Source organism: Paenibacillus sp. lzh-N1 (assembly GCF_002872435.1).
GTDB classification, from domain to species: domain Bacteria; phylum Bacillota; class Bacilli; order Paenibacillales; family Paenibacillaceae; genus Paenibacillus; species Paenibacillus polymyxa_C.
The window spans coordinates 3038356-3096026 of sequence record NZ_CP025696.1; the positions used below are offsets into that span (position 1 = coordinate 3038356).

The following is a 57671-nucleotide window of genomic DNA, read 5'->3' on the forward strand; positions in this document are numbered from 1 at the left end:
TGCTATAGAAATTTCGTCTGAACGACTGGAGGACATCTTGGCAGGGAAGGTAAACGCCCGTTTTCCAAAGCGTGAAGGAGTGGACTTCTACCACCGCTACAAAGAAGATATTGCTTTGTTTGCAGAAATGGGCTTTAAAGTATTCCGGATGTCCATCCACTGGTCGCGGATTTTCCCGAATGGATATGATGCCGAGCCGAATGAAGCAGGATTGCAATTTTACGACAATGTATTCGATGAGCTGCGCAAGTATGGTATTGAGCCGTTGGTAACATTGTCACATTATGAAACACCGCTAGGTCTGACACAGAAGTATAATGGCTGGTTGGGACGCGAAGTCGTAGATCATTACGTAAAATATGCCGAAACAGTATTTACACGCTATAAGGATAAAGTAAAATACTGGCTGACCTTTAACGAAATCAATGTCATGACTATGAGTCCGTTTACTGGCGGCGGTGTGGTTATTGACCGTGTAGAAAACAAGCAACAAGCGATATATCAAGCATTGCACCATCAATTTGTAGCAAGTGCACTGGCGACCAAACGGGGACATGAGATCATTCCGGGTGCTCAGATCGGCTGTATGCTGGCTCGCATTGAAAGCTACCCGCATACGTGTAACCCAGAGGATATTCTGAAAGCACAGCATGAAAATCAAATGAATCTGTTCTTTACGGATGTGCATGCTCGTGGGGAGTATCCCAACTATATGAACCGCTATTTTGAAGAAAATAATATTGTGATCCAGACAGAACCCGGCGATGCTGAAATTTTGAAAAATAATACGGTTGATTTTATCTCATTTAGCTACTACATGACCTTGACCGTATCGGCAGGTCCAGAAGGAGAAAAGGCAGCAGGGAACCTGATTGGCGGTGTGAAAAATCCGTATTTGCAGTCCTCCGATTGGGGATGGCAGATTGATCCGATCGGCCTGCGTGTTACACTAAATACGTTTTATGACCGTTACCAAAAGCCGCTGTTCATCGTGGAAAATGGCCTGGGTGCGTACGATAAGGTAGAAGAGGACGGCTCTGTGCATGACACGTATCGCATTGATTACTTGCGTCAGCATATTGCCCAAATGAAGGAAGCCATTGCTGACGGTGTTGATCTGATTGGTTACACCAGCTGGGGTCCTATCGACCTTGTGAGCATGTCTACTTCCGAAATGTCCAAGCGCTACGGATTTATTTACGTTGATTTGGATGATGACGGTAACGGAACGCTCCAACGCTCCAAAAAGGACTCATTTAACTGGTATAAAAATGTGATAGCAACCAATGGCGAAGAATTGTAATTCTATATCGTTTTGGCGGGTACAGCAGAGAAAATTAGGATGCAATCTGCTGTACCCGCTTTTTGTATAGACACCCTATTGATTTGTCAGAGGGCTTCACAAATTTTTCACTTGTAATACGCTGAAAGTTTTCTGTATAATAAATAAAAATTTCATATGTCTGGTTGATGTTTGCGGGAGATGGAACGAAAGTTCCGACCGAAGGGGCAAAACTCTCAGGTGCTTAAGCTGATTTACAGCAACAAGCAGGGACCGTAAACGGACAGAACTCTGGAGAGACCCTTAATTGGGCGCCGAAGGTGCACCGCAGATTATCATCTGCTTAAACTCTCAGGCAAAAGGACAGAGACGCGAATAACCTGTGACAGGGAATACTCTAGGCTTTTTAGAGATAAAATCCTGTACAAATTGGTTTATTTTTCGTGCCTTTAACCTCTCCAGGAGTCGAATCAACGGATTTGACTCTTTTTTGTTTTTTAATATGCTGGAGGAGCGGGTTGAAATGAATTTGGTACATTTATTAGAAACAATTGACAGTTGGATGTGGGGAGCGCCGCTTCTAATTCTCGTCATGGGCACTGGGTTGTGGCTAACGATCCGTCTGAAGATGCTTCAGATTATTCGATTGCCCTTAGCGCTCAAGCTAATTGGTAAAGCGCCGGACGAAGGCAGCGGGGATGTCAGTAGCTTTGGAGCATTGAGTACGGCACTCGCAGCTACTGTAGGTACGGGAAGTATCGTCGGTGTCGCAACAGCGATCAAACTGGGTGGGCCCGGTTCATTATTCTGGATGCTGGTTGCAGCTTTTTTCGGGATGGCAACCAAATATGCGGAAGGGTTATTATCCGTTAAATACCGTGTTAAAGACCGGAACGGACAATTTTCGGGTGGACCGATGTATTATATTGAAAACGGGCTTGGCCGCCGTTTCAAGCCGCTGGCGATGTTGTTTGCCTTTTCTGGTATTCTTGTAGCACTATTTGGAATCGGTACTTTTCCGCAAGTAAAGGCTATCGTTTCTTCTACGGAGAGTAGCTTTGGCGTGCCAACAGTAGTTACAGCAATCATTATTTCCGTGTTGACGGCTGTTGTTACGATTGGAGGACTCAAAAGTATCGCCAAGGTATCCACAAAGATTGTTCCATTCATGTCGGGGCTCTATATCGTGGTTTGTTTAATCGTACTCATTAAGTTTGCAGGAGAGCTTCCTCATGCGATCGCGCTAGTATTACAAGGGGCTTTCTCGACAACATCTGCGACGGGTGGTTTTGCCGGAGCCACGATTATGCTGGCAATGCGAAGCGGAGTTGCCAGAGGGATCTTTGCAAATGAAGCTGGTTTGGGAAGTGCGCCAATCGCAGCAGCAGCAGCTAAGACGAAATGGCCCGCAGAACAAGGACTAATATCCATGACGGGCGTTTTTATCGATACGATGATTATTTGTAATTTGACAGGATTTACATTGCTGGTTACGGGAATATGGAGTGGAAATGATGATGGAGGTCTGATGACTCAACATGCGTTTTCCAGTGCCTTTCCGGCTGGAGCAGAGCTCGTGACGATTAGCCTTATTTTATTTGCGTTCACAACGATACTTGGCTGGAACTACTACGGGGAACGCTGTGTTGAATATTTGCTTGGGGTCAAGTGGATTAAACCATACCGTTATCTGTTCATCATACTGGTTGCCGGAGGCGCGTTCATCAAGCTCGATGCCATCTGGCTGCTGGCAGATATTTTTAACGCAATGATGGCTTTTCCGAACCTGATTGCATTGCTCGGCTTGTCGGGAATTGTCGTTGCCGAAACTCGCACCTATATGAACTCTTTGTATCCTAATAAGAAAAAGGGCATTCTTGCAGGTGCCAATGTAGGGGCGGCTATCCAAGTAGAAGAAAAAGGACAAACGATCAATTCATAAATAATAAAAGGGAGTGCTCTCAGCCATCACAGGCTTGAGGACACTCCCTTTTAATTGTTATAAGACTGGTATTTACCGACATTTTATTTATTCTGAATAGCCATTAATTCATAATGTTTACAAATCTAAGGGTTATTACATGGAATCATAATCGTAATTTGAAAATTTGAATCCGTAATTGTTGTATTTAAATAACCACCGTACTTCTTTATTACTTGATGGATGTTAAGTAATCCATACCCATGTTTTTTTGAAGGGGAATTGTATGTTTTGGTTGAGAATGCTGTATTGAGACAATTACTTTTTGAATTGCGAACATAAATCCATAGGGCAGAATTATCGGTTAAAATTTCCAAATGAATTGAATGCTCTTTCTTTCTAGGAAGCTGCCTTACAGCTTCAATAGCATTATCGAAAACATTACCTAAGACAATACATAGATCATGACTTCCAATACTAATGTTTGCAGGGTTAATATGGATTTGATGAAAGAAAGCTATCCCACTTTTATCAGCGATGCTGAAAGTGTGATTTACCAAGGCATCAATAACAAGATGTCCTGTTGTTATATGAAGTCGTGGTGATTCTATATTTTCTAGAGTTTGGTTAATGTGATTAACACCCTCTTCCGTCCTCTGTTCTTGTAGACAAGCACGGACAAATATTAACTGTTTTTTGAAATCATGAATACTTCGTTTGATATCACTAAGAGATCGAGTTGTTTCTTTATAATGTTTTTCTTGCATCAGCATTTGCTTTTGAAAAAAGCGTGAGAGGTTTGACTTTTCTATCAGCTTGTCCATTAGAAAGACAATAATTACGTTCATTCCAATAATACATATTATTGACATTATAAGGAATGAATTATATTTCATTAAAGAAAATAAACTATAATGTATGAATAAGTTAAACGATGTTCCTATTAATATTACAAAATAATACATAATCCCTATCTTGTATTTTCTCCCTTTTTTTAAATAATGAACGAATAGTACTATAATAAGTATGAAGTATAAAGAGGCGAAAAGTAAAAAAAGGTTAACTATTGGATTGGAAAAATCACTTTGCTTTGTTGTGCTAAACAAAAATAAAGAGTAATTAGAAAACGAGGTGACATTAATGTAAACGCAATGATTCAAAAAACTCACCCTTCCTGAAAACGAGAAATTATAAAACGAGCATACGCCTCACGAAGCGATTTAGCGTGAGAACGACCTACAGGAAATTCTTGTTGGTTTGACATAATAACAGAAGTAGTTGAAAACTTACGTATATGAACTAAATTCACGATTATTGACCTATGTATAAACACAAACGGATATTTTAATTGTTCATAAACCGCTTTCAACGTTCCGGAAATAAAATAGTTGTGTGAATCCGTTGCAATACAAAGTTCATTATGGATGTAATTGTTTTCACCTTTTGAGATGGCTATGATTTCAGAGTGTCTCAATACAAGATGCTCAGTTTTATTTTTCACAGATAGAAAGTGGGATACTGAAGAACGCATATAATGACATAGTTTATTTATCTTTTCTACAAAGAGTTTATAAGTAAGGGGTTTAAGTAAATATTGAAATGCTTGTACTTCAAAACTTTCTAGCATGTATTCTGGATAGTTAGTTAGAAATATGATTTGAACTTCTCGGTCAGGAAAAAGGCGAATAAGTTTTGCAGTTTCAATTCCCGATAATTCCCTCATTTCAATATCTAACAAGATAATATGAAAGGAGTATCGCTCTTGTGAACTATAAGATTTGATTAGATCTTCCCCCGATAAAAAGAATTGTAGATTAAAATCTAAGGATTCACTTACTGACATACACATGAAAAAGTGTTGTAAAATTTTATGCATTGCGGGATCATCGTCACAAACAGCAACTTGAAACAAATAGACCACCTCAAATATGTTATATAAATCCAGTATATTGTAAAAAAAGTCTATTCGAAGTGATGTTTTACATATGAAAACAATTACCATCAGGTTATGGAATTTTTGTTGGTAAAAGTTTAAATGCATACTTATACTGTGGAGAGGACGTAGCCCAGGCGAGGGAATGGATACGTTCTTTTTTATTGCTTAGAAACCTTATTTTCAGCCTATATAAAAGTATTCAGCTAAAGCTCTACTGGTTAAGTTCGCGTTACGACAACGGCAGGAACAAGCAGCTGCACGCTCCTAGTGCTTTTAATCTTTGCTGCTGTCTCAAGCAGTCTAATCCTTTATTTTCTTTGGACATATAAACAAAGAATTAACAAGTAACGTACTTTGCCATTAAAGAAATATAGGCAACAAAAATATTAATCTCACATGAAGCTGACATGTTTGGTCGTTGAGATGGATTTTTTTGCATTTCAGGATACAAGCTTATTTTTTCTTTTTGCCTTATGCTACATTAAAAGCCGAGAAGTAAAAGCTATCTAGGGTGCACTGCAAGAATGAAATTTGCAACTCAAAATGAGCGTACATCTTATTTTTAAAACTTATGTGAATTTTGTCACTAATTAATAATCGATTCATAATTACATAGGGACCGTATCCATTCTAAGGAGGGCTAAAATGAAAGCTTCGCAATATAACTTTATTTTTAATGACATTATTGAAAATACCGATAAAACGGTACTTTATAATTCTCGAACAGGTGCATTGGCAGTTCTTGAACCGGAGTACTATAAACAGTTTTGCGAACTTACAAACAATGGATTGGCAATAAATAATGATACTTATCTTAAAAATCTTATCGAATGTGGCTATATCGTAGAAGATAATATGAATGAAAAAGCATATGTAAAGGTAAACCTCTTAAAAAATCGGTTTGAATCTTCTAATTTAATGCTAACAATTGCCCCTACAATGGCCTGCAATTTTCGATGTGTATACTGTTTTGAGAAAGACCAATATCATAACAAAACTATGAGTGAAGAAACAGCTCAAAGTATAGTCAATTTTGTTAAAACAAATGCTAGTAAACTTGACACTCTTAATGTTACATGGTATGGCGGTGAGCCCTTGATTGCAATGAAGCAGATAGTTAGGATATCGGAAGATTTTTTGGAAATATGTAAAGAAAACAATATACAATATACGGCCAGTGTCATTACAAACGGCTATCTTTTAAATAAAGAAAAAGTTCAAACGTTAATCTCATGTGGAGTAAATGATATTCAAGTCACTGTTGACGGTCCTAAAGAAGTACATGATCTTAGACGCCCTTTAGTAAGTGGAAGAGGGACATTTGATGTCATAATGAATAACCTCAAGCAAATTAAAGGGATGATTAAGATATTTATGAGAATAAATACTGACCAAGACAACTGGTTGAATTTACATGAAATCGTAGGATTCTTAAAGGAAAATTCTTTATTGGAAAATGTAATACCTTATCTAGGATTAGTTACGCCGACGAATGGAAAGTATGAGGGAACTAAGTGCTTGACAGACGAGATGTATTCAAAATTTAATTTAAAATTTATGTCGGAAAATGATATCCCAATTAGTTATATTTATCCTGCACCTAAAGGTAATTATTGTTCTGCGGACAAGTATAATAGTTTCGTTATTGATCCTCTTGGTCATTTATATAAATGTTGGAGCGATATTGGAATTATTGAGCAGTGTGTTGGAATTATAAATGAAGATACATCAGTGAAATGGAATACTGAGCTTCTTGGTTGTTATTTATTATATGATCCTACTGAAGATGAAAAATGTTCAGACTGTAAGTACTTACCTGTGTGTTTAGGAGGATGCCCTCACAATAGAATGGCAGACTTTAACATATGTGAGCAATATCGTTATAATTTGCAGGAGTATATTACCGAGTGCACGAAAGTATTACTGGCTGGACAATTAACGGAAAATAAGAAGGAGGTTTCTGAATCATGTTAATGCTAAAAAAAATGTGTATTGTTTTATGTGGTTTCTTACTTATGGGGATGCCATTAGGTTCTTCAAGTAATGCAGCTTCAAATGATGTTAAGAATATCAATCTAACGGCTATAAATTGTAATGTCACCGTTACAAAAACTTCAGCAAGTGATTTTAGTTATGAGTATAACAAATCCTTGTATACTGTCACTTCTACATTAAGTGGATCTACAATTTACATCACAGTAAAGGGGAAAGGCTCAGTTAACGGCATTTCCGACAGAGTTAATATTTTAATTCCTGAAAAAAGTTATGAAAAAATAACGGTGGAAAGTACAAAGGCTGGAGTTTCACTTCCAGAGCTAAATACTAATCTTGATATCACAGGTGTAGATGGTTCCTCAATGTCAGTTCGTGTGCCTGTAGGATACTCAAAAGCCATTAATTATGACAATACAAAAGGTTCAGGTTCCTTAACTTTTAGTAAAGGAGCTTCCGATTACACGGTTACAGTTAAGACGACTGCAAGTGCATTAAGTGTTCCTGCGGGATGGCCATTGTTTAGACCAAACTTAACATATAACTATATAAATGGGGCAGGTAAAGCAAAAATAAATATCACGCTTGAAAACAGTGCATTTTCTATTGCAGCTCAAAAGTGATAAGTAGCATATAGTTTTTCAACTGTATGTTATTTATATAAATTAAAATTTAAGGAGGGAAAAACCATGGACGTATTGGTAAAAAGTGCTGTACAAGTAAGTGCACATTGTCCTTTCCACGGTTCAAGTGGCTGTACTCTTTCTTGTTCCTACAAGATGTAGCTTAAGAGAAGTAACATTACTTAGCGAGATGCTGTTTCAGCATCTCGCTAAGATTTACCTAATATGAAATATAGGTGATGAATATGATAGTCCTAGAATACTTGAAAAAATACCTTTCAAAAACGCGCAAGTATGTATTTTTTTACATTGCAGTTACTTCAGTATTGTGGATTATAGGAATTATTGTGCCTTACATCACAGGCATATATATTGATTATTTAGTATCAAAAAGTAATATAAGTATCATTTTATATTTTGTACTGTTACTGGGGATTATAAATATAGCAAACATTCTCATACAATATTTAACTGCTCTTTTCTCTACCAAATTGAATAATTTATTATTATACGAAATCTGCAATGATATCTATCAAAAGATATTTAAAACCAAACTGTCGGTCTTCAAAGATAAGGATAATGCATACTTAGTTGACCAAATTAATAATGATTCATCCACAGTAGTTGACTTTTTTTCAAATAATATTTCTAACTTAGTATTGCAAGTAATAACAATAATTGTCAGCGGTATTATTGTTTTAAAAGCTGATGTACTACTATGCGTTATAATTTTCTCGCTTATTCCATTTTATATATTTACATATGTGGTTTTTAGAAAAAAATTGTATAAAGCAAATTTGAAATACAAAAAAGAAGCAAATGAATACTACTCTAAAAAAGTCGAACAAATTAACAAATTGGTTTTTATAAAGAAGAATGTACTCTTTAATGAAATGAATGAGCGGTTAAATAAAGCATTTAATTCATTATTTAGAGTTGCGACTTCACAAGTGAAAACTAATTATATTTTCTCAAATCTAAATCAATTTATATTGATCATCTGCTATATATTTGTAATTGGAATTGGAGGTCATAAAGTTGTAATTGGCCAAATGAGTGTAGGGCAGTTCACTATAATTAACACCTACCTTTCAATGATCATCTCGTCAACCTCATATTTATTAAGTTTAGCAAGCTCATACCAAGAGACGAAAGTATCGATAGAACGGTTAAATGACATTATGAAATCTGAAAATGATATTTATGGTAGTGCAACACTTGTAGAATTAGAGAAAATAAGTATTAAAAAATTAGGTGTTAAATATTCTGGTGAAAGCGTATTTAGAGACTTTTCATATGATTTTTCTAAGGGTGAAATTTACGGGATATGTGGCCATAATGGTTCAGGCAAAACAACATTACTTAATACTATGATAGGTCTATATAGTGATCTTTACACAGGAGAGATAGCTTTTAATAATTGCTCCATAAAAGATTTGGATATGCTTAATATGAGGCGTTTTAAAATTTCTTATGTAGAACAGAATCCGGAGTTTTTAAATCTACCAATAGAGGAATATTTAAAATTTGGAATTAATTTTTCGAAAGAGACTGCTAGTAACCAAAATGAGCTTATAAATGCCTTTGGTCTTGAAGGGATGATAACAAAATCTAACCTTGAAAATATATTAATAAATGAAAATGGGAGCAACTTTTCTGGTGGTGAAAAGCAAAAATTATCTTTGATTCGTGCATTAAGTAAAGATTCATTCTTAACGATTCTTGATGAGCCAACATCAGCCCTAGATTCAAAGAGTGTAAGTGGACTTGTAGAAATATTGACTAAGCAAAAGTCAAGAAAGATAACAATCGTGGTATCACATGACCAGAGACTATTAGCAGCATGTGACCATATCCTGAATATCGAAATCCAAAAGGAACGTGATGATATTGGATTCCACAGTTATGGAGTTCTTTAGAAACATCGAAAAACAGTATGGGAATTATTCTCGACTATTTAAGTTATTTCAGACAAAGAATAAATCCTATTTATATGATGTGGGCACAGGCAAAGTAATGGAATGTAATGAAATAGAGTATACATTTCTAAATAACTTACAATTGTACGGAGATATAGCGAAGGTAATAAATCCTATTAAAGTTAATGATGATACATTGACTATTCTAATTGACTTAATACATGTTGCGCATGAGCAGCATTTATTCCAAGCTCCTCCTCTTTTATCCTTTGCACTATCAGAAGATGAGGTTTTAAAAAATGCAAAAAGCCATCTAGAACAGGTTACACTGGAGTTGACCGAACAATGTAATATGGCATGTCACTATTGCATATATCATTCAGGAAACATAGACTTCAGAGAGTTTGGACGTAGACACATGTCCTGGCAAGTAGCAGAGTTAGCAATTGATTATACTTTAAAAAACTCAGGTAAAAAAGTCGCGGTAACTTTTTATGGTGGGGAGCCATTAATAGAATTTAAATTATTAAAGCATTGTGTAGCCTATGCTCTGGAAAATGGCGCTGGTAAAGATCTAACTTTTTCAATGACAACAAATTTAACCTTAATGACTGCTGAAATCGCAGAATATCTATCTACAATCCCTAACTTTGGAGTTGTATGTAGTATTGATGGTCCAAAGGAAATACATGATTGTAGAAGGGTATTTAAAAATGGCGCGGGCACTTACGACAAGGCAATTCATGGTCTTAAATATCTAATTAATGCTTATGGAGAAAAAAGTAATTCCCTTATATCGCTAAGCATGGTAACACCCAGACCAACTAATGATGCGGTAATGAAAAAAATTCAAAATTTCTTTAATTCTCTTTCGTGGGTACCTAAGGATATTACTAAAAATATTTCTTATGTGAGACACTCGTCTGACATAGAGAAAACGATTACTAAAGAAAACCCTATACATTGTTATGATAACCCTGTAGGGAACTGGACAACTGATCTGATGTTAAATAATACTTATACATCACAAAGTAACCCATTCACAATCGATTTTTTACACAAACAATTCTCAATAATACATGATAGGATTTTAACTGAAACTCCTTACCCGAATTATAATTTAAATGGCTGCTGTTCACCTGCGACAAGAAGAATCTATGTAACGGCAAATGGAGATTTTCATTTATGCGAACGCATAGGAAAATCACCTTCAGTTGGGAATGTTTACAGTGGTTTAGATGAAACTGTGTTAATTGATCTTTATATAGAGGACTATTGTAAGGAAAGCTTACCACAATGTTCTGAATGTTGGGCTATACGTCTATGTTCGGTATGTTACGTCGAATGTTACGATAGTGACAAATTTAATATTGAAAAAAAGAGAATGGCTTGTAGGCGTTCTTTAGATATGCTAGAACATGCATTGATAAGCTATCATACTATCTTGGAAAACAAACCACATTTATTAGAAGCATTAAATCATATTACTTTGGTGTAATCTATAAACAAAGTAGAGTTGAAGGAGGATTATAAGTGAGAATTGTAAATCCATTTGGAAAGAAGCCTTTAATGGCAAATAGTCTTGGAATTGTTCCTTTATCTTGCATATGTTCTTCCGGTAGTAATAACATACTTCATGATTTTGGACATGGCTCGAATTGTGCATGTAAATGTCGCCCTGATAGACAAATGAATAGTAGTGCAAACTATGATATGGCTTTGAGTTGATCTATTAAAGGATCAACGTTTGTAGAATATCAATTTTGAAAAAATCGCTTCTACTCAGTTAGATGAGTGGAAGCGATTTTTTATTAATCATTACAAAAATATGGAAACAAGTTTGCAGGGGAATATGGATCACAGGCAGACGGTGCATATTCAATCGTATGCGAAGCTCAGTCTTCGAAGTAACTCATTTGCAGTGTTCCATTTAGGGCAGTATTTCCAGATGGGAATCAAGTGAAGCTAATCTTTGATCGCTCCAGCGGCAAGATCGGAAATAAACTGGCGGCTGATAAAAAGAAACAAAATAATAAGAGGGAGTACAGCCAGCAGGGTGCCAGCAATGACCATCGCATAGTCCGTATTGTAAATCCCGTTCAACTGGGACAATGCAATCTGGAGCGTAAATTTGCGCTCATCCGTTAAAACGATTAACGGCCATAAGTAATCATTCCAAGCTCCTATAAAGGTAAATGCGCCGAGAAAAGCGAACGCAGGTCTTAAAATCGGTAGTGCTACATTCCAGTACAGCCGAAAAAAGCTGCACCCGTCCATACGCCCCGCATCCAGCAGCTCTTTGGGAATGGATTCTTCTGCATACTGGCGGATCCAGAAAATGCCGAAAGCATTTACCATACCTGGGATGATGAGCGCTTTGAACGTACCTACCCATCCAAAGGAAGCCATCATGACAAAGGAGGGGACGAGCGAAAGTTGTGAAGGGACCATCATTGTAGCTAGCAGTATGACGAATAGCATCTTTTTGCCCGGAAAATCAAACTTGGCGAATGCAAAACCGGCCAGTGAATCAAAAAACAGCACCAATAGGGTAACAGAACTGGCTACAAAAAGGGTATTAAAAAAAGCTCCGGCAAAATCAATCTGCTGCAATACTCTCGTTATGTTATCCAGGAAGTGGCTGCCGAACCACAATTGTGGCGGAAAACGATAGATGTCTGAGGTTGTACGGGTCGCCATGACGATCAGCCAGTAAAATGGAAACATCGACAGGATGATACCTACCAACAGCCCGGCATATAGAACAATGGATTTTGCACGTGTCTGCATCATGTTGTGACGCTCCTTCCATCGTTATTTTTTACCTTGAACGAGTTTCCAATTGATGATGGAGAATACAGCAATGATGAGAAACATGCCCCATCCGACGGCAGCACCATATCCAAAATAGTTGTTGATGAACGACTCGCGGTACAGGTATAAAACGATGGTCATGCCACTTGCCCCGGAACCGCCGTCATTACCGACCAGAACCTGTGGCTCAGTGAAGAGCTGCATACCGCCGATGGTGGACGTAATGACTGTAAATAAAATAACTGGGCGCAGCATGGGAATGGTGATGCGGAAAAAAGCCTGTGCTCCGGTTGCGCCGTCTATTTTGGCGGCCTCATACAGCACATGCGGAATACTCTGGAGTCCAGCCAGATAGATGATGGCGTTGTAACCCATCCATCTCCAGACGACCATGGAAGAAATGGCGATTTGGATACCCCACGGCACATTGAGCCATTGGATCATAGGTAGCCCCAAAAGCTGCAGAAGATAGTTGAGAAATCCAAAATTGTTGGCAAATAAGGCGCCGAAGATGATGGCAACAGCAACAATAGACGTCACATTGGGCAGGAAGAATCCAACTCGCCATAAGGTGCGCAATTTCACAAAAGGGGCATAAAGCAGAAAGGCAACAATAAGGGCTAGAAGTAGCATTGGAATCGTGGCATACACCCAGATCACAAACGTATTGCCTACAGCCTGCCAAAATTCGGTGTCTGTCACAAGGTAACGAAAGTTACCCCAACCGTTATAGGTCATGTCTCCGATCCCGTCCCATTTGTGAAACGCCAGGTACAATGAAAAGCCAATCGGAAACAAGCCAAAGATGGCAAACAGCAGATAAAATGGCGAGATCGCAGCATATACGGCCCGGTGCTTCCAGATTTCTCTCAGCATATTGTCCACACGCCTTTTTTGGATTTTGTTTTTTACCGCTGTAATTCCCGTTCAATTCGTTGCATCGTTTCCGACCATAATGCGTCGGGATCGGCATCTTGTTTGGCCACATTGGAAAGACGGCGGGTCACTATGCCATGGATGACAGGATAGCGCTCGCCGAAATAGCTGCTTTTCACATGACGTGCGGAGGCGGCAAAAATGAGACCAGTGGCCTGACCACCAAAGAAAGGCTCGGGTGTCTCCATGACTGGATCGTCATAGACGCCGGGAGTGGATGGGAACAGCCCGATTTTGTGGTAGGCTTCCAGTTGGTGTTCCGGGTTTTGCAGCCAGGTCAGGACTTCAAAGGCTTCTTTGGGGTGTTGGCTGGATTTGAGGATAGAGATGAAAGAACCTCCCAGATTGCCGTCTCCTCCAGGAGCCCGAGCGACTCTCCATTTGCCTGTTGTATCCGGTGCAGCCTCTGTGAGAACTTGCTTCATCCAGATTGCCCCTACGAACGAGGCGATTTTACCGTTATTGACCGAAGCGTTCCATTCGGGAGTCCAGCCATCCGCATTGGCGAGCAGATGCTTCCTATGGAAATCCACAGCGGTTTTCCAGCCTAGGCGGATGTCAGGAGATTGATTGCCGACATAACTTCCGTCCGGCTTGAAGTATAGGTTCGTATGCTGAGCAAGCACTTGATTGTAAACGTTTACAATATTGTCAGCCAAAAACGAACGACTTCCGAATTTCTGACGAAGTTGTTCTCCGGCTGCCATGTAATCATCCCATGTACGGATAGAGGAACTGACCTGTTCAGGATCACTAGGTAAGCCCGCCTGTTCAAACAGGTCGCTACGATAGAAGAGGGCGGTGGGTCCAGTATCCATAGGAAATGCAATCATTTTACCATCAGGAGTGATCCCCTGATTCCATTTCCATTCCAAATATTGATCCTTCAGGCGATCTGCTCCGAGTTCCCTTAAATCATAAAAACGATCTGCACTGGGGAACAGCTCCACCATCCAGTCGTTCAGAGCTACGATGTCTGGTTCATCGGAACGAGCTGCGAGCGTTGTCTTCAGTTTGGCTTTAAAGTCACCGCCTATTTTTTGAGTTTTTAATTCAATGTCGGGGAACTGTTTTTCCGCCTGGGCGAGCAATTCATCATCAATAGAACGATTCCAATACCATAATGTAAGCGTTATCTTTTTTCCGTTTGACAAATTAGTTTCAGATGATTGGCCTTTAGAGGACAGGGACCCACTACAACCACTAATCATAGTGAGAAAAGCAAGACATAATATCAGCCATTGTACTGTCTTCACGTCATTTCCCTCCTTGCTGTCTGAATAATCTGCCTACTGAACAAGTTGTAAAATGGTTTAGCTCCATCATATGAAGCTGTTACCCATTTATGTGCATTGCCTTAACCAAAAACAAAAAATTTGAAACGTTTATCCATAAAAAAAAGCACGTGCGTCTGTTATAGGAAGATCGCACGTGTTTAAGTCAGGGGATTAGCTTCATGACATCAATCGTTGTATCTCATCTTTCAGAGTTTCGGACCGAGTACCGAAAATAACCTGCAGGGTACCGTTCCCAAGCCTGATAATTCCTGACGCTCCGAGCTGCTTAAGAGCTTGATCGTTAACCATTTTGTCGTCTTTGACGACAAGGCGTAGCCGTGTGATACAGGCATCAATGCTTTGGATGTTGTCTGAACCGCCGAGATAGGTTAGGACCTTGTCTGCATGACTGGACTGAGTGTCGCATAGGGTGCTTGCCTTTCCGTGGGGTATGGATTCGTTAGCCTCAGATAAGAGATTGTCATCTACATCGTCTTCACGTCCGGGAGTCTTTAGGTTGAATTTGAGAATGATGAAGCGGAATAGAAAATAATACACGAAGGCGAAGACAAGCCCGATCGGGATCATTCGCAAAGGGTGAGTGGAGAGCTTCATATTGACCAGATAGTCAATGAGACCTGCTGAAAAAGAAAAGCCAAGTTTGACATCCAATAGGTATACGACCAGACCGCTCAGCCCTGTCAGCAGAGCATGAACGCCGTAAAGCAATGGTGCAATGAACATAAACGAAAATTCGAGGGGCTCAGTAATTCCGGTCAGGAACGACGCTAGCGCAGAACCAATAAAGATGGAAGCGACAGCTTTACGTTTTTCCGGTTTGGCCGTATGGATGAATGCGAGAGCCGCCGCCGGCAGAGCGAACATCATAATGGGGAAGAAGCCGGACATGAACATACCTGCCGATGTATCACCTGCAAAAAAACGCGTCAGATCACCATGAACAACTTCACCTGCAGCATTGGTATAGTCACCAATTTGAAACCATGCGATCGAGTTCAACACATGATGCAAACCGAGCGGGATCAGCAGCCGATTGGCAATCATGAACACCATTGAGCCGATTCCGCCAAAGCCGACAATCCAGTTGCCGAAGGCTGCAATTCCATCTTGTATCGGACTCCAGATCATGCCGAGCAGAATGGCTAGAATCATGGTCGTGAAGGCGGTAATCATGGGGACAAAACGTTTGCCCGAAAAAAAGCCAAGCCAATCTGGAAGCTGAATATTGTGATATTTTTTAAACAGGTAAGCAGACCATCCGCCGATAAAAATACCACCCAATACGCCCATGTCCAGCTTGACGTCGTCTGGAATATACGCAAATATACCCGGTACGGCCGCCAAAATACGGGTCAGCACCAAGTAGGCAATGACTGCCGAAAGTGCGGCTACCGCGTCGCCTGCCAGGCCAATGGCAACACCGATGGAGAAAATGAGCGCCAGGTTGCCGAAGATGGCACCCGCTCCTTCGTTCAGAAAAGGAGTGACATAATGATTCAGAAATCCACCGACTCCAGGACCAAGCGGAATGTCCGTTTCATAATTAATGAGAGCTAGCCCTTGCAAGATCCCTGCGGCGGGTAAAGTAGCTACTGGAAGCATTAACGACTTGCCGATTTTTTGTAGAAATTTCAGCATAACATTCTTCCCTTCTTCATCAAGTTTGGGAGTGTCGTATTCATCCTGAAATCCTTACGTCCAGCCATTTTTTTACATCATAAATCGCGCAATCTAACATGGTCAACGATTATTTTAGAATACAAAAAGACGTAAATCCGTAGTTGACATCGCTTACATGCTTATATAATATCAAATTTAAGTTAATAATCGTGACGGAGACGAGAGAGCCACGCAGACATCCCATGGTACAGCACAGGGTTGGTTTGTGATGGCTTTTCTTTTTTTGCGCGATGAAAACGATCAAAATCGGAGGATCTATTGAGGAGGTTGGTTGTATGTCGCCATACGCAGCCGAATTCATAGGGACAATGATTCTTATTGCCCTAGGTGGCGGAGTGTGCGCAGGGGTGTCCCTGAAAAAGTCATTTGCTCACGCTTCCGGCTGGATTGTGATCGGAATGGGGTGGGGGCTCGCGGTAGCTATTGCGGTGTATGCGGTGGGTCAAATCAGCGGAGCGCATTTGAATCCGGCAGTTACACTCGCGTTGGCATTTCAGGGTAGTTTTCCATGGCAGGATGTTCCCGGCTATATTGTGGCCCAGCTTTTTGGGGCCATGGCGGGTGCAGTGATCGTCATTTTGCATTATTGGCCCCACTGGAAAGAGACGGAGGACGCAGCAACCAAACTCAGTGTATTTGCGACAGGACCAGCTATTGATCATCCGTTTGCCAACGTGCTTAGTGAAATGATAGGTACTTTTATCTTTGTCCTTGCCTTACTGTCGTTTGGTGCCAATTCATTTACAGACGGTCTGAAACCGCTGATTGTTGGTTTTTTGGTTGTCAGTATCGGTTTATCCCTTGGAGGTACAACGGGTTATGCCATCAATCCAGTGAGGGATTTTGGACCGCGTCTGATGCATTATGTGCTACCGATTCCCGGGAAGGGAGCATCCAACTGGGGATACGCATGGGTGCCCATTGTAGGACCGCTATTGGGGGGATCTTTCGCAGGGCCATTTTATCAGGCCATTTTTAAGGGAAGTGTAACTTCGGCTTTCTGGATTTTATTAGGGGTCATCGCGGTGGTACTTTTGATTACCTTCCGTATCAGTCGTACTTATAAAAATCATAAAATGAATCATAAGCTAACAGCGTAAAAACGATGGATTTACACGGGGAGAGATGAACATGGGAAAATATATTTTGTCACTAGACCAGGGAACGACAAGTTCAAGAGCGATTTTGTTCAATAGCGAAGGAGATGTGGTGTACTCAGCCCAGCGGGAATTTCCACAATATTTTCCTCACCCTGGCTGGGTAGAGCAGAATGCGAATGAAATCTGGAGCTCTATTCTGGGCGTTATTGCCTCCTGTCTTTCCGAATCGGGTGTAAAAGCTAACCAAATTGCTGCCATAGGCATTACCAATCAGCGTGAATCGGTGGTCGTGTGGGACAAAAATACAGGATTACCCGTGTATAACGTACTCGTATGGCAATCACGCCAAACCTCGGATATTTGCGAAGAATTGAAGCGGCAAGGGCATGAGGAGTTGTTTCACAGCAAAACAGGGTTATTGATCGACCCGTATTTTTCAGGCACTAAAGTAAAGTGGATACTGGATCATGTAGAAGGTGCGCGGGAAAAGGCGGAACGAGGCGACTTGTTCTTCGGTACGATTGACTCGTGGCTAATCTGGAAACTATCCGGTGGAAAGGCTCATGTAACAGACTACTCCAATGCGGCCAGAACGCTGATGTACAATATTTATGAGCTCAAGTGGGATGAAGAGCTGCTGGACATTCTGGGTGTTCCAAAAATCATGCTGCCTGAGGTAAGGCCCTCTTCCGAGGTATATGCGCACACCGTGGATTATCATTTTTTTGGTCAGAATGTACCGATCGCTGGTGCAGCAGGTGACCAGCAGGCAGCCTTGTTCGGTCAGGCTTGTTATGAAAAAGGAATGATCAAAAACACTTACGGCACAGGCTGCTTTATGCTGATGAATACGGGGGATCAGCCTGTTGAATCCAAGCACGGTCTGATCACGACCATCGCTTGGGGACTGGAGGAAGGCAAAGTGCAATACGCACTTGAGGGGAGTGTGTTTGTTGCGGGCTCGGCGATCCAGTGGCTGCGAGACGGGCTGCGCATGTTCCGTGAGGCGAAGGACAGTGAGCCTTATGCGGCCCGTGTTTCCTCTACAGAAGGGGTGTATCTTGTACCCGCTTTTGTCGGACTAGGCAGCCCCTACTGGGATAGCGAGGTGCGTGGAGCGATGTTCGGTCTGACGCGGGGAACCACAAAAGAGCATTTTATCCGCGCCACCTTGGAGTCGCTCGCTTATCAGACCAAGGATGTGCTTACAGCTATGGAGATTGACTCAGGTATTACGGTGAAGATGTTGCGAGTGGATGGTGGAGCTGTGTTGAACAATTTTCTGATGCAATTCCAGAGCGATATTCTGGATGCGACGGTGGAACGGCCGGTCATCCATGAGACAACAGCGCTGGGTGCCGCATGTCTGGCAGGCTTGGCGGTTGGATACTGGAAGAGTACAGATGAACTTCGTAAGCGAGTGAGGGTGGAAACTTCCTTTACCCCTACGATGGATGAAGCAACACGTGACAGCCTGTATGAAGGCTGGAAAAAGGCCGTGAATGCAACGATGGCCTATAAGTAATAGCTTAAACGAAGAGGCTCTATATATTTAAACTGTAAAAAGGTGACTTCTGAATTTCAACAGGAGTCACCCTTTTTGAGGTATATGCTATCCCTTGATCCTCGTATGGTTCCAATTTTGCCGGGCTCCGCAAGAGGTACGAATGACTAGTTCGGGCTCTACTTTAATACATTTCGTATCCATTTGTTTATTCATCAGGTCAAACAGCACCATGGCGGCTAGACGACCTATTTTTTGCTTGTCTTGTTTTACAGTCGTCAATGGAGGATCGGTATAACGACAGGCTTCAATATCATCACAGCCTACTACAGCAATATCCTCGGGTACCCTCAAGCCGCTTTCCTTAAAAGCACGGATGGCACCAAAGGCAAGCAGGTCGGTAGCCGCAAAAACAGCTCTTGGTAAATCTCCTTGCTGTATCCACGCCTTCGCGATCTGGTATCCATCCTCTGCCGCATAGTCCTTACCATACACGATCCATTCAGGTCTGAAATCAAGGCTAAACCGCTTTAGTGAAGCGATAAATGCTTCCTCTCTCTCTTTAATAACCAAGGAGGGGCGTTCAATGCCTATAAAACCCATCTCGCGGTATCCATTCATGTAAAAGTGCTCAACAACCTTCATTGAGATCTTTTGATTGTCGGACATAATGTAGCAGGAACTGGCTCCGGTTAGCTCAATATCGACACCGATGCAGGGGATAGGACTGGCGTCGAGATCGAAAACACTTTTCTCCACTTCGTCCCCAGCAATAATAATGCACCCGTCCACTGAGAAATATTTCGAGCGAGCCCAATAGTCCTCTCCATTATCCAGAAATTTTTCATTTGAAAAAAACAGCAGGTCATAACCGAGCAAGCCAATCTGCTTTTTGAAAACATTAATGATGTCCACAAAAAAAGGATGACTAAAATCGACATTCAGCTTGCCAGCGAATATAACGCCTACCAGATTGGATTTTTTGGTAGCAAGTGTTTTAGCCGAGGAGGAAGGTCTATAGCCTGTTTCCTCCATAATTTTAACTACTCGCTGCCGGGTTTCCTCACTGATATCTGTGTAATTGTTTATGATTTTCGAAACCGTCGCTACTGAAACGCCTGCCATACTAGCTATTGTTTTTATATTCATGGAATCCTCCGCAACTAAACTGATTTAGTTAAATTGACTTTGTATTTCAAATTCAATGATTACTCGTATTCTATGCTACCTCATAGATGGGAGTCAACAGAGTTAATAAAGGATTTATCCTAATATTTTAAGGAGTAACAACGATAATTTAACGGTGATTATATTTTTTTGATATTTCATAATTCTCTATTTACAAATACAGGTTATTCGATACATAATAGTAGCTGTAATTAACTAAACCGCTTTCGTAAAAGTGAATGCATTTACCGCTGGTTATTTTGCATATTTTCCTCCAACGCTTTATTGTCGGCGGTGTAATGGCCGGAGCTGTGAAGTCTTTATTTCTGAAAGGAAGGTACCGAGTATGAGTGAGAATATCTTTGTATTTCCTGATACGTTTATGTGGGGAACTTCAACCTCTTCCTATCAAATTGAAGGTGGCACAAAAGAGGGCGGTAGAACGCCCTCCATTTGGGATACTTTCTGTCAAATTCCCGGGAAGGTGATCGAAGGGGATTGTGGAGATGTGGCTTGTGACCATTTTCACCGCTTTAAAGAAGACGTGCAATTAATGAAACAGCTTGGTTTTTTACATTATCGTTTTTCTGTGGCTTGGCCGCGCATTATGCCCGCGCCCGGCGTGGTCAACGAACAAGGGCTGCTCTTCTATGAGCATCTGCTGGATGAGCTTGAGTCGGCCGGGCTAATTCCAATGCTGACTCTGTATCACTGGGATTTACCGCAGTGGATTGAGGACGAAGGTGGATGGACGCAGCGAGAGATTATCCAACATTTTAAAACGTATGCCTCTGTAATCATGGACCGATTTGGCCAGCGAATTAACTGGTGGAATACGATAAACGAGCCTTATTGCGCTTCTATTTTGGGATATGGTACAGGGGAGCATGCCCCTGGGCATGAGAACTGGAAAGAAGCCTTTACTGCCGCCCATCATATTTTGATGTGTCATGGGATTGCGATCAATTTGCACAAGGAAAAAGGATTAACAGGTAAAATTGGCATTACGCTAAACATGGAACATGTGGATGCCGCTTCCGAGCGACCCGAGGACATAGCTGCTGCCGCCAGAAGGGATGGCTTTATTAATCGTTGGTTTGCTGAGCCATTGTTTAACGGAAAGTATCCTGAAGATATGGTGGAATGGTACGGAACGTATCTGAATGGATTGGATTTTGTACAGCCTGGTGATCTGGAGCTGATTCAGCAGCCGGGAGATTTTGTAGGCATTAACTATTATACCCGCAGTATCATTCGAGCAACTAACGACGCCTCATTGCTGCAAGTAGAGCAGGTTCACATGGAGGAGCCAGTAACAGACATGGGATGGGAGATTCACCCTGAATCCTTTTATAAGCTGCTGACGCGGATTGAGAAGGATTTTAGCAAGGGCTTACCCATTCTGATTACGGAAAATGGAGCAGCGATGAAGGATGAACTGGTGAATGGACAGATTGAAGATACCGGGCGTCAGCGCTATATTGAAGAGCATTTAAAGGCGTGTCATCGCTTTATCCGGGAGGGAGGTCAGCTCAAGGGCTATTTTGTCTGGTCTTTCTTTGATAACTTTGAATGGGCCTGGGGATATAGCAAGCGTTTTGGTATTGTACATATCAATTATGAGACGCAGGAACGGACCCCCAAACAAAGTGCGCTGTGGTTCAAGCAAATGATGGAGAAGAACGGGTTTTAAACAGAAAACCAGGTGCAAGTTAGCGATAGCTTCAATTTATGTAGGCCGTCATGCTGTAAAACAGAGCATAACGGCTTTTTAATTTTATAAATCCTTGCGTCAGGTAGGGGATCTATGCAGAAATATCTTGCAAATCCAATATAACAGGGCAGTGGTCACTGCCTGTAATATGGCAATCAATACTCGCATCCATTAATAGCGGACGAAGCCTCTCTGAGACGAGGAAGTAATCAATCCGCCAGCCGATATTCCGTTCCCTCACCTTTGGCATGTAGGACCACCAGGAATAAACATCTGTCCGATCAGGATAAAAATATCTGAAGGTATCTATAAATCCGGCGTTGAGGAGCTGTGACATGCGGTCTCGTTCCTCGGGTGTGAAGCCAGCATTACCGTAGTTGGCTTTGGCATTTTTAAGGTCGATCTCCTGATGAGCCACGTTCAAGTCTCCGCAAATGATGACAGGCTTCTGAGCGTCTAGTTGTTGCAGATAGCTGCGAAAACGGTCTTCCCATTCCAGTCTATATGGCAATCGCGATAAGTCTCGTTTCGTATTTGGTGTGTACACATTGACGAGGTAAAATTTTTCGAATTCTAGTGTAATAGTTCGACCCTCTGGCTCTTCATTTTCTTCAAGTCCATAATGCACAGAGAGCGGCTTGATTTTGGTGAAAATAGCTGTGCCGGAGTACCCTTTTTTCTCAGCGTAATTCCAGTATTGAGCGTATTCCTCCATGTTCTCCATGAGGATTTGTCCTTCTTGAAGCTTCGTTTCCTGTACGCAAAAAATATCAGCATTCGTTTCTTTTAGATAAGTATAAAATCCTTTGGTTACACAGGCTCTTAAGCCATTTACATTCCAAGATATTAATTTCATTTGATTAAACTCCTTACTACTCTACGCAGTCAAGCGGTGTAATGGTATACCCTCGATAAAAGGCTGTCCCAGACAAGCGCTCAAACAGCGCTGCGGAAACAGCCTTTTCTACATTAAAATAGGTTGTAATACGATGCTAGGCTTCAACATCCACAGTGGGTCCTATTTCGCTGGAAAATAAAAAAAGCTTCCTAAATAGGAAGCTTCGGCTATACGTCCCAGGAGGGATTCGAACCCCCGACCGACGGCTTAGAAGGCCGTTGCTCTATCCAGCTGAGCTACTGGGACATAAAATTCAAGCGAATATTAATATATCATATGGATGAAAAAGATACAAGTCTTATTTTGCATATATCGCTTATTTGGGCTCTACACCACATAAATTCAGAATACACATCGTTTTTTTTGCCTTATAAAAGGGTATGTTAGAATACAGGTGAATATGTTGAAGACGAGTGGTTGAACTTCGGCTGCTGTTTCTCATATAATCTACAAATACTTTAGCTTGCGGAGGAGAGGGGGTGCCTTGAAAATAAAGGACTCCAAGGTGACGACAAAAGAAAATAATATCGTATTGTTTCCGAAGACACTGGACTACTATCAAATTCAACTTACGGTGATGCTTGAGAACGAACGTTACGGAGAGGCGATGGGGATGCTGCGTTTTTTGATGCAGTGTCAGGGACAGGAGCAGAAACAATACGATGAATGGAACGCTCTGTTACAATGGCTGGAAGCTGCATTTCCACAGTACGCTGACAGCGGGACGGCAACGGACAATGTGGAAGAAGACGAAGTCAGTGAAGTTGAGTTGGCTCGCCGTCATGCACGCTTTAAGCAGGAACAGGATGCAGGCTACGGTAACAAGCTTTTGCAGATGGCTATGGATCAACCGTTATCCGAACAGACGATTCTAGCTTTGGAACAGCTATCCTACTTGGAACTGCCGGAGATCGACGATGCCTTGCTTCGCTGGATTACTGAACGGGAAATCCATCCTCTTCTCCAATTCCGTGTTCTACAGACAATGAGACGCCGTGGAATAGAAGGGACGATAGAAATCAGACGGGGTGATGAAAAGACGGAAATCGATATTGAAACGGTTCCGTTACAGCCCGATGAGTTTCCAGAGGCGATTATGCGTATTTTGGAACGGGTAGCTGACCAGACTGAAGTGCATGAGCCTACACTATTCTATTTTGCACAGGAGCTATGGTCACAGTTTGTGATGGCAGTGTACGGTACGAAAGATTATAGATCAATGTTGGTGGAAGAGGACGGGATGCCGGATATTTGGGCAGCAGCACTCCATCAGACCGTTTCGGAAAGTTTGAACGGGAACAATAATGAGGAAGAAACCCGCGCTATATATGGCATTACAGATGCACTACGCTTCCGTTTTGAGCAAGCGTATCGGTCGATGCGATTATTCGTCGCGGCGGGAATGAACACTCCTTAATGACCGGAAACGTTTACCTGTTAAAGCATTCAAGGGCTGCTCTTGAAAAAGACAGTAATGTTAGATATACTATAGTGGTTATTTTGTGTGCGTTGATTGTAATGAAAACTAAGTGAAGATTTTGTTGGAGGGGAAAGCATAAAATGAAAGCAACTTGGGAGAAAATAGAGAAGAACCTTGGGGTTCTTGAAGTTGAGGTAGACGCGGATCGTGTAGCCGCTGCACTCGACAAAGCTTTTAATAAAGTGGTTAAACAAGTAAGTGTACCAGGATTCCGTAAAGGTAAAGTACCACGTCCTATCTTTGAAAAACGTTATGGTATTGAAAGTCTGTACCAGGATGCAATTGACTTCCTGTTGCCAGAAGCATACAGCCAAGCTGTAGAGCAAACAGACATCTTCCCAGTAGATAGCCCTGATGTTGAAATTGATCAATTTGCTAAAGGCGAATCTTTCAAATTCAAAGCAAAAGTTACGGTTAAACCTGAAGTAACTTTGGGCGATTACAAAGGCGTAGAAGTGCCTGTAAGCAAAAACGAAGTAAGCGACGAAGAACTGGCTCAAGAGCTGGAGCGCCTGCAACAACGTCATGCTGAATTGGTTGTCGTTGATGAAGATGCTGCTCAATCTGGCGATACAGCTATCATTGACTTCGACGGTTCCGTAGACGGCGTACAATTCGAAGGTGGACAAGCTGAGAAGTATTCTCTGGAACTGGGTTCCAATACCTTCATCCCTGGCTTTGAAGACCAAGTGATTGGTTTGCACACTGGTGATTCCAAGGACGTTGAAGTAACATTCCCTGAGAACTACCATTCTGCTGACCTCGCTGGTAAACAAGCTGTATTCAAAGTAAAAATTCATGAACTGAAACGCAAAGTTCTTCCTGAATTGGACGATGAATTTGCTAAAGATGTAAGTGAATTTGACACACTTGCTGAATTCAAGGAAGACTTGAAAAAGCAATTGCTGGAGCGCAAAGAAAACGAAGCTAAAGCAGCTCGTGAGGGCGCTGTAGTGGAGAAAGTTGCTGAAAATGCAACAATCGACATTCCTGAAGCAATGGTCAAGAGTGAAGTGCAAAACATGGTTCGCGATTTCGACAACCGTCTGCGCAGCCAAGGCATGAACCTTGAAATGTTCCTCGGCTTCTCCGGTCAAAGCAAAGAAGACCTGGAAGAGCAAATGAAAGCAGATGCTGAGAAGCGCGTACGCAACAACCTCGTGCTGGAGCAAGTGGCTAAAGCAGAAAACATCGAAGTTTCCGAAGCGGAAATTAATGAAGAACTGCAAAACATGGCTGACACTTACAAACGTTCTGTAGAAGAGATCCGCAGCATTCTGGAAAGTAACGGCTCGTTCGCTAACTTGAAAGAAGAGATCTCCCTGCGCAAAACAATCGCTTTGCTGGTGGAAAACAGCAAAGAAGTTGAAGCGCCAGCTGCAGCTGCTGAGTAATTTAAACGATAAAATATACGGTGTAGGCTATAACAGGCTGCAACGTAGTAATTAGATAAGGATAAGGCACGTAGTGAAAGTTACGTGCCTTATTTTTACCTTAGACAACCCAAATTTTAGTCGTTTATGGAAAGCGCTGTGAATGGTGTTTTCTGTTTTACATAAGTCACTACCGTACATTTGCACATACATACGAAACATGGTTAAATATGAGAAGGTCTCGGCAGGGTGTCTGTACATAGCCTGCACTTCATATATGAGCAGGCAAATATGACACGAGACTCTGAACATGTTAAAATATTTTGTAAGGTGTTCACGTTTCATGATTGCCGCTTCCGTTTTAATGGGACATAAGGAAGCGGATGAATACAGGTGTTCATTTTAATAAAGAAAAGAGGTTGGTCGTGATGAGTCTCGTCCCTATGGTTGTGGAACAAACGAATCGAGGAGAACGATCTTACGATATTTACTCGCGGTTGCTTAAGGATCGCATCATTTTCCTAAGTGGCCCGATTGATGACGATGTCGCCAATCTCGTCATTGCACAGCTATTGTTCCTTTCTGCGGAAGACCCGGAGAAGGACATTAATTTGTACATTAACTCGCCAGGCGGTTCTGTTACTGCAGGCATGGGTATATATGATACAATGCAATTCATTAAGCCGGATGTATCGACGATTTGTGTAGGTATGGCTGCTAGTATGGGTTCTTTATTGCTCACAGCTGGTGCACCAGGCAAAAGATATGCACTTACCAATAGTGAAGTTATGATCCACCAGCCGCTCGGCGGCATTCAGGGGCAAGCCTCCGACATGCTGATTCATGCGGACTGGATTATCAAAACACGTGCCAAGCTGAATCAAATCTATGTGGAGCGTACAGGTCAGCCCCTCGAAAAAATCGAACGTGATACTGACCGGGATTTCTTCATGGAAGCGGAAGAGGCAAAAGCATACGGTATCATTGACCAGGTGCTGTCTAAACCGATTAATCTGTAAAGGGGTGGCTCTATGTTTAAATTTAATGATGAAAAAGGACAATTAAAATGTTCTTTCTGCGGTAAATCTCAGGATCAGGTTCGCAAGCTTGTTGCCGGACCGGGCGTATATATATGTGATGAATGCATCGAGTTGTGCACGGAAATTGTGGAGGAAGAATTGGGTCATGAAGAAGAAGTAGATCTGAAAGACATTCCAAAACCAATGCAAATCCGTGAAATTCTGGACCAATATGTTATTGGTCAGGATCAAGCGAAAAAATCATTGTCTGTTGCGGTATATAATCACTACAAACGTATTAATACACAAAACAAAATTGATGATGTGGAACTGCAAAAAAGTAACATTTTGATGCTTGGACCTACAGGTTCGGGTAAAACGTTGCTTGCGCAAACCATGGCTAAAATTTTGAACGTCCCATTTGCTATCGCAGATGCCACTTCCCTTACGGAAGCGGGTTATGTGGGTGAAGACGTTGAAAACATTTTGCTGAAACTGATTCAAGCTGCCGATTATGATGTAGAAAAAGCAGAACGCGGCATTATCTACATTGACGAAATTGATAAAGTAGCTCGTAAATCTGAAAACCCGTCCATTACGCGTGACGTATCGGGTGAAGGTGTACAGCAAGCATTGCTTAAGATTTTGGAAGGCACGGTTGCTTCTGTACCTCCGCAAGGCGGTCGCAAGCATCCACATCAAGAATTCATTCAAATTGATACTACGAATATCCTGTTCATTTGTGGCGGTGCCTTTGATGGTCTGGAGCAAATGATCAAACGTCGTATCGGTAAGAAGGTCATCGGCTTTAACGCGACTAGTGAACAAAAAGATCTGAAACCAGGCGAATATACCTCCATGGTATTGCCTGAGGATCTGTTGAAGTTCGGTCTGATTCCGGAATTCGTAGGACGTTTGCCAGTCATTTCGACGCTGGAACCACTTGATGAGAAGACATTGGTTCGTATTTTGTCTGAACCGAAAAATGCATTGACCAAGCAATACCAGAAGATGCTGGAACTGGACAATGTGCAGCTGGAGTTTAAACAAGATGCTCTGGAAGCCATTGCTCGTGAGGCGATCAAGCGTAACACGGGTGCTCGTGGCCTTCGCGCAATTATTGAAGGTATTATGCTTGACGTTATGTACGAAGTTCCTTCCCGTGATGATGTGACGACTTGCGTCATCAACGAGCAGGTAGTAAAAGACAAAATTGCACCGGAACTCGGTGGTACAGATAAGGATAAAAAACAAGAAGAGAGCGCCTAAGGATTGATACTTCGCGATCTCTACAACATGAGAAGCCAGATCTCCACTTCACGAAACCTGTATGAGGTTTTATGGGGTGGAGGTTTGGCGTTAATGGGAGAGAAAAGTATATGTTCTTAAGACAAGACACACGTCCCGTTCAAGTCGGGAATCTGACGATTGGCGGCAGCAATGAAGTCATCATCCAAAGCATGTGCACAACCAAGACGGCAGATGTGGAAGCTACAGTAGCCGAGATTCTTCGTTTGGAAGAAGCCGGATGTCAGATAGTGCGGGTTACCGTCAACAATGAGGAAGCTGCCGCAGCTATTAAAGAAATTAAGAAGCGGATTCATATTCCGCTGGTTGCAGACATTCACTTTAATCACAAGCTGGCTCTACTGGCAATTGAAAATGGAATTGACAAGGTTCGCATTAACCCAGGCAACATTGGACGACGTGAAAAAGTGGAAGCTGTCGTTAAGGCATGTAAAGAAAAGGGGATTCCGATTCGGATTGGTGTTAACGCCGGATCATTGGAACAGCATTTACTGGATAAGTATGGCTACCCTACGCCAGAAGCGATGGTAGAAAGTGCACTGTACCATATCGGGATACTGGAAGAGCTTGATTTCCATGATATTATCGTATCACTGAAGGCTTCTGACGTTCCAATGGCGATTGCCGCTTACTCGAAGGCAGCTGAAATTATTAAGTATCCCCTCCATTTGGGCATCACCGAAGCCGGTACACTCTTTACTGGAACGGTTAAAAGCGCGGCAGGTATGGGAGCTCTGTTGGCAGCAGGTATCGGGTCCACCATGCGTATTTCGCTAAGTGCCGATCCGGTAGAAGAAGTGAAGGTAGCACGGGAGTTGCTCAAAACGTTTGGGTTGATCACGAACGCAGCTACATTGATTTCTTGTCCGACTTGTGGGCGTCTGGATATTGATCTGTTCTCTATTGCGAACGAGGTAGAGGATTACATTGCAAAACTCAAGGTGCCGATTAAAGTATCTGTACTAGGGTGTGCAGTTAACGGCCCGGGTGAAGCGAAGGAAGCTGATATCGGAATTGCCGGAGCACGCGGAGAAGGTTTATTGTTCCGTTATGGAAAGATGATTCGCAAAGTCCCTGAGGCTGAAATGGTTGACGAATTGAAAAAAGAAATTGATATCATCGTCAAAGCTTATGAGGAAACAGGTAAAATACCCGGGCGTGAAGAGCGTCACACTGCCGAGAAAGTGTAGGCATAAGCGGTTATTTTAAAATAGGTATAATCATAAACTATTGTCATTGTTTAAACACCGTGGAGAGCAGCTCTGCTACAGAACTGTTCTTCGCGGTGTTTTTGTATTTCTCTCTGATCTTTTGAAAGACAGCCGTTTAGCTCTCGTGGAAAAGGAAATACTGTCTTTCATAGAACAGCATTTTCAAATTGCTGAGATGAGAAACGGAGGGAATACGATGGACTTGACTATGATATTGTTATTGGTGCAAATGTTTTTCGGGATTGTTATTGGTCTGTATTTCTGGAACCTTCTACGGAGCCAGAAAACGAACCGTAGTGCGGTGGATCGGGAATCTCGGAAGGAATTGGATAAGTTGCGCAAATTGCGCTCTATTTCACTTACTAAGCCGCTAGCTGAACGCACACGGCCTGCCACGTTACAGGATATCGTCGGTCAGAAGGACGGGCTGCGTGCGCTCAAGGCGGCGTTATGCAGTGCGAATCCGCAGCATGTCATTATTTATGGCCCCCCTGGTGTAGGGAAAACGGCTGCCGCACGTGTGGTGCTGGAAGAGGCCAAGAAGAATCAGTCCTCCCCGTTCAAAGGGGATGCTAAATTCACGGAAATTGATGCCACAACGGCCCGTTTTGACGAGCGTGGTATTGCGGACCCGTTAATTGGTTCAGTTCATGATCCAATCTACCAAGGGGCAGGAGCGATGGGTGTAGCAGGTATCCCTCAACCTAAACCCGGAGCTGTAACGAAGGCTCATGGAGGGATGTTGTTCATTGATGAGATTGGCGAGCTGCATCCAACGCAGATGAATAAGCTGTTGAAAGTGCTGGAGGATCGAAAGGTATTTTTGGAAAGTGCATATTACAATTCAGAAGATTCGCATACGCCTGCTTACATTCACGATATTTTCCAAAACGGTTTGCCGGCGGATTTCCGTTTGGTAGGTGCGACGACCCGTTCGCCGCACGAGCTGCCACCTGCTATTCGATCCCGGTGTATGGAAATTTATTTCCGTGCCCTGCAGCCGCAGGAGATTGCTCGTATTGCTGAAGATGCTGTACACAAGCTAGGCTTTGGCCCTTGTCCAGAGGCAGTAGAGGTTGTACAGCGTTACGCGACCAACGGCCGGGAGGCAGTCAATATGATCCAGCTTGCTGCTGGTTTGGCACTTACCGAGAAAAGGGAACGACTCGATGCTTCGGACGTGGAATGGGTAGCGGGTAGCAGCCAAATTCAACCCCGTCCTGATCGGAAAATACCGGGCTTGCCGCAAATCGGATTCGTTAACGGATTAGCCGTATACGGTCCGAACATGGGGATGCTGCTGGAAATTGAAGTTACTGCGGTTCCGGTTCCCGAAGGAAAGGGAAGCTATAATATTACGGGCGTTGTGGATGAAGAAGAGATCGGAGGTAACTCCCGAACACTGCGTCGTAAGAGCATGGCTAAAGGCTCTGTGGAAAATGTTCTGACTGTTTTGCGTACGCTCGGTTTATCCCCCTCCAATTACGATCTGCATATCAATTTTCCTGGGGGGACACCAGTAGATGGTCCGTCGGCAGGGATTGCAATGGCAACAGCTATTGCCTCCGCGATGCGAGGAATTCCGGTGGATCATGAAATTGCCATGACTGGCGAGATTAGCATCCATGGCCGAGTCAAGCCGATTGGCGGCGTATTAGCCAAGGTCGAAGCTGCTTTTCAGGCTGGAGCCAAAAAAGTGATCATTCCGCAGGACAACTGGCAAGCTCTTTTTGATAGCATTGAAGGTCTAAAAGTCATCCCTGTACAGTCGGTGACCGAAGTGTTCCGTCATGTGTTCGGAGAAGAGATGACGACGGATGCGCCTGTACATGCGCCAATTGAGACTTTTCGCCCATCCCAGTCCTCCTTGTTACAGGCGGATGGAACGCATAATGGGACGATTTCAGATACAGGATCTTGCTAATGAACTAGTCTTTCATTGGTTTTTTTATAAAACATTTGATAAAATATGAAAGATAGCAACGTGAGGATTGTAAAATCCGGAACCTGAGAATCACTGGAGGTGCGAAAGCGATGGGACCCACCAAGACAAAAGGTCGTCGTTTTCCTTTGCTGCCTTTAAGAGGACTTCTGGTTTACCCGAGCATGGTTCTGCATCTCGATGTGGGCCGGGAAAAATCGGTCAAGGCTTTGGAAAAAGCGATGGTTGAAGACAATTTGATTCTCCTGTGTTCTCAATCAGAAGTTAATATTGAAGAACCCACACAAGAGGATATTTTTCGAGTCGGCACGGTAGCCAAAGTACGCCAAATGCTCAAGCTTCCCAACGGAACCATTCGAGTATTGGTGGAAGGGCTGGAACGTGCTGAGATTATTCAATATACGGACAATGAAGAATATTACGAGGTAATGGCGAAGGAACTGCACGAGGCAGAAAATGTACAGCCTGAAACGGATGCGCTTATGCGCACTGTATTAACTCAGTTCGAGCATTATATCAATTTGTCCAAAAAGGTAACACCGGAGACTCTCGCTGCGGTATCTGATATTGAGGAGCCAGGACGCCTGGCTGATGTGATCACAAGCCATTTGACGCTCAAAATTAAGGAAAAGCAGGATATATTGGAGACGATCGACGTAACTCAGCGTCTGGAGAAGCTTCTAGATATTTTGAACAATGAGCGTGAAGTGCTGGAGTTGGAACGTAAAATCAACCAGCGTGTGAAGAAACAGATGGAAAAGACGCAGAAGGAGTATTATCTGCGTGAACAAATGAAGGCGATTCAGAAGGAACTTGGTGAGAAGGAAGGTCGCGCAGGAGAAGTTGAAGAACTACGCAACCAGCTAAGTGAACGAGAGTTTCCGGTTCCGGTGAAGGAGAAGGTCGAAAAGGAAATTGACCGTCTGGAAAAAATGCCGGCAAGCTCTGCCGAGGGTGGTGTCATCCGCAATTACGTCGATTGGCTGTTAAGCTTGCCGTGGAACAAGTTCACCGATGATGATCTTGATATTGTCAAAGCAGAAGAAATACTCGATAACGACCATTACGGGCTGGATAAGCCCAAGGAGCGGGTGTTGGAGTATTTGGCCGTGCGCAAACTGGTGAAGACCATTAAGGGACCCATTCTGTGTCTCGTAGGTCCGCCAGGAGTCGGCAAGACCTCGCTGGCTCGCTCGATTGCCAAATCCATGGGTCGGGAATTTGTCCGCATCTCTCTCGGAGGTGTGCGGGATGAAGCGGAAATCCGTGGTCACCGCCGGACTTATGTTGGCGCGATGCCGGGTCGGATTATTCAGGGAATGAAGACCGCAGGAACATCTAATCCAGTCTTTTTGCTGGATGAGATTGATAAAATGGCCTCCGACTTCCGGGGCGATCCATCGGCGGCATTGCTCGAAGTGCTCGATCCTGAACAAAACAACACGTTCAGTGACCATTTTGTTGAGTTGCCGTTTGATCTGTCCAACGTGATGTTTGTAACGACAGCCAATGCTGCGCATAATATCCCGCGTCCGCTGATGGATCGTATGGAGACGCTCTATATTCCCGGCTACACCGAACTGGAGAAGTTGGAAATCGCCAATCGGTATCTCCTGCCCAAGCAGAAGAGAGAGCATGGCTTGGGAGAGGAACAGTTGGTTATTGGGGAGGATACGCTGCTGCGAGTCATTCGTGAATATACCCGTGAATCTGGTGTGCGTAATCTTGAACAGCAAATGGCTTCTCTATGTCGCAAGGCGGCGAAGTCAGTTGTATCCGGTGGCGAAGGGCCGATTGAAATCACACCGGATAATTTGAAAGATTATTTGGGTATCGCCAAATTCCGTTACGGTGTAGCAGAACTGGAGGATCAGATCGGTACGGTTACAGGCTTGGCGTGGACAGAGGTCGGTGGTGAAACACTGATGATTGAAGTGACGGTCGTGCCTGGGAGCGGGAAACTGATTCTTACGGGTAAACTAGGAGACGTCATGAAAGAATCCGCGCAGGCGGCATTCAGCTACACTCGTTCCAAAGCAGTCGATCTGGGCATTGAATTGGATTTCTATGAGAAAAATGATATCCATATTCATATTCCTGAGGGAGCAATTCCGAAGGATGGCCCATCTGCCGGAATCACGATTGCTACCGCATTAATTTCGGCTTTGACCAACCGTCATGTATCCAAGGATGTAGCGATGACGGGCGAAATTACCCTGCGCGGTCGCGTATTGCCGATTGGTGGTTTGAAAGAAAAATCGCTGGCTGCCCATCGGGCAGGCTACAAAAAAATTCTGCTTCCCAAAGATAATGAACGGGATTTGAAGGATATTCCCGACAGTATCCGGCAGGATGTTGAATTTGTCCCCGTTGCCCATATGGATCAGGTGTTAAAGCATGCTTTGGTTGAGCAGGCAAGGGTACATTAGAGAGGAATTAAAGACACAATGAAAGTAACAAAAGCAGAATTTATAATAAGTGCGGTTGGTCCGGATCAGTTTCCTGTGGACGCTTTGCCAGAGATTGCTCTGGCGGGGCGCTCCAATGTTGGAAAATCATCACTGATTAATCGGATGATTAACCGTAAAAATTTGGCGCGTACCAGTTCTACGCCGGGTAAAACTCAGCAACTCAATTATTACCGGATTAATGATGAGCTCTATTTTGTCGATTTTCCCGGTTACGGTTATGCTAAGGTATCCAAAACGTCCCGCAAGGCTTGGGGACAAATGATTGAGTCTTATTTGCTGGAACGTGAGCCACTCAAGCTGGTGCTACAAATGGTAGATTTGCGCCACCCACCGTCCAAGGATGATATCATGATGTACGACTGGTTGCGCCATAACGGGCTTCCTGTCTGTGTTGTAGGTACAAAAGCAGATAAAATCCCTAAAACACGTCGAGAAAAGCACTATAAGGTAATCAAGCAGGAACTTGGAATACTTCCCGGGGGTTTGTTTATCCCCTTTTCATCCGAAGAAGGCATGGGCAAGGAAGAGCTGTGGTCGGTCATCTCCAGTTATATCGAGAATGACGACGATGAGCAGACGGAATTGTAAGGTTAGGGGCGTCCTTAAGGACGCCTTTTTTTTATGATGTTGGATTCAAAAACATTAAACTTACTAAAAAGGTAGGAATAATATATAATAAACAAAGGAAATAGTGGGATTTAAGCATAAAAGTGAGCATATGGAGGATAATACAGCTGCGATTCCGGTATTTTCCGTTTATTTTCGATGAATGGCGGATATTTATGATTTGATACGCAAGAAAGCGCAACAGGACTGATGTATAATAAAGTATAAAGCTTACACTAAAGGTTCAGGAAAGAATTGAGGAGATTGGTATGGCACAGCGGTTAGCCACAGAGTATGTAAAAACCACTTTGACCTTGTTAGAAACCCAAATGGACGAATTTTTGCAGGCAGTGGATGATCCCCAGGTGCATTACCGCATTAAAGTTCTGGATAACGGAAGACAGGAAATCGTTCTAGAGCATATTGCGGGTGAGGAAGTTCATTTATTTTTTGAAGCCAAAGAGGGAGCGTTTGTTTGTGAATTAACTTGCCGCTTAGTTCATCCACAGCTAACTCTGTTTATACGCCAACTATTTGTTCGCTTTAAGGGTGAAGGCATTGTTTACCGCATGTATCAAGGATTCACTATGGTGTATTTTTATAATGAAGGTGCGGTCCGCAAAATTATGGAAAAGAATGCGGAAGGCTCTAGGCTGGTGTTTGAATATAGAAATACAGTGCAAGAACTGCAACAGCTTTTTCAACATCAGAACGTCGAAAATGAAATAGCAGATATATACAACCTCATTAATTCGTTACTTGACGAGCGGAATTTGGCGCGTACTTTCTCTGAGCTGGAACAGATTGACGATAAGCTTCGGATGAGTTGCTCCAAATTATTTGCACTGGAAGCTTAAAAGGCTGAATATATGGAATGAATTGTTATACAGTGTAGTCCCTTTCTTTGCCGAAAGGGGCTTTTTTATTCCAAAAAAATGATTGCATTTGCTGCACATAGATGTTATTTTTAATCTCGTTGAAAATGAATATAGGAACCAGGATTCACTCAGGACATTGAATGTTGCGAGAGGTTATCCCTCGAGAAGTGAATGACGTAGGTCCTAGCGGATGAAATTTTTTTCAAACATTTTATTCCTAGGAAGGGGGAACCGAAAGATGGAATTGGAATACTCAACTTTCGGAAGACACGTTGCCGTAGATACTTGGGGTGTTGAGTTTGAATTACTGAATGATGCGCAGTTTCTGGAGGCTCAATTAGTTGAAGCTGCTGAAGCTTGCGGAGCAACGGTGATGTCCGTTCAATCCAAGCAATTCGAACCACAGGGAGCTACCGTGCTTGTACTGTTGTCGGTGAGTCATCTCTCTATTCATACGTATCCTGAGAGAGGGTTTGCCGCTATTGATTGCTATACTTGCGGTGAGACTGTTGATCCGCAGCTGGCTATTGATTACCTGGTATCCGTTCTAAAACCGAAAAAAACATATGCGAAGAAGCTAATTCGCGGCTTGGGAGAACTTCAGGTGGAATCACCGAAGTGCAAGTTAGCTGAGTTGGTATAAATCTTTTTTTATGGAGCCTTTTGTGCGTCCTATATTATAACCATGGAACAATTCCATGGTTATTTGTTTTAAAAGTAGTTCAAACTAAACTAAATCATACAGAACGTGCTGGATGTTTATGAAAGCTATCCAATTTTCATAAACAATTCATAAAACAGCCGAAGGGGATTCGGACTTCTGTGATATAATTAACATAGTTTATGATAACAATGAGTATTCTTATTACAGTTTAGGCAGGTGAATTTTACAATGCACATCGTCGTTGTTGGGTTGAATTATCGTACGGCGCCTGTGGAAGTCAGAGAACGGTTTACATTTGCAGAACAGGATTTGCCAAAAGCGCTGGAGCAACTCAAACTTACCAAAAGTGTGTTGGAGGGCGTAGTTGTCGCAACCTGCAATCGGACTGAAATATATGTTGTGGTCGACCGCCTTCACATGTGCGGTTATTTTATACGCAGTTTTATGGAGCAATGGTTTGGTATTCCTCGTGATCAGTTTACACAACATTTATATATATATGAAGACGAGCAGGCAATTCGGCATTTGTTCCGTGTGACTTGTGGTCTGGATTCCATGGTCATCGGAGAAACACAAATTTTGGGTCAGGTAAAGAATGCTTTTCTCCAGGCTCAATCTCAGAAAATTACAGCAACGTGGTTTAATATGCTATTTAAGCAGGCCGTCACATTGGGCAAGCGTGCCCATTCGGAGACGTCTATTGGAGAAAGTGCCGTATCTGTTAGCTATGCAGCCGTTGAGCTGGGCAAACGGATTTTCGGGATGTTTACGGATAAAAAGGTATTAATCCTCGGTGCTGGTAAAATGAGTGAGCTTACCGTTAAGCATTTGTACAGCGGCGGAGCTGCCGAGGTTATTGTAGCAAATCGAACTTTGTCCCGCGCCGAGGATCTGGCCTCCAAGTTTAATGGAACACCAGTTACGATGGAGGAAGGCATGAATCGGTTGTCGGATGTGGATATTGTGATTAGCTCGACTGGTGCTCAGGGGTATATTCTGGATCGCAACCGTGTCGAAGCCAGTATGAAACGTCGTCAGTCTCGTCCTTTGTTTATGATTGATATCGCGGTTCCGCGCGATTTGGATCCGGCTATTGGCGAATTGCAGAATGTTTTCCTATATGATATTGATGATCTGGAAGGGATCGTGGAGAGCAACCTGGAAATGCGTCGTACTGAAGCTGCAAAAATCGAGCATATGATCGAAGATGAGCTTAGCGAGTTTTATCAATGGTTGAAAACGATGGGAGTGCGCCCGGTGATTCGTGCATTACAGGAAAAAGCGGAGTCTATACATCAGGATACGCTGGAAAGCTTGTATAACAAGCTTCCCGAGCTGGATGAACGGCAGCGTAAAGTGATAAGCCGCTTGACGAAAAGTATGCTGAATCAGATGATGCATGATCCGATCAATCGGGTTAAGGAACTGGCTGTCCAAAAGCAGGGAAATGAGGCGCTAGACATGTTTAGCCACATTTTTGCTCTGGAGGATCGTTTGGAGGACGCTGCTCAGAAAGTAGATAAAAGCGATGCATCTGCGTTGATAAAACCGGAGGCTGGTGTTCATGGAAAAACCGGTCAGGCTCAGGCTTTGCCAGCGTCGTTTGCGCCGGCCAGCCTGTAAAGGTGGGTGAACAGACATGGCCTCAGGCATGCTTATATATGATTCAATGATTTATGTTTTTGCCCTGAGCCTTCTGTTTGTATTTTCGGATGGAATTCGTCGCAATGCGAATGCTAAACGGACAGGTACAGGGCTTCTTCTTGTCGTTGTAGTGCTCCAACTTGTTTTTATGGGAATGAGAACCTGGAATGAAGGGCATCTTCCCATTTTCGTGACCTACGACTTTCTGTTTCTGTTCTCATTTATTCTGGTGCTGATTTCTTTGTTTCTGTCACGTTATCAGCGATCGGAATTTGCGGTATTGCTGCTTAATATCATTAGCTTTGCTGTTCTTGTGCTCAACAATATCTGGATGGAGCCGATCGACAACCCGCTTGGAAATTGGCATACCGTACATGGGCTGCTTCTGATTCATATTGCGCTGGCTAATCTTGGATTTGTCGCAATGACGGTAGCAGCTGTATTTTCGGGATTGTATCTGTTTTTGCATCGTAAATTGAAAGTAAAGAAATGGAATGACACGATCAAGCGCCTGCCGAGTCTGGAAATGATGGATCGGTATACACATATGGCGCTGTTAATTGGTACTCCTTTGCTGGGAGTTTCTATTGTCGTGGCTGTCATTTCTATTATTGCCGAGGAACGTTGGCGTCTTTTACTAGATACCAAAGTGCTGATGACAGCGATTGCCTTATGCGTGTATATTGTATTTTTAGTGAGCAAAAGATTGAACCAGCGTTCAGGCCTTGTCATGGCAAAGTGGTCTTTGGTTGGCTACACGCTACTAATTCTTAATTTTTTGCTGAATTCCTGGTCTGTATTTCATCAGTGGACGGGAGAGTGAAAAGCCACTTGCAGCATTTTGTCCCGATTTCGTTGAATTGTAACAATAAGCTCTGTTGTGTTGTAGGCGGCGGCAGGATTGCGGAACGAAAGGTTAAGGGGATGATGGAAAGTGGGGCGTCCATTACCGTCATTAGCCCGAATATAACGCCGGATTTACAGGTTCTGGCCGATCACAAGCAGCTCCACTGGGTAAATCGCGTATATCGCGAGGGTGACCTCCAGGGAGCCTTTCTTGTATATGCCGCTACGAACCAGAGAGAAGTGAATAATAAGGTTGCGCATGAGGCCAGACAAAGGGGTATACTGGTAAATGTGGCGGATCGCTCGGAAGAGGGAGATTTTATAACGCCGGGTACCATCCGACGAGGGAGACTGACGATTAGTATTTCCACAGAAGGGGCAGGCCCCGCTGTGACCGCTGATATTAGATCAGCCTTGGATAAGTTGTTCGGTAGCGAATATGAGCCTTATCTGGATTTCATGCACGATATGCGACAGATCATCAAACGCAAGATAAGTTCCCCACAGCAAAGGACCAAACTATTAAGACGCTTGGCGAGTAGCGGAATTTTGGAACAAATACGACGTCATGAATTTATGGCTTGGACCGAAAAAGAAATAGATCTATGGATTGCGCAAAATCAGGAGGAATAACATGCGAACAATTGTGGTAGGCAGCAGACAGAGCGCTCTGGCGTTAACTCAGACCGGGCATGTCATTGAGGATTTGAATGCGCTGTGCGCGGAGCATGGATTGGATTTGCAATTTGTCATCAAAAAAATCCTGACCAAGGGTGACCGGATATTGGATGTAACCTTGTCCAAAGTGGGTGGCAAAGGGCTTTTTGTCAAAGAGATTGAACAGGCCATGCTGGCTGGTGAAATTGATATGGCAGTACATAGTATGAAGGATATGCCGTCCGATTTGCCGGAGGGTCTTGTCAATGGCGCTGTACCGCGCCGTGAGGACCCACGCGATTGCCTAATCACATTGGGCGCCAAGCGTCTGGAGGATTTGCCTCCAGGAGCCAAGGTGGGCACAAGCAGCTTGCGCAGAGCCAGTCAAATCAAGTCCATGCGTCCTGATCTACAATTGGAGCCAGTACGTGGCAATATTGATTCCCGTCTGAAAAAGCTGGAGACGGAAGGTTTTGACGCCATCATTTTGGCAGCAGCAGGCTTGCACCGGATGGGCTGGAAAGACCGAATTACGTCCTATATACCAGAGGAGGCATGTTTGCCGGCAGTGGGACAGGGAGCGCTCGGTATTGAATGCCGTGCGAGCGATGAAGAGCTGTTGGCATTGCTGCGTCTCTACAACCACCAGGATACCTCGGCTACGGTTGAGGCAGAACGAACTTTTTTGGGTGTGTTAAATGGGGGATGCCAAGTGCCAATCGGCGCTCATGCAGTCTGGGCTGGTCAAGAAATCAGCCTCACAGGGATGGTAGGCTCGCCAGATGGCGAGGTTATTTTGAAGGAAACGCTCCAGGGAAATGATCCGCAGAAGCTGGGAGAAGCGGTGGCGGCCAGTTTGATAGCCAAAGGAGCGGAACAGATTCTGGCGCAGGTGAGGGGATAATGGAATGGTGGGAAAGGTATATTTAGTAGGTGCAGGACCCGGAGATGCAAGATTAATTACGGTTAAGGGTTGGGAGTGCATTCAACTGGGCGATGTCATTGTGTATGACAGACTGGCAAGCCCTCGCCTCTTGGGGCTGATGAAGCCAGGGGCCCAAAAAATATATGTCGGCAAGCTGCCAGATCGTCACACCATGAAGCAAGAGGAAATTAATCAGCTGCTGGTAGATTTAGCTTTGGAAGGAAAGACAGTCGTCCGGCTCAAAGGGGGAGATCCCACTATTTTTGGCCGAGTTGGCGAGGAAGCCGGGCTGCTGCGTAAACACGGCATTTCCTATGAAATCATACCTGGTATCACATCAGCTATCAGCGTGCCTGCCTATGCAGGCATTCCCGTTACACATCGGGATATGGCTTCGTCGCTGTCTATTATTACAGGTCATGAAAGTCCGGATAAACTCGATAAAAGTATTCATTGGGATAAAGTAACGAACGCAACGGGGACACTGATCTTTATGATGGGTGTAGCGAAGATCGGCTATATCAGTGATCAGCTGATAAAGCACGGTAAGCCGTCCGATACTCCAGTTGCATTGATCCGTTGGGGGACCCGCGCCGAGCAAGATACGCTAGTGGGCACGCTGGCGGATATTGAAGCTAAGGTGAAGGCAGCGAATTTCCAACCGCCCGCAGTCATCGTTGTCGGAGAAGTGGTCAATCAGCGTGAACAGTTAAAATGGGCAGAGGATATGCCTTTGTTCGGGAAGCGAATTTTGGTTACTCGCGCACGCGCGCAGGCCAGCAGTCTGGTTCACCGGATTGAGGAGCTTGGAGGCGAACCTTATGAGTTCCCAGTTATCCAGACCGTCGTCCCTTCGGACGAGCAGGCAAAACAGAAAATCAAAGAGGCGTTTGCGCGGCTTCCTGAATATGACTGGGTGTTTTTTACCAGCGTTAACGGAGTGGAGTACTTTTTCAGTCACTTAAAGGAACAGGGCAAGGATGTACGTGCGCTATACAAAGCTCGTATTGCCGCGGTCGGACCAGCTACAGCAGACGCGCTTCGGGCGCACGGAATTGTAGCAGAACAGATCGAAGGTCCTTTTCAGGCGGAGGGTTTGCTTGAAGCGTTTGAGCAAGATTTGCAAGCAGGGCAAAACGTATTTCTTCCAAGAGGTGATCTCGCTCGCTCCTGGCTGCCAGATCAGCTGAGGGAGATGGGACTTCGTGTGACCGAGGCTGATTTGTATCAAACGGTGCTGGCGGCCAACACACAGGATGATGAACTGCTCAAGCTGCTGGAGGAGCGTGCCATTCATGCGATTACTTTTACCAGTTCCTCAACCGTAACCTTTTTCCTGGAAGCCCTCAGACAAATGGGGATCAGTGATCCAGTCTCGCTGCTGGAGGGAGTTACGATCGCTGTGATCGGTCCCTTGACTGGTGAGACAGCAACCCAAGCTGGCTTGACTGTCAGTTTGATGTCAGAGAAGGCGACCATTGAAAGTCTAATTCAATCGCTATGTGACTGGAAACAATCAAGTACGGTTATGACATTATAAATTTTAATTTTTACAAATGAATGTATAAAAAAATGGAGGTTTGTAACTATGAGTGTCCCTTTTACTAGACATCGTCGTTTGCGCCAGTCGGCTGCCATTCGCAGCATGGTGCGTGAAACGGTATTGAATCCGGCTGACTTTATCCAACCGATCTACGTAACATTTGGTACTGGAGTGAAACAGGAGATTAGCTCCATGCCAGGCGTATACCGTTTTTCTTTGGATCGGCTGGAAGAAGAGCTGAAAGAAATTAGTGAGCTTGGCATTCCTGCTGTGCTCCTGTTTGGCATACCAGAAACCAAAGACAGTGTAGGGACTTCAGCTTTTGTGGACAACGGTATTGTTCAGGAAGCTACTCGTTTGATCAAGTCACGTTATCCCGAACTGCTGGTCGTGGCAGACACTTGCTTGTGTGAGTTTACGGACCATGGACACTGCGGTATGGTGCACATGCATGAGCATGATGGTGAGGTATGCGGTGAAGTATTGAATGATGAATCTCTGGAGGTGCTGGTACGTACAGCCGTTTCTCAGGCGAGAGCCGGTGCAGATATTATTGCTCCTTCTAATATGATGGACGGTTTTGTACAGGCGATTCGGCAAGGACTAGATCTGGAAGGTTTTTCACATATTCCGATTATGTCGTATTCCGTCAAATATGCGTCTGCCTTTTATGGTCCTTTTCGGGAAGCTGCTGATTCTGCACCGCAGTTCGGTGACCGCAAATCCTATCAGATGGACCCTGCCAATGCACGTGAGGCGTTGCGGGAAGCGGAGTCTGACGTGATGGAGGGTGCGGACATGCTGATGGTGAAGCCTTCTCTTTCTTATCTGGATGTAATGCGCACCATTAAGGACCAATTTGATTTGCCTATGGTGGCTTACAACGTCAGTGGTGAATATGCAATGGTCAAAGCGGCAGCCCTCCAAGGCTGGATTGATGAAAAAGCGATGGTACTCGAGATTCTGACAAGCATGAAGCGTGCCGGTGCGGATATGATTATTACCTATTCTGCCAAGGATGCGGCAAGATGGTTGAAGCAATAAGTGTATTTTTTAGAAGACAGGAGTGATTAGAATGATCGACGAACAACGAACAGTACGCAAGGATACGCGTTCCAAAGCAGCTTTTGATGAGGCAAAACAGTATATTCCGGGTGGCGTGAACAGTCCGGTTCGAGCTTTTAAATCCGTAGGTATAACACCGGTATATATCGATCGTGGAGAAGGATCGCGTGTATATGATATCGACGGTCAATCCTATCTAGACTATGTATGTTCATGGGGACCGCTTATTATGGGCCATGCGCATCCCGAAGTGGTTAAAGCTTTACAGGCTGCTGTTGTAAAAGGAACCAGCTTCGGAGCCCCAACGTTGGCGGAAACGGAAATGGCGAAGCTCGTATGTGAGCGTGTTCCTTCTATGGACATTGTTCGCATGGTCAACTCGGGAACCGAGGCGACGATGAGTGCGATACGACTCGCGCGTGGATTTACAAAACGTAGCAAAATTCTTAAATTTGAAGGCTCTTATCACGGTCATGCGGACAGCTTGCTGATTAAAGCGGGCTCTGGTGTTGCGACCTTAGGTCTACCTGATAGTCCGGGTGTACCTGAAGTCGTGGCCACACATACAATCACCGTCCCTTATAATGATTTGGCATCGGTGAAGCTGGCTTTTGAGAAATTTGGTGAAGAGATTGCTGCTATTATTGTCGAGCCGGTAGCCGGCAATATGGGTGTTGTACCGCCACAGCCTGGGTTTTTGGAAGGTTTGCGTGAGGTAACCCAGCAGCACGGAAGTCTACTAATTTTTGATGAAGTGATGACTGGATTCCGGGTGGGACTTCATTCCGCTCAAGGGCGCTTTGGTGTGACGCCGGATCTTACGTGTCTAGGCAAAGTAATTGGTGGTGGCTTACCTGTAGGTGCATATGGCGGTCGTCGCGACATTCTAGAGCAAATCGCACCATCTGGCCCCATCTATCAAGCGGGTACGCTTAGCGGAAATCCGCTGGCTATGGCAGCAGGTTATTCGACGCTTAAATTGCTGACACCAGAAGTATATGATCGCTTGGAAGAGCGGGCAGCACGACTTCAGGCCGGATTCGAACGTAACGCGCGAGAGCTGGGGATTCCTGTCACGATCAACCGTGTAGGTTCCATGGTGTGTCCGTTCTTCACAGACGAGAAGGTTGTCAATTTTGACACTGCTAAAACGAGTAATCAGGACCACTTCCGCCGTTACTTTACTGAAATGGTGAATGAGGGCGTTAGTGTAGCTCCATCTCAATTTGAGGGCATGTTCGTATCAGGTGTGCATACAGTTGAGGATATTGATGCTACCATTGAAGCGAACTATCGCGCGCTCAAACGTCTATGAGTTGGAAAGGCACCTGGAAAAGAAGAGGACCGTGGCTGGAAGTCACACCGGGGCGAGAAATTGCAACTGATGAAAATCGCGCTGAAGCTGTGGACCGCTGGTTGTTGAACCGTCTGGGATTACCAGACAAGCTGTGGCGCAGGCTACGGCATGAAAAAGGGATTGAACTTACAGGGGACCGGCTGCGGCTGGCCCTTTTTCCTGTAGTGGACCTCGGCGTCATCCCACGTTGGTATGATTTGAAGATACTATACGAGGATGATTTTTGCTTGGTCGTACACAAACCAGCGGGTATGGCGGTCCATCCAGACGGTGGTGTAAAGGATGGTCCGCTGACGTTGGATCATGCTGTCGCATCCTATTATGAAATTAACGACATTCATACAGCAGTACGGCATATACATCGTCTGGATGTGGACACGACAGGCCCGGTGCTATATGCCAAAAATGAATTTGCGTTGCTCAAGCTGGACGAACAAATGCGAGCTAAGGACATCGGTCGTCGTTATGTAGCTTTGGTACGAGGGAAAGTACCTCCATCGCTGCGGACGTTGGATTGGCCGATTGGCAAGGATAGGCATCATAAACAGCGCCGCCGTGTATCCCCAACCGGGCAGAAGGCGGTTACCCATGTGGAAGTTGGTGAAGTATGGGGGAGTGGTCCGAGTGCGGTCAGTCTCGTGTATCTGACGCTGGAAACAGGTCGGACGCACCAGATTCGCGTACATCTTAGTCATGCTGGCTATCCTTTGCTTGGGGACGTATTATACGGCGGTCGTGCTGTTGATTTTGGTAGGCAGGCCCTTCACGGAGAGCGCCTTACCTTCTGTCATCCGCTGAGCGGCGAAACGATAACCGTGGAGGATGCTTGGCCGGATGATTTTCAAAAGCTGCACAAACAGCTATAAAAGATGGCATGCCTTCTATTTTGGCGCATATACTTGAACCTAGAAACGGTTTGCAATATGGAGTTTCCGTGCGCCTGACACGAGTCAGAGGATGTGCGGAGGCTGCCCAAAGGAGGATGCCATCCTTGAATAAACAACAGAATGATCAGCCGCAAGGCTTGCGTTTTGATATTTATGAACGCATTCATTTGACGGAGGAAGCTGCCGGGATTGCCGAGTTGGAGGAAATTGAGCTTCTGCCACGCATTCAGGTTGTAACCCACGGCGACCATGCCGCTTTGCGAGGGCATTTGCTGCTGGAGGGCGTGTACCGCACACCTGAACAGATCACGAGCGAGCTTCATCATTTGATCCCTGTGGAAATTACCATTCCGCTAAATCGGGTAGGAAGATTGGAAGATATCTCCGTGGAGATTGAAAATTTTGATGTGGACCTGCTCTCTTTACGCAGTCTAAACATTACAGGGGTTCTTTCTTTGCATGGGGTGGAAAGCTCTCATGCAGAGGAGACAGCGGTTTGGCTGGATGAGGAGTTTACTGTAGTGCATGCGCCTGAGCATCCAGCTTCATCTCTTTCTGGCGATGGAGAGCATCGTCACGAAGAGGCCTATTCTACCCAAGGCTCGGCATTCAACAACTATACAGACTCGGAAACTTCATACACAGTAGCAGCGCAACAGGAGTCAGCTTACTGGGAACAGTCGTCAGAGGATCAACTTGAACAGAAGTCATCATTGGAGCAGCAGACTTATGACCCGATAGTAGATCCGAATCGATATTATGAGCCATGGACGGGAAAAGCAATTGAAGACAGTTCTTCCGAAGTGAAGCATGAGCAGGAGTCACCGGAAGTGTGGGGAATTCAGCAAGAGGCAATAGGGACGGTAGGAGATGAGCCTAAAGTATCTTCTACATCTCCCAATGTAGCATACGACTCTTTGCTGTCGGAACCGCATTCTGACACAGAGTCGGAGATTTATTTGGAGCCGCAGTTGGAAGCAAGTCAGGGGAATGACTTTGACTTGAGGCCTGAGACGTCAGAACAGGTAAACCATGAAGTTCATGATACCTTTACTGAGGAAAAGCCAGAGATGCGCGTGGCTTTTAACAGTAAAAAGGATGAAGGAGCAGACGAGCCGGACCCGGTTGTCTACTCATCATTGCTTCAATCCAGCCGTTCGGTAAAAGAAGCGGAGCACCAGCAGCAACTGGAACATGAACCGCAAGGTCAGGATCAGAAAGTCGACGAAGAGCGTGAGGATGCCAAGTGGAAAAATCTTTTTTTTCATACACAGGATGAAACGCCTTTCCGCAAGGTAAGGTTATGCATTGTACAGCGCGAGGATACACTGGAAACGATAGCAGACCGTTATCAACTCAGCACACGGGAGCTTCAATTGTATAACAGATTGGCAGAGCATCATGTAGAAGAAGGGCAAGTATTGTACATCCCTTGATTCGGTTGCTGAAACATGCGACGAAGTGCTGACTATAGTCAATGAGAAATGGGTGTTGACTATAGTCAATGGGAAATGTATGATGTGGTATAGTTATTGAAAGACTGAGATCGGGAAGAGTAGGCAGCAAGCCCTTCAGAGAGTGGAATTGCAGCGCTGTGAGGTTCCGCAGGAAGCTACTGGCCGAAGTCACCCGGGAGTCGCCTGTTTGAACGGTTCCTCATTTCATTCCTTCGGAAGGTAAGAGGTTCACGGTAGAATAAGGCCGGTCCGCAACCGTTATCTGCATAAAGTGTCACACCATGTGTAATGGATCAGTGGATACATACACTAGGGGTGAAACAAAGGTGGTACCGCGAGAGAACAGCCTTTCGTCCTTTGAGGATGAAGGGCTTTTTTTATTTGCCAATTGAAAAATCATGGAGGTATCCTGATATGTCAGAACAAGACAACAAGACAACCTTGGAAATGCCAACAACGTATGATCCCAAATCAGCAGAACAAAAATGGTACAAAACGTGGATGGAGAAGGGCTATTTCCGCGCCGGGCAACATCCAGAGGCAGAGCCTTTTACAATCGTTATTCCACCACCCAATGTTACGGGTATGTTGCATATTGGACATGCTCTTGACTTTACTTTGCAGGATATTATTATCCGCGCCAAGCGGATGCAGGGTTATGATGCCTTGTGGCTGCCAGGGGCAGACCATGCAGGTATTGCTACTCAAACAAAAGTAGAGCAGAAGCTGCGTGAAGAAGGCCTGACTCGCTATGATTTGGGCCGTGAGAAGTTTTTGGAAAAAGTGTGGGAGTGGAAGGATCTTTATCTGGACAATATCCACAACCAATGGGAAAAAATGGGCTTTTCTCTCGATTATTCCCGTGAACGTTTTACATTGGATGAGGGACTGTCCAAAGCGGTACGCGAAGTATTCGTTAAACTGTACAAAAAGGGCCTGATTTATCGCGGTAAACGCATCATTAACTGGGACCCTGCTGCACGTACTGCGTTGTCGGATATTGAGGTGGAATACAAAGAGGTGAATGGAAATCTATATCACCTGCAATACCCACTGAAAGACGGTAGCGGATTTATTACTGTAGCCACCACACGTCCTGAAACGATGCTGGGCGATACGGCTGTAGCTGTACATCCGGAAGATGAACGCTACAAGCAAATGATCGGCAAAACGCTTGTGCTTCCAATCATCGGGCGTGAAATTCCGGTCATTGCGGATGACTATGTGGATAAAGATTTCGGTAGCGGCGCTGTTAAAATCACACCGGCTCACGATCCGAATGACTTTGAAGTGGGACAACGTCACCAGTTGCCACAAATTACGGTGATGGACGAGACGGGAACCATGAATGCTGAAGCAGGCAAATATCAGGGACTGGATCGCAGCGATTGCCGTAAGCAAATCGTCGCTGATTTGAAAGAGCAGGGTGTACTAATTCGTATTGAAGAGCATGTACACCAAGTAGGCCATAGTGAGCGTTCAGGTGTAGTTGTAGAACCTTATCTGTCCACGCAATGGTTCGTGGAAATGAAGCCTCTGGCAGCTAAGGCGATTGAAGCACAGAAGGCTGGCAACGGTGTAAACTTTGTGCCGGATCGCTTTGAGCGTACTTATCTGCATTGGATTGAAAATGTGCGAGATTGGTGTATTTCCCGTCAATTATGGTGGGGACACCGTATTCCGGCTTGGTATGATGAAGAAACCGGAGAAGTGATTGTATCGGCGGAGGACCCTACCACTTTGCCTGAATATGCCGGTAGAAAGCTCAAACAGGATGAGGATGTACTCGATACTTGGTTCAGCTCTGCTTTGTGGCCGTTTTCGACCCTGGGTTGGCCTGAGCAGACAGAGGATCTCAAACGCTATTATCCGACTAATGTTCTAGTTACAGGCTACGACATTATTTATTTCTGGGTATCGCGTATGATTTTTACCGCGCTGGAATTTACGGAAGAGATTCCGTTCAAGGACGTACTTATGCACGGTCTGGTTCGTGACGCGGACGGAAGAAAAATGTCCAAATCCCTGGGCAATGGTGTTGATCCGCTTGACGTGATCGAACAATATGGTACCGATGCTATGCGTTATATGATCTCCACCAGCAGCACGCCTGGACAAGACCTTCGTTTCCGCTGGGAACGTGTGGAGCAGGCGCGTAACTTTGCCAATAAAATCTGGAATGCATCACGTTTTGCGTTGATGAATCTGGAAGGCGTCACTGCGGCAGATATAGACATTACCGGTGACTTGAGCACCGTTGATCGTTGGATTCTGCACCGTCTAAACGAAACTTCACGCGACATCACGCGTCTAATAGATGCTTATGAATTTGGCGAGACAGGCCGCCTTCTGTACAACTTTATTTGGGATGATTTGTGCGACTGGTACATTGAGTTTGCGAAGCTTTCCCTATATGGCGATAATGCAGAGGCGAAAAAGAAAACACAATCCGTCCTTGCCTATGTTTTGGATCGGACACTGCGCATGATTCATCCGTTCATGCCTTTTATCTCCGAGGAAATATGGCAGCATCTTCCGCATGAGGGAGAAACGATCACACTAGCTGCTTGGCCTGCTTACGATCCTGCTTTCGAGGATAAGGGTGCGGTCGCTGAAATGAATTTGCTGATCGACGTGATTCGTGCTGTGCGCAATATCCGCGCTGAAGTCAACGTGCCGATGAGTAAAAAAATTGAATTGCTCATAAAACCCGGCGATCAAGCCGTTCTTGATATCATTAACCGCAATGGGGAGTATGTACGTCGATTCTGTAATACGTCTGAATTCGACGCGGGATTAGAGTTCACCGCTCCAGATAAAGCTATGACATCTATTGTTAGCGGCGCAGAGCTATACCTGCCGTTAGCCGGACTGCTAGATATTGCCCAGGAAATTAGCAGACTCGAAAAAGAACTTCAGCATTTGAACAGTGAAGTGGAGCGCGTGGAGAAAAAGCTCTCCAACCAAGGCTTCGTGGCAAAGGCACCAGCCAAAGTCATCGAGGAAGAGAAGGCCAAGCAAGCCGATTACTCAGATAAGCGCGCTAAAGTTATCGCACGTATTGAAGAACTCAAGGGATAATTTCACTCACAATAAAATGACCTGAAGGTGAAGAGGATGTCAGATACGATCAGGGGCGGCGACATAGCCCCTTTACAAAATTATGATGAAGCAGTGGAATGGATTAACGGGTTGATTCCGTTTGGCATTAGACCCGGACTGGAACGAATCGAACAGCTGATGAGTAGACTGGGTGATCCCCAACGACATCTGAAATTTATTCATATTGCGGGAACCAACGGTAAGGGCTCGACTTGTGCCTTTCTAACCTCTGTGCTTCTGAAATGTGGATACGATGTTGGGACCTTTACTTCTCCGTACATCACCCGATTTACAAACCGTTTTCAATTCAACGGGACCGATATTCCAGATGAAACGCTGGTTTCACTCGCCAATCGCTTGTATCCGTTGGTGAAAGAAATCGCAGATAGTGAGTTGGGATCACCTACGATGTTTGAGGTGTCCACAGCGTTGGCTATTTTGTACTATGCTACGGTAGCTTTTCCAGATGTTGTGGTATGGGAGACAGGTCTCGGGGGAAGGATGGATGTAACTAATATCGTGAGTCCTATCGTCTCGGTTATTACAAATGTCGGCTATGACCATACGGACATTTTGGGAGATACACTGGAACAGATTGCAAGAGAAAAGGCTGGGATCATCAAGCCGGGTGTACCTGTCGTCAGTTGTGTTTCCCAGCCCGAGGCTATTCAGGTCATACGTGAAACGGCGGCCAAGCAAGGAGCTACCTTGTACCTGGCAGGAGAACAATTTACGTATGAACGGTTAAATGGGAATGAAACAGGTCAGACCTTTTCATTCGCTGGACCCTTCCGGCATATGGAAATCGACATCACGTTGTTAGGCGAGCATCAATGTTCTAATGCGGCAGGAGCTATGATGGCACTTGAAGTCCTACGTCAGTATATGGCTTTTGTGTTGGATGATGCGGATCTGCTGGAGGGCTTTAGGCAAGCTGCCTGGGCAGGGCGTCTCGAACAAGTCAGTACCTCGCCGAGAATTGTCCTTGATGGGGCTCATAATCCAGAAGGGGCTCAGACGCTGGCCAAGAGTCTCCCACAAGTGTATTCGTACAAAAAATTGGTTTTAATGATGGGAATGCTGTCAAACAAGCATCATGAGGCATACTTGCAGCATATACTGCCACTAGTGGATACGCTTATCCTGACCGAGCCCGATTTTCGCCGCAAAATGAATGCCGCTGATTTGGCTCATCTCGTGGAGAAGCTGCGGCCGTCTTATGCCAAAACGGATTTAAAAATTATTGTAGAAGGTGACTGGAAAAAGGCTTTAAGCCTGTTTCAGTCACATACGGAAGCGGAAGATCTGGGGGTGGTGTCCGGCACGCTGTATCTTATTGCGGATGTACGGGCTACCCTTATGTATCAAACCGATTCGGAAAAAGGTTGGTGAAATTTGTTGATTACTTCGGAACATGTTCATTTTATCGGTATCGGCGGCTACGGGATGAGCGCGATTGCTCGGGTCATGCTGGAGATGGGATATACCGTGACTGGCTCAGATGTGGCATCACAGGAGCTGACAGAAAAACTGGCGGCAAAAGGCGCAAAAATATATATTGGACACACGCCTGAACATATTGCAGGCGCAGATATTGTTGTCTATTCAACAGCATTGTCACGTGACAATGTAGAGCGGGTGGCAGCGGAAGAATTGAATATTCCAACACTGCACCGTTCGCAGATGCTGGCTCGCTTGCTTAACGAACGTAAGGGAATAGCGGTTGCGGGTGCGCACGGGAAAACGACAACCTCTTCCATGATCGCTCTGGTTATGGAGAGATGTAATGTTGATCCAACGTATATTATTGGCGGCGAAATCACGAATTTGGGAACGAACGCCAAAGCGGGTAAAAGCGAGTTTGTCGTTGCCGAGGCGGATGAGAGCGATGGTTCTTTCCTGCAATATCATCCTTGGCAGGGTATCGTAACCAATATTGAAGCGGATCATTTGGAAAATTACGATGGCGATTTTAATCGGCTGAAAAGTGCTTACGTACAGTTTTTAAGTCAAATTCGGCCGGATGGAGCAGCTATTGTATGCGCAGATGATCAGAACATCCGAGAGATGTTGCCTCAGCTCCAAACTCGGGTCATTACTTATGGGGTAGAGCATGAAGCGGATTACATGGCGACAGATATCCAACTAGGTGACCGCCGATTAAGCTTTACGATGAGTCGTAAGGGAACAGCACTCGGAACGATTGAATTGTCTGTACCGGGTAAACATAACATGTATAATGCGATGGCTACCGTGATTTCATGTTTGGAAGCAGGGATTCCATTTGATCAAATTGCTGCAACTATTGTGGAATTTCACGGAGCAAAACGTCGTTTTCAAGTGCTAGGTGAAGGCAATGACATTTTGATTATTGATGACTATGCGCATCACCCAACAGAGATTGAGGCAACGATCAGTGCAGCGAGAGCGACTGGGAAGCGTATTATTGCCGTGTTCCAGCCACAACGCTACAGTCGTACCTTTTTCCTGCTGGATGCGTTCAGCCGTGCGTTTAGCGAGGCTAATGAAGTGATCATTACCGATATTTATTCACCAGCGGGAGAAAAACAGATTGAAGGTGTGCATTCTTCCAAACTGGTGGATTTAATCGTCCAAAACAGCAATGCGAATGCAGTCTATTTACCGACCAAAGAAGCCGTGATCGAAGAGTTGAAAGATCGGTTACAGCCGGGCGATCTTGTGCTGACAATGGGAGCAGGGGATATCTGGAAAGCTGGCGACGCATTAGCACGCCATCTTCGCGGGCAACAAGTGTAATTACGTATAAACATGGGCTGTTACGCCAATGAATTATAACTTTGAAGGGTATTCCGAACACGAAAGTGTTTCGGGATACCTTTTTTTGTAATGCCGTGGCATATTTCCTCAGCTTGACTCATACAACAGACTATGAGGAAGTATGGGACAAGGAGGGAGTGCATCCATGAACAAGGCCAAGATGACATTCCGGTTCGATCAACAGTTGCCGGAAACAAGCCGGGAGGATAAGCTACAGGTGCTTCCGAACAAAAATGAGTCGTTTACGAACGGACAGCGTGACATGATTAGAGATACGGAGTTACACCACGATGATGAGCTTTATCAAACTGATAACCAGCGTAAAGGAATGGAACGGACTAGTAGTATGGAGAAACATACTCGAACTACACAACATTCAGAGCTCGGCAAACCTGTGGAGACGAATAAACGCATTGCAACTCGGCGTTTTACTCCAACATTGAGGGTACAAGAGGGATGGGACGACCCTTTTGGTCGTTCGGCAGCTTCCTGGTCAGATGCGGACGTTCTACCGGAAAGTCCAGAAGAGGATGATGTTGAGGAGGCCTATTATTCCGGTCAAGAGTATAGAAAGCGTCCGCCTCACCCTTCCAGATGGAGATTAATCGGTTCTGTAGCCAGTGCGTTGGTGACTGGGGGCATGTTCGGATATATTATGTTGTTACTGTTTAACGGAGGTAGTATGGTCCCGGGATCTGATTCTTTGGATAATGAGGCTGTACCCGTTTTCAAAGAATCTGTTGATGTCGATACAACGTCTGCAAAAGAGAATGCTGCCCCTGTTACCATCGTAGCGACTCAAGTGCCTCCACAAACCTATTACTTGCTGCAATACGGGGTTTTCAGCACTCCAGAGAGGGCTTTACAGGCAAAGGAAGAACTGTTGAAGGCAGGCATTGCAGCAGGAGGGGATAGCGAGGATCAAAACCGAGTATATGCAGGAATATCATCGGATAGGGAGCAAGCCAAGTTGCTTAGTAATCAATTGAAGACACAAGGAGTGGAATTGTATGTCCGCGAGCTCGAATTACCCGGATTCGAAAAAGCGGCTTACGGAGGTAATGGTGATAAACTCACTACCTTTTTTCAGTTAAGCAACTCATTAGTGGGCAAGCTGAGCGGACTTTCCTCAACTTTGCTCAGAGAAGAAGGCCCAAATACGGTGCCAGCCTCCGACATGAGCGAGCTGAACGACCTGCATCAGCAGTGGACACAAAATATCGCTGCAATTCCCACTGGTCTTCCGAAGGAAGCGGCTACCACCGCAACTTCGCTTGAAAAGGCGATGAACAGCGCAGTCTCTGCACTTGGAGAATATAACAAGAACACAGCCAAGGAACACATTTGGGAGATTCAGTCCTCCATGATGGAATATGTTTTGCGTGAGAAGGAATTTATCCAATTCATAAAACAGTAGACTAACCATACTTTCCGGCAAGGAACTGGAAATAGTTCCCCATGCCGGATTTCTGTTTGTATTGCAGTACAAATCACCGTATAATAATGAAGGTGTCAAAAAATGGCGAGGGAAGATCAGGATGAAAAAAAATGTAGGAATGCTTATACTGTTTTTGTTGCTCGGTTGGCTTTTGGGTGCCTGGATTGCTAAGGCCCTTCAATCGGTCAAAGTCCTTTCCTTTCTGACCCACCCCACTACGATATCCTGGTCGCCGAGAGCGGATCTGGATATTATCAGCTACAACATAACGATAAATTTTGAATTGAGCCTGCTTAGTCTGATCGGCATCATCGCCGCATTCTGGCTGTATCGCAGGCTCTAACTGATGAAAAGGAGCTTCCCTTATGGACGGGAAAATTACGCCCCGCATTATTCTGGCATCGACTTCACCAAGAAGGAAGGAATTACTCGCATATTTGAGACTCCCCTTTGAGGTGGTGCCGAGTCATGCGGATGAAAGCACGCCTGAGAGCTGGACGCCTCAGCAAATCGTGGAGACCCTTGCGGCCCGCAAAGCCGAAGCGGTCGTGCGCACTGCCGCACAGTCCGAGGAAGCTGGATTGGTGATTGGCAGTGATACGATTGTCGTGCTGGAGGATTCGGTATTGGGCAAGCCTGCTGACCATGCGGACGCGGTTCGTATGTTGACTGCATTGCAGGGAAGAACACACCGTGTGTACACTGGGGTAGCCTGCATACATACCGGAACCGGCAAGATGCTTGTTAGACATCGCCAAACGGAGGTCACAATGAAGCCTCTGAACCAAGAGCAAATTGTGGCATACGTAAATACTGGAGAACCGTCTGACAAAGCAGGATCGTATGGCATTCAAGGCATGGGTGCTACGTTGGTGGAATCTATTCAGGGTTGTTATTTTAACGTCGTAGGATTGCCGCTTTCTTTGCTGTCGGACATGCTGTCCGATTTTGGAGTGAATGTGCTGCGTCCATAAAAGGGGATAAACATATGCTGGAGTCGCCAATACTGATGCTTCGCGACCTCCCCCATGAAGAACGACCAAGAGAGCGCATGATGACATATGGGGCGGATGCCTTGAGCAACGCGGAGTTGCTAGCAATACTACTGCGTACAGGAACACAAAGTGAATCATCTCTGCATTTAGCGCAGCGTATTTTGCAGCAAGCAGGGAATTTGCGTCAACTGGTGGATATGAGTCTGAGCGAGTTGACCCAGATTAAGGGCATTGGAAATGCTAAAGCGATACAGCTAAAAGCGGGGATCGAACTCGGGCGTCGATTAGCATTGTCACGCCACTTGGAGACCCCGGTGATTAGTTGCCCACGGGATGTGGCAGATCTGCTGTTTGAACAGCTTCGCTATTTGCAGAAAGAGCATTTTGTTTGCCTGTTTTTAAATACCAAAAACCATGTCATTGCTCAGGAAACGCTATCTATGGGCAGCCTGAATTCCGCCATCGTGCATCCTCGTGAAGTATTTCGGGCTGCAATCAAGTGTAGCAGTGCTTCGATTATTTGCGCTCATAACCATCCGAGCGGTGATCCGAAGCCAAGCCCGGAAGATGTCCAGTTGACTCGCCGCCTGATGGAAGCGGGCAACATCGTGGGCATCGACGTGCTTGATCATATTGTGATCGGGGACGGGACCTTTGTAAGTTTGAAGGAACAAGGTCTGATATAATATAATATTTAAATCAAACATTTAAACATGACCGGATAAACCGGCCTGAATAAACCGTTTATACAGGGATAACAGATTTCAGGGAAGAGAAAAGGAGATTAACATCATGCTGGGTGGCTTTACAAAAGATTTGGGAATTGACTTAGGAACGGCAAACACGCTTGTATACGTAAGAGGTAAGGGAATCGTGGTTCGTGAACCATCTGTAGTTGCTTTGCGTACAGATACAAAAACCATTGAGGCTGTTGGGGAATCTGCGAAAAAAATGATCGGTCGCACACCGGGAAATATCCGTGCAATTCGTCCAATGAAGGATGGAGTCATTGCTGATTTTGATACGACTGCAACGATGATCAAATATTTCATCCGTCAGGCGCAAGCACAACGTTCATTGTTTCCGCGCCATCCGAACGTGATGGTTTGCGTGCCTTCGGGCATTACTGCAGTGGAACAGCGTGCTGTTGAAGATGCGACCAAGCAAGCAGGCGCAAGAGAGGCGTACACGATTGAAGAGCCGTTTGCAGCGGCAATTGGCGCTGATCTGCCGGTATGGGAGCCTACAGGCAGTATGGTTGTCGATATCGGTGGAGGTACAACCGAAGTTGCGGTCATTTCCTTGGGAGGGATCGTAACAAGTCGTTCTGTACGTGTAGCTGGCGATGAAATGGACGAGTCCATCATTCAATACGTGAAACGTCAATACAACCTGATGATTGGTGAACGGACTTCTGAGCAGCTGAAAATGGAAGTTGGTTCAGCTATGCCATTAGAGCAAGTGGAAACATCGGAAATCCGCGGACGCGATCTGGTAACAGGCTTGCCGAAGACAATTACGATTACCTCCGATGAAATTAGCGAAGCATTATCGGATACCGTTAATGCGATCGTGGATGCAGTTAAAGTAACATTGGAAAAATGCCCTCCCGAGCTGGCAGCGGACATCATGGATAGAGGAATTGTACTGACTGGTGGTGGAGCACTACTGCGCAACCTGGATAAGCTGTTGGCAGGTGAGACCGGAATGCCGGTGATCGTAGCGGAAAATCCTCTGGATTGTGTGGCAATCGGTACGGGTAGAGCACTGGAAAATATCCATTTGTTCAAATCGCGCAGCAGTTCTGCCGTCCGTTCCAAACGTTGAATCGGGGGTGTAGGAACTGTTTAAGCTGTTTGGCAATAAAAGACTATTTGTTCTATTGATCGGAATCGTTCTGTTTATTGCCCTTATGGGGATTACACTTGGACAGAGAAATTCCTTAACCTGGCCCGAGAAGTTTGCCAGAGATTCAATTGGCTTTGTGCAAGGTATCTTTTACAGGCCCGCTTCAGCAATAGCGGGCTTCTTTGAAGATATCGGTAATATGCGTAGTATTTACGAAGAAAATGAGCGCTTAAAAATAGCCGTGGCCAAGCTGACTCGTGACCAGATTCAGACTCATAATTATGTTGAAACAAATGCTAGATTGCAGAATGAACTGAAGTTCACCCAAACGCAAAAGGCGAAAAATAATTATGATTATCGTGTTGCACAAGTGAACAGTGTTAGCAATGATTCCAAAACACTCGTGATTGATATTGGTGAGAAGGACGGAGCCAAGGTCGGTCAGGAGGTCAGTTCACTTGAAGGGTTTGTTGGGGTCATTAGCCGCACGGGGAATTTTACGTCTACCGTTACGCTGTTGACTACATTGGATCCTAAAAATCCGAATTCTTATGCCATTGCAGCGACAGTCTTGGGTAAGGAAAATCAATCGTTTGGTATGATTGAAAGCTATGATCCGGGTACGAACACATTTCAAATGACTCGCATTGAAGAAAAAGATCCAATCGCAAAGGGTGATCAGATTATTACGTCTGGTGCAGGCGGGAAGTTCCGCAAAAACCTAATGATTGGAACGGTTGAGAAAATTCAGGTTGGAGAGTTCGGCAAAACACGGACAGCGATTATTAAACCGGCAGCCAGCTTTGTGGATTGGAAAGAACTGCTCGTCCTCTACACTCCTGAGGTACCGGAATAATGAAGATGCGCGGTCAGGTTCTGATACTGCTGCTGTTTGTCCTGTTTATAGCTGAAGGAACGATTCTTCCGTGGCTTCTCCCGGATAGTTGGCATTCAAGAATGGTCCCAAATTTTGTGTATGTCGTAATTTTGTTTGTATCTGTGTATTACAGCCGTCATACAGCGTTGGTGCTAGGTATTGTTTTTGGACTTATTCATGATGTAGTGTACTACGGGTTTATCATTGGCCCTTATTCTTTTGCAATGGGGTTGTCTGCATACTTATTAGGGCTTGTGTTTACTGCTAGACGTGCACCAATGCCCATTATGATGGCGGCCGTATTGATTGGTAGTTTCCTGCTGGATTCTATGCTTTTTGCCATTGATCAGCTGTTTCAACTGAATCATCAGACTTTCAATTGGGCACTTGCTCAGTATATGATTCCTGATTTGTTTATCCATTTTCTGTTCGCCCTCATCATTTATGTCCCAGTTCGCAAGCAATTGCAGCGTTTGGGTACCCGTGTGAAAAAGG

The 57671-nt window shown here is 44.6% G+C and carries 46 protein-coding genes, 1 tRNA gene and 2 riboswitches (2 of these 49 only partly in view); of the genes, 38 read left to right on the plus strand and 9 right to left on the minus strand.

Annotated elements, in window-relative coordinates; all coding sequences use genetic code 11:
* Positions 1 to 1303 carry the 3' portion of a glycoside hydrolase family 1 protein gene (locus C0638_RS13850; protein ID WP_013372717.1) on the plus strand. 155 nt of this gene lie to the left of the window's left edge, so only the last 1303 of its 1458 coding nucleotides appear in the window; its start codon lies beyond the left edge, outside the window; its stop codon occupies positions 1301 to 1303.
* A gap of 164 nt (positions 1304 to 1467) precedes the next feature.
* A riboswitch (glycine riboswitch) is annotated at positions 1468 to 1552 on the plus strand.
* 11 nt (positions 1553 to 1563) lie between these two features.
* A riboswitch (glycine riboswitch) is annotated at positions 1564 to 1659 on the plus strand.
* A 146-nt stretch (positions 1660 to 1805) separates the two neighbouring features.
* Entirely contained in the window at positions 1806 to 3224 is a 1419-nt protein-coding gene (locus tag C0638_RS13855) for an alanine/glycine:cation symporter family protein (protein WP_016324662.1), read from the plus strand.
* 125 nt (positions 3225 to 3349) lie between these two features.
* Here C0638_RS13855 and C0638_RS25700 read toward each other — a convergent pair whose 3' ends face one another.
* Entirely contained in the window at positions 3350 to 3970 is a 621-nt protein-coding gene (locus C0638_RS25700) for a sensor histidine kinase (RefSeq protein ID WP_233902204.1), read from the minus strand.
* 398 nt (positions 3971 to 4368) lie between these two features.
* Complete coding sequence (locus C0638_RS13865; RefSeq protein ID WP_254207786.1) at positions 4369 to 5115, minus strand: LytR/AlgR family response regulator transcription factor; 747 nt, start codon at positions 5113 to 5115, stop codon at positions 4369 to 4371.
* Between the two features lie 669 nt (positions 5116 to 5784).
* Here C0638_RS13865 and C0638_RS13870 point away from each other — a divergent pair.
* The 4 genes from C0638_RS13870 to C0638_RS13885 all read left to right on the plus strand — a co-directional run bounded on the left by C0638_RS13870 (position 5785) and on the right by C0638_RS13885 (position 11171).
* A complete protein-coding gene (locus C0638_RS13870) occupies positions 5785 to 7113 on the plus strand; it encodes a radical SAM/SPASM domain-containing protein (protein WP_013372712.1) in 1329 nt (442 codons plus the stop codon).
* Positions 7107 to 7754: a hypothetical protein gene (locus tag C0638_RS13875; RefSeq protein ID WP_025678488.1), complete on the plus strand. Its 648-nt coding sequence runs from the start codon at positions 7107 to 7109 to the stop codon at positions 7752 to 7754. Before C0638_RS13870 ends, C0638_RS13875 begins: the two co-directional genes overlap by 7 nt.
* Before the next feature lie 245 nt (positions 7755 to 7999).
* Positions 8000 to 9673 (plus strand): ATP-binding cassette domain-containing protein, encoded by a 1674-nt coding sequence (locus C0638_RS13880; protein ID WP_025678486.1) that lies wholly within the window; start codon positions 8000 to 8002, stop codon positions 9671 to 9673.
* Positions 9639 to 11171: a radical SAM protein gene (locus tag C0638_RS13885; protein WP_102163564.1), complete on the plus strand. Its 1533-nt coding sequence runs from the start codon at positions 9639 to 9641 to the stop codon at positions 11169 to 11171. The genes C0638_RS13880 and C0638_RS13885 overlap by 35 nt, the downstream gene beginning before the upstream one ends.
* A 467-nt stretch (positions 11172 to 11638) precedes the next feature.
* Here C0638_RS13885 and C0638_RS13890 read toward each other — a convergent pair whose 3' ends face one another.
* The 4 genes from C0638_RS13890 to C0638_RS13905 all read right to left on the minus strand — a co-directional run bounded on the left by C0638_RS13890 (position 11639) and on the right by C0638_RS13905 (position 16359).
* Positions 11639 to 12466 (minus strand): carbohydrate ABC transporter permease, encoded by an 828-nt coding sequence (locus C0638_RS13890; protein WP_058712314.1) that lies wholly within the window; start codon positions 12464 to 12466, stop codon positions 11639 to 11641.
* Positions 12467 to 12487: 21 nt separating this feature from the next.
* The gene (locus C0638_RS13895; protein ID WP_013372705.1) at positions 12488 to 13363 is read right to left on the minus strand and encodes a carbohydrate ABC transporter permease; all 876 of its coding nucleotides are present in this window, start codon (positions 13361 to 13363) and stop codon (positions 12488 to 12490) included.
* A gap of 32 nt (positions 13364 to 13395) precedes the next feature.
* Positions 13396 to 14679 carry an ABC transporter substrate-binding protein gene (locus tag C0638_RS13900; RefSeq protein WP_058712315.1) on the minus strand — a complete coding sequence of 428 codons (1284 nt, stop codon included), beginning with the start codon at positions 14677 to 14679 and terminating at the stop codon, positions 13396 to 13398.
* Between the two features lie 198 nt (positions 14680 to 14877).
* Positions 14878 to 16359 carry a PTS transporter subunit EIIC gene (locus C0638_RS13905; protein WP_058712316.1) on the minus strand — a complete coding sequence of 494 codons (1482 nt, stop codon included), beginning with the start codon at positions 16357 to 16359 and terminating at the stop codon, positions 14878 to 14880.
* A gap of 317 nt (positions 16360 to 16676) precedes the next feature.
* On the opposite strand from C0638_RS13905, the gene C0638_RS13910 reads away from it, so the two are divergent.
* Positions 16677 to 17501 carry an MIP/aquaporin family protein gene (locus C0638_RS13910; RefSeq protein WP_058712317.1) on the plus strand — a complete coding sequence of 275 codons (825 nt, stop codon included), beginning with the start codon at positions 16677 to 16679 and terminating at the stop codon, positions 17499 to 17501.
* A 31-nt stretch (positions 17502 to 17532) separates the two neighbouring features.
* Positions 17533 to 19026: a glycerol kinase GlpK gene (glpK, locus tag C0638_RS13915; RefSeq protein ID WP_025678479.1), complete on the plus strand. Its 1494-nt coding sequence runs from the start codon at positions 17533 to 17535 to the stop codon at positions 19024 to 19026.
* A gap of 87 nt (positions 19027 to 19113) precedes the next feature.
* On the opposite strand, the gene C0638_RS13920 is transcribed toward glpK, so the two are convergent.
* On the minus strand, positions 19114 to 20154 hold the full coding sequence (locus tag C0638_RS13920; protein ID WP_102163567.1) for a LacI family DNA-binding transcriptional regulator: 1041 nt from the start codon (positions 20152 to 20154) through the stop codon (positions 19114 to 19116).
* 364 nt (positions 20155 to 20518) lie between these two features.
* Here C0638_RS13920 and C0638_RS13925 point away from each other — a divergent pair, with 364 nt between their 5' ends.
* The gene (locus tag C0638_RS13925; protein WP_058712256.1) at positions 20519 to 21865 is read left to right on the plus strand and encodes a GH1 family beta-glucosidase; all 1347 of its coding nucleotides are present in this window, start codon (positions 20519 to 20521) and stop codon (positions 21863 to 21865) included.
* Between the two features lie 112 nt (positions 21866 to 21977).
* Here the strand turns inward: C0638_RS13925 and C0638_RS13930 are convergent, their stop codons facing one another.
* Together C0638_RS13930 and C0638_RS13935 are read right to left on the minus strand one after the other, a co-directional pair.
* Positions 21978 to 22742, minus strand: coding sequence for an exodeoxyribonuclease III (locus tag C0638_RS13930; RefSeq protein WP_025678474.1), 765 nt, complete (start codon positions 22740 to 22742; stop codon positions 21978 to 21980).
* Positions 22743 to 22956: 214 nt separating this feature from the next.
* Positions 22957 to 23030 (minus strand) — tRNA-Arg (locus C0638_RS13935).
* Between the two features lie 238 nt (positions 23031 to 23268).
* Between C0638_RS13935 and C0638_RS13940 the strand changes: the two genes are divergently transcribed.
* From C0638_RS13940 to mreD, 29 genes are all read left to right on the plus strand, one after another.
* Positions 23269 to 24201, plus strand: a complete 933-nt coding sequence (locus C0638_RS13940) for a hypothetical protein (protein WP_058712257.1) — start codon at positions 23269 to 23271, stop codon at positions 24199 to 24201.
* A gap of 143 nt (positions 24202 to 24344) precedes the next feature.
* On the plus strand, positions 24345 to 25658 hold the full coding sequence (gene tig / locus C0638_RS13945; protein WP_058712258.1) for a trigger factor: 1314 nt from the start codon (positions 24345 to 24347) through the stop codon (positions 25656 to 25658).
* 407 nt (positions 25659 to 26065) lie between these two features.
* Positions 26066 to 26656 (plus strand): ATP-dependent Clp endopeptidase proteolytic subunit ClpP, encoded by a 591-nt coding sequence (clpP, locus tag C0638_RS13950; protein ID WP_016324659.1) that lies wholly within the window; start codon positions 26066 to 26068, stop codon positions 26654 to 26656.
* Positions 26657 to 26668: 12 nt separating this feature from the next.
* On the plus strand, positions 26669 to 27925 hold the full coding sequence (clpX, locus tag C0638_RS13955) for an ATP-dependent protease ATP-binding subunit ClpX (RefSeq protein ID WP_013372695.1): 1257 nt from the start codon (positions 26669 to 26671) through the stop codon (positions 27923 to 27925).
* A 110-nt stretch (positions 27926 to 28035) separates the two neighbouring features.
* Positions 28036 to 29154, plus strand: coding sequence for a flavodoxin-dependent (E)-4-hydroxy-3-methylbut-2-enyl-diphosphate synthase (ispG, locus tag C0638_RS13960; RefSeq protein WP_058712259.1), 1119 nt, complete (start codon positions 28036 to 28038; stop codon positions 29152 to 29154).
* Positions 29155 to 29371: 217 nt separating this feature from the next.
* Positions 29372 to 31099, plus strand: coding sequence for an ATP-dependent protease LonB (lonB, locus tag C0638_RS13965; protein WP_016324658.1), 1728 nt, complete (start codon positions 29372 to 29374; stop codon positions 31097 to 31099).
* Positions 31100 to 31209: 110 nt separating this feature from the next.
* Positions 31210 to 33546 (plus strand): endopeptidase La, encoded by a 2337-nt coding sequence (gene lon, locus C0638_RS13970; RefSeq protein WP_058712260.1) that lies wholly within the window; start codon positions 31210 to 31212, stop codon positions 33544 to 33546.
* Positions 33547 to 33564: 18 nt separating this feature from the next.
* On the plus strand, positions 33565 to 34176 hold the full coding sequence (gene yihA, locus C0638_RS13975) for a ribosome biogenesis GTP-binding protein YihA/YsxC (protein WP_058712261.1): 612 nt from the start codon (positions 33565 to 33567) through the stop codon (positions 34174 to 34176).
* 287 nt (positions 34177 to 34463) lie between these two features.
* Entirely contained in the window at positions 34464 to 35051 is a 588-nt protein-coding gene (locus C0638_RS13980; protein WP_058712262.1) for a hypothetical protein, read from the plus strand.
* Between the two features lie 265 nt (positions 35052 to 35316).
* Complete coding sequence (gene speD, locus C0638_RS13985; protein ID WP_058712275.1) at positions 35317 to 35715, plus strand: adenosylmethionine decarboxylase; 399 nt, start codon at positions 35317 to 35319, stop codon at positions 35713 to 35715.
* Between the two features lie 249 nt (positions 35716 to 35964).
* Positions 35965 to 37359 (plus strand): glutamyl-tRNA reductase, encoded by a 1395-nt coding sequence (gene hemA, locus C0638_RS13990; RefSeq protein WP_058712263.1) that lies wholly within the window; start codon positions 35965 to 35967, stop codon positions 37357 to 37359.
* A 16-nt stretch (positions 37360 to 37375) separates the two neighbouring features.
* Positions 37376 to 38203 carry a cytochrome c biogenesis protein CcsA gene (ccsA, locus tag C0638_RS13995; RefSeq protein ID WP_013372687.1) on the plus strand — a complete coding sequence of 276 codons (828 nt, stop codon included), beginning with the start codon at positions 37376 to 37378 and terminating at the stop codon, positions 38201 to 38203.
* Between the two features lie 8 nt (positions 38204 to 38211).
* Positions 38212 to 38859: a precorrin-2 dehydrogenase/sirohydrochlorin ferrochelatase family protein gene (locus C0638_RS14000; RefSeq protein ID WP_058712264.1), complete on the plus strand. Its 648-nt coding sequence runs from the start codon at positions 38212 to 38214 to the stop codon at positions 38857 to 38859.
* Position 38860: 1 nt separating this feature from the next.
* Positions 38861 to 39787 (plus strand): hydroxymethylbilane synthase, encoded by a 927-nt coding sequence (gene hemC / locus C0638_RS14005; RefSeq protein ID WP_058712265.1) that lies wholly within the window; start codon positions 38861 to 38863, stop codon positions 39785 to 39787.
* A gap of 4 nt (positions 39788 to 39791) precedes the next feature.
* On the plus strand, positions 39792 to 41348 hold the full coding sequence (gene cobA / locus C0638_RS14010; RefSeq protein WP_058712266.1) for a uroporphyrinogen-III C-methyltransferase: 1557 nt from the start codon (positions 39792 to 39794) through the stop codon (positions 41346 to 41348).
* Positions 41349 to 41396: 48 nt separating this feature from the next.
* Complete coding sequence (gene hemB / locus C0638_RS14015) at positions 41397 to 42395, plus strand: porphobilinogen synthase (RefSeq protein ID WP_013372683.1); 999 nt, start codon at positions 41397 to 41399, stop codon at positions 42393 to 42395.
* A gap of 31 nt (positions 42396 to 42426) precedes the next feature.
* Entirely contained in the window at positions 42427 to 43731 is a 1305-nt protein-coding gene (gene hemL / locus C0638_RS14020; RefSeq protein ID WP_058712267.1) for a glutamate-1-semialdehyde 2,1-aminomutase, read from the plus strand.
* Entirely contained in the window at positions 43728 to 44639 is a 912-nt protein-coding gene (locus C0638_RS14025) for an RluA family pseudouridine synthase (RefSeq protein ID WP_058712268.1), read from the plus strand. Before hemL ends, C0638_RS14025 begins: the two co-directional genes overlap by 4 nt.
* Positions 44640 to 44764: 125 nt before the next feature.
* Positions 44765 to 46096: a LysM peptidoglycan-binding domain-containing protein gene (locus tag C0638_RS14030; RefSeq protein WP_058712269.1), complete on the plus strand. Its 1332-nt coding sequence runs from the start codon at positions 44765 to 44767 to the stop codon at positions 46094 to 46096.
* 435 nt (positions 46097 to 46531) lie between these two features.
* Complete coding sequence (locus C0638_RS14035; RefSeq protein WP_102163569.1) at positions 46532 to 49198, plus strand: valine--tRNA ligase; 2667 nt, start codon at positions 46532 to 46534, stop codon at positions 49196 to 49198.
* A 36-nt stretch (positions 49199 to 49234) separates the two neighbouring features.
* Positions 49235 to 50611 (plus strand): bifunctional folylpolyglutamate synthase/dihydrofolate synthase, encoded by a 1377-nt coding sequence (locus C0638_RS14040; protein ID WP_058712271.1) that lies wholly within the window; start codon positions 49235 to 49237, stop codon positions 50609 to 50611.
* Between the two features lie 6 nt (positions 50612 to 50617).
* Complete coding sequence (murC, locus tag C0638_RS14045) at positions 50618 to 51997, plus strand: UDP-N-acetylmuramate--L-alanine ligase (protein ID WP_058712276.1); 1380 nt, start codon at positions 50618 to 50620, stop codon at positions 51995 to 51997.
* 166 nt (positions 51998 to 52163) lie between these two features.
* Positions 52164 to 53435, plus strand: coding sequence for an SPOR domain-containing protein (locus tag C0638_RS14050; RefSeq protein ID WP_058712272.1), 1272 nt, complete (start codon positions 52164 to 52166; stop codon positions 53433 to 53435).
* Positions 53436 to 53556: 121 nt separating this feature from the next.
* On the plus strand, positions 53557 to 53799 hold the full coding sequence (locus C0638_RS14055; protein WP_013372674.1) for a DUF4321 domain-containing protein: 243 nt from the start codon (positions 53557 to 53559) through the stop codon (positions 53797 to 53799).
* A 22-nt stretch (positions 53800 to 53821) separates the two neighbouring features.
* A complete protein-coding gene (locus C0638_RS14060; RefSeq protein WP_013372673.1) occupies positions 53822 to 54430 on the plus strand; it encodes a Maf family protein in 609 nt (202 codons plus the stop codon).
* 14 nt (positions 54431 to 54444) lie between these two features.
* Complete coding sequence (gene radC, locus C0638_RS14065; protein ID WP_013372672.1) at positions 54445 to 55137, plus strand: RadC family protein; 693 nt, start codon at positions 54445 to 54447, stop codon at positions 55135 to 55137.
* A gap of 106 nt (positions 55138 to 55243) precedes the next feature.
* Entirely contained in the window at positions 55244 to 56278 is a 1035-nt protein-coding gene (locus C0638_RS14070; RefSeq protein WP_013311600.1) for a rod shape-determining protein, read from the plus strand.
* 55 nt (positions 56279 to 56333) lie between these two features.
* Positions 56334 to 57155 carry a rod shape-determining protein MreC gene (mreC, locus tag C0638_RS14075; RefSeq protein WP_013372671.1) on the plus strand — a complete coding sequence of 274 codons (822 nt, stop codon included), beginning with the start codon at positions 56334 to 56336 and terminating at the stop codon, positions 57153 to 57155.
* Positions 57155 to 57671, plus strand: the 5' portion of a protein-coding gene (mreD, locus tag C0638_RS14080) for a rod shape-determining protein MreD (protein ID WP_013372670.1). 14 nt of this gene lie beyond the right edge of the window; 517 of the gene's 531 nt are visible here — the first part of the coding sequence; the start codon lies at positions 57155 to 57157; its stop codon lies beyond the right edge, outside the window. The genes mreC and mreD overlap by 1 nt, the downstream gene beginning before the upstream one ends.

Bases quoted from the DNA above. Each gene is read 5' to 3' on its own strand.
- C0638_RS13890 (WP_058712314.1), bottom strand. From the start codon at position 12,466: ATGATGCAGACACGTGCAAAATCCATTGTTCTATATGCCGGGCTGTTG.
- C0638_RS14040 (WP_058712271.1), top strand. From the start codon at position 49,235: ATGTCAGATACGATCAGGGGCGGCGACATAGCCCCTTTACAAAATTAT.
- C0638_RS25700 (WP_233902204.1), bottom strand. From the start codon at position 3,970: ATGCAAGAAAAACATTATAAAGAAACAACTCGATCTCTTAGTGATATC.
- C0638_RS13905 (WP_058712316.1), bottom strand. From the start codon at position 16,359: ATGCTGAAATTTCTACAAAAAATCGGCAAGTCGTTAATGCTTCCAGTA.
- C0638_RS14050 (WP_058712272.1), top strand. From the start codon at position 52,164: ATGAACAAGGCCAAGATGACATTCCGGTTCGATCAACAGTTGCCGGAA.
- clpX (WP_013372695.1), top strand. From the start codon at position 26,669: ATGTTTAAATTTAATGATGAAAAAGGACAATTAAAATGTTCTTTCTGC.
- C0638_RS13895 (WP_013372705.1), bottom strand. From the start codon at position 13,363: ATGCTGAGAGAAATCTGGAAGCACCGGGCCGTATATGCTGCGATCTCG.
- tig (WP_058712258.1), top strand. From the start codon at position 24,345: ATGAAAGCAACTTGGGAGAAAATAGAGAAGAACCTTGGGGTTCTTGAA.
- C0638_RS13885 (WP_102163564.1), top strand. From the start codon at position 9,639: ATGATATTGGATTCCACAGTTATGGAGTTCTTTAGAAACATCGAAAAA.
- C0638_RS13920 (WP_102163567.1), bottom strand. From the start codon at position 20,154: ATGAATATAAAAACAATAGCTAGTATGGCAGGCGTTTCAGTAGCGACG.
- C0638_RS13880 (WP_025678486.1), top strand. From the start codon at position 8,000: ATGATAGTCCTAGAATACTTGAAAAAATACCTTTCAAAAACGCGCAAG.
- clpP (WP_016324659.1), top strand. From the start codon at position 26,066: ATGAGTCTCGTCCCTATGGTTGTGGAACAAACGAATCGAGGAGAACGA.
- C0638_RS13930 (WP_025678474.1), bottom strand. From the start codon at position 22,742: ATGAAATTAATATCTTGGAATGTAAATGGCTTAAGAGCCTGTGTAACC.
- hemL (WP_058712267.1), top strand. From the start codon at position 42,427: ATGATCGACGAACAACGAACAGTACGCAAGGATACGCGTTCCAAAGCA.
- C0638_RS13875 (WP_025678488.1), top strand. From the start codon at position 7,107: ATGTTAATGCTAAAAAAAATGTGTATTGTTTTATGTGGTTTCTTACTT.
- lon (WP_058712260.1), top strand. From the start codon at position 31,210: ATGGGACCCACCAAGACAAAAGGTCGTCGTTTTCCTTTGCTGCCTTTA.
- C0638_RS13910 (WP_058712317.1), top strand. From the start codon at position 16,677: ATGTCGCCATACGCAGCCGAATTCATAGGGACAATGATTCTTATTGCC.
- hemC (WP_058712265.1), top strand. From the start codon at position 38,861: ATGCGAACAATTGTGGTAGGCAGCAGACAGAGCGCTCTGGCGTTAACT.
- C0638_RS14025 (WP_058712268.1), top strand. From the start codon at position 43,728: ATGAGTTGGAAAGGCACCTGGAAAAGAAGAGGACCGTGGCTGGAAGTC.
- glpK (WP_025678479.1), top strand. From the start codon at position 17,533: ATGGGAAAATATATTTTGTCACTAGACCAGGGAACGACAAGTTCAAGA.
- C0638_RS14070 (WP_013311600.1), top strand. From the start codon at position 55,244: ATGCTGGGTGGCTTTACAAAAGATTTGGGAATTGACTTAGGAACGGCA.
- C0638_RS14060 (WP_013372673.1), top strand. From the start codon at position 53,822: ATGGACGGGAAAATTACGCCCCGCATTATTCTGGCATCGACTTCACCA.
- hemA (WP_058712263.1), top strand. From the start codon at position 35,965: ATGCACATCGTCGTTGTTGGGTTGAATTATCGTACGGCGCCTGTGGAA.
- C0638_RS13870 (WP_013372712.1), top strand. From the start codon at position 5,785: ATGAAAGCTTCGCAATATAACTTTATTTTTAATGACATTATTGAAAAT.
- C0638_RS14035 (WP_102163569.1), top strand. From the start codon at position 46,532: ATGTCAGAACAAGACAACAAGACAACCTTGGAAATGCCAACAACGTAT.
- radC (WP_013372672.1), top strand. From the start codon at position 54,445: ATGCTGGAGTCGCCAATACTGATGCTTCGCGACCTCCCCCATGAAGAA.
- yihA (WP_058712261.1), top strand. From the start codon at position 33,565: ATGAAAGTAACAAAAGCAGAATTTATAATAAGTGCGGTTGGTCCGGAT.
- lonB (WP_016324658.1), top strand. From the start codon at position 29,372: ATGGACTTGACTATGATATTGTTATTGGTGCAAATGTTTTTCGGGATT.
- C0638_RS13925 (WP_058712256.1), top strand. From the start codon at position 20,519: ATGAGTGAGAATATCTTTGTATTTCCTGATACGTTTATGTGGGGAACT.
- ccsA (WP_013372687.1), top strand. From the start codon at position 37,376: ATGGCCTCAGGCATGCTTATATATGATTCAATGATTTATGTTTTTGCC.
- cobA (WP_058712266.1), top strand. From the start codon at position 39,792: ATGGTGGGAAAGGTATATTTAGTAGGTGCAGGACCCGGAGATGCAAGA.
- C0638_RS14055 (WP_013372674.1), top strand. From the start codon at position 53,557: ATGAAAAAAAATGTAGGAATGCTTATACTGTTTTTGTTGCTCGGTTGG.
- C0638_RS13980 (WP_058712262.1), top strand. From the start codon at position 34,464: ATGGCACAGCGGTTAGCCACAGAGTATGTAAAAACCACTTTGACCTTG.
- C0638_RS13855 (WP_016324662.1), top strand. From the start codon at position 1,806: ATGAATTTGGTACATTTATTAGAAACAATTGACAGTTGGATGTGGGGA.
- ispG (WP_058712259.1), top strand. From the start codon at position 28,036: ATGTTCTTAAGACAAGACACACGTCCCGTTCAAGTCGGGAATCTGACG.
- hemB (WP_013372683.1), top strand. From the start codon at position 41,397: ATGAGTGTCCCTTTTACTAGACATCGTCGTTTGCGCCAGTCGGCTGCC.